This window comes from Haliscomenobacter sp. (assembly GCF_041740695.1).
In the GTDB taxonomy this organism is placed as follows: Bacteria; Bacteroidota; Bacteroidia; order Chitinophagales; family Saprospiraceae; genus Haliscomenobacter.
In genome coordinates this window covers 1-57,671 of the sequence record NZ_JBGSLK010000001.1, presented here as the reverse complement: position 1 = coordinate 57,671, position 57,671 = coordinate 1, and the positions used below count along the sequence as shown (strand labels likewise).

The window sequence follows — 57,671 nt, the reverse complement described above, 5'->3', positions numbered from 1 at the left end:
GTACAAATCAGTAAGCAGGGCTTTGGCCAGACTTTCCGTCAGTTGGTAACCATCCGAAGACAGTCCTTTGCGCAGGGCAAAATTGCGCAGTGCATCCTGGGTCGTAGTGCCTGTAATGCCCAGCGTTTCAAGTAGGCTCCGCAAGATGATGTTGTTGCGGTCAGCCATGTTTTGCAGGTTGAATTGAGCATATTGGCCATTGGCGATGGCACCTTCCAATGTTTTTACCCCGGCCAAGGTCTCGTGGCGTTCCACCATGGTAGCGCTCAAAAAGGGTGTCACCACCAAACCCGTTGAATCGAGTTTGTTCCGCCGGGCAAAACTCACCACGGCATTCACGACCTCATCCCCAAAATAATCGCTGCTACCAATCGAACTCATTTTTAATTCGTTAGAAAAACCCAACTCGTTCAGCATATCGCGGAAAGCCAAAACGTATTGGTTACGGGCATTGACGCTCAAAAATTTGCTGACGGAATTGGTACGCAATAAGTCGCGGATCGCTTCGATGTTGGCCATGTGAATGAGGGTTTAAGAGCTTGTTTAAGACATTATTTTGAAAAACGTAAACTTCAGCGGGAATAAGTATAAAAGTGGGAATAATTTTAATAAAAACAAAACGGGGCAGCAATATCTTGTGATATGGCCGCCCCGTTTGGGTCGATGTCGTCGTATATATTAACGTACGGACTCTACGATTGCTTTGAACGCGTCGGCATGGTTAAGTGCCAAATCTGCCAATACTTTCCGATTCAACTGTACATCACTCTCGGCGAGATGGTGCATCAGGCGTGAATAAGAAATGCCATATTGACGAGCACCTGCGTTGATACGTGCAATCCATAAGCGGCGGAAAGCGCGTTTTTTGGCTTTGCGGTGGACGTAAGCGTAACCCATTGCCTTATCCAAGGCGTTTTTGGCTACAGTCAAAACTTTGGAGCGAGCACCAAAGAAACCGCGAGCGGCTTTTAAAACTTTCTTGCGGCGGGCTCTTGAAGCCACCGCGTTCACTGAACGTGGCATTATTTGTTTTTTTAGTACAATACAGGGATCACCATCTGGGTGATACTTTCTCCTGTATTCTCGTTAAAAAAGAGAACGGAGCAGTCCATTCGTCATTAAGCTTTGCAGAGCATGCGCAATACACGCTTTTCATCTGCTTCACAAACAAGAGTAGAGTCGCGGTGAGCCAATTTCGCACGTTTGCTTTTGTTGCGCATTAAGTGCGAAGTGTTGGCTTGGAAACGCTTTACCTTGCCGGATCCAGTCACCTTGAAACGCTTCTTGGCGCTGGAATGTGTTTTCATCTTTGGCATGGTTCAACAGTTTTTATGAACGAGGTGCAAATGTAGGAAGAACATTCAGCTTAATCTAGTTTTTTAGGAAAAAAATCTGAATACCTTTGCGCAAATATTTTTCCCATGGATCGTTTCTACACCTGCTCCGCAGGTAAATTTGTCTTGTTAGGATTGGTAAATCTCGTCACTTTCATCACTTTATACGCCCAACCCAGCGATTTGATCCTTTCCGAATATGTAGAAGGTTCTGGCAACAACAAAGCCCTCGAAATTTACAATGGCACCAGCGCGACCATTAATTTGAGTACTTACGTGCTTCAATTGTACTCGAATGGGGCAAATACCCCCACCGCCTCATTGACTTTATTTGGTACACTGGCGGCGGGTAAAGTTTTTGTATTGGGGCGTACCGACGCCGACCGCGCCATCATTGCGGTGATGGATGTAGGATCAAGCAATCTGGTGGCTTTTGATGGAAACGATGCCATTGTACTACGCAAAGGAGGTATAAATGGTACGGTCATTGATGCGATTGGGCAAATTGGTACGAATCCGGGTAACGCTGGATGGGGCAATGCCAGCATTTCAACCGTAGATAAAACCCTGCGGCGACGCAAAGACATTTGTAAAGGGGATGCTGACGCCAACAATACCTTTGATCCAGCTAGCGAATGGGAAGTTTTTGCCACGAATACCTTTGACGGTTTGGGCAAACATGCAGTGATTTGTGGTCAACTGGATCAAGGCCCACAAGTGTTGAGCACCCAACCTTTGAACAAAGCCAGTGGAGTGGCCACCAATGTCAATATTGTGCTCAAGTTCAATGAAAAGGTGGTTTTGAGCGCCAATGCAATAAGCTTGATTGGCTCGCGTAGCGGAGCGCATGCTTTTACCCTCAACCGTCTTGCTACCAATGACACCACGGATACCTTTATATTAGATCCTCAAACTGATTTTTTAGCCGGAGAAATTGTCCAGGTTAGCATCCTGGCCACCGGAGTACAAGACCAGGACGCCAATGACCCACCCGATAATTTAGTGGCGGACTATCATTTTGGGTTCAGCATCAGTAGTTCTACTATTTGCAATACCGAGGCCACCTGGATTTCAGAGGTGCAAGGCAGCACAGCTATTTCGCCATTGGAGGGACAAACGGTAGATGTAGAAGCCATTGTCACCGCCGATTTTCAGGAACAGGAAGATGGCAGTTTGTTGGGCTTTTTTATCCAGGAAGAAGAGTTCGACTACGACGACAACGAGCGCAGCTCGGAAGGGCTTTTTGTATACAACAATGGCTTTGGCCCCCGTGTCAGCATCGGCGACCGGGTAAGGATCAGGGCTCAGGTGGCGGAGCGTGACGGCGCGACCATATTGACCCAAGTCCGCGATCTGAAAGTATGTGCGACCAAGCAAGATTTGCCTCCTGCGGCGCTGATCCACTTGCCCCAGGATTCAAGCACTGCGCTGGAAGCCGTTGAGGGCATGCGGGTCAGTTTTCCTCAAAAGTTGACCATTGTGTTTAATCACGAGCTGGGAGAAACGGGGGAGCTGAGCTTATCCTCCAGTGGTCTGCAATTGCAATACACCGAATTGAATTTGCCCAGTGTCAAAAACTTTGTAGCCTACCAGCAACAAAAATTTAGCGAACGGATCATCCTGGATGACCGCTACAACAATACTTACCGAATTCCAGTATATCACCTACAAGTGAACAAGGGCAATATGCTGCGCTTGGGCAACTCGGTGGAAGGGCTCAGTGGAGTATTGGAATTCAGCAGTGGGAATTACCGCATACGCCCTTTAGCCCCAGTCGTTTTTACCAACGATAACCCACGCCCAGCCGCGCCACGTCCGGCGGGTGACCTCAAAATTGCCACCTTCAATCTACTGAACTTTTTCAACGGTGACGGAACTGGCGGTGGTTTTCCTACCGCCCGGGGTGCGCGTACCTTGACCGCTTTCCGCTTGCAAACGCGCAAAATTCTCCAGGCCATCATCCAATTGGACGCGGATATTCTGGGCTTACAAGAGCTCGAAAACGACGGCGGCGGCAATCGCAGCGCGGCTCAGGAACTGGTGGATTCCCTCAATGCGCTGCGCGGGCCGGGCACTTACGCCTTGAGTGGCCCGGGAGTTCGCTACGGTGCCGATCAAATTGTGGTGGGAATCATTTACAAAACGGCGAAAGTGAGACCCGATGGAGGCCCGGTTTTTTTGAATTCCAGCAATGGGATTTTTTTGCAAAACCGCCTGCCCCTCGCTCAAACCTTTATCGATCAACGCGGTGAACGATTTACCTTGATTGTCAATCACCTGCGTTCCAAACTGGGTGACGGAACCGGACTCAATGCCGACATCTTGGATGGCCAAAGCGCCTACAATCAAGTGCGTACCGATGCCATCCAAGAAATCCTGACCTGGGTGCAGGGCGATCCAACCCGCTCGGGTGATCCTGATTTTGTGATGGTCGGCGATTACAATGCCTATGAGAAAGAAGATCCCTTGCGTTTGTTGGAGGCCTCCGGCTATGTGAACGTTGTTCCCGCCGGACAAAGCAAGGACTTTGATGGATTTTTGGGCGACCTCGACCATATTTTCGCTTCACCCAGCATGGCCCGACAATTTTTGCAGGGTGCAAAATGGAACATCAACTCGGTGGAATCGCTCAGCCGTTTTCAGTACGATGCAGCGGACATGTTGCCGGGTACTTCGGAAGACCCGATTGGTGATCCGTTTCGTTGTTCGGATCACGATCCGGTGGTGGCTGGGTTTACCCTGGGTTTTACCAAAAGTATGATCAATGGGGTGGTTAACAAAAGGAACGGAGAACCACTGGCTGGGGTCAACGTGGCGCTGAGTGGTGTGGTACAGGCTCAAAACGCCACTATCATCGATGGCAATTTCACTTTCAGTAACCTCAATGATGGGACGTATACTGTAACGCCCGCTTTGGATGTTCAAGCCTCTGAGGGGGTAAGTACCCGAGACATTATTGCTTTGCAAAAACATATCTTAGGTATAAAGCCGATTCAAAATCCCTATCAATTATTGGCCGCCGATGTGGACAATTCAGGTTCGATTACGGCACTGGATTTGGTGTTGATGCGGCGTTTGATCTTGGGGCTGGATACTCGCTTCAAAGCGGTGCCAAGTTGGCGTTTTGTGGATGCGGGGTATGTGTTTAAAAACCCGGGTAGCCCTTGGAAGGAAGCTTATCCGGTTACTGTGCGGCTGAGTAATTTGGCGGGTAGGGCGAAAGTGAAGTTTGTTGGGGTGAAAATGGGGGATGTGGAGTGAAGGAAGCGCACAAGGGAATGTTTACCCTTGCAAAATGAAATCTATACTCACATTACCCACAAAGGCTGGGAAAGAATCAAGAGCGCGATTGATTATTTGAAAATTTAGTTCCACACTTGTTTGCAGGATTTAGTTCTTGTTTTTACCTTACTGGTCGGATATTTCACGTCATGTGTAAATTTAAAAATGAGGACTAAAGAGTTGCGAAACGAGGTAGAGAAGGGGTGCTGACTAAGCAGAAATACACGCACTTTGGAACGACTAAGTAAAATAGGACGTGCGGTAGTGCTTAAGTTATGCTTAATTAAAATAATAAAACGGTAAAATGAACGATAAAAATATTAGAGTAATAATAGTCTTGGGAGTGTTAATAATCCATTTATTGGTAGCAACAAAAATTCGTTTTATAGCATATCAGAATAATTGGGGAATAATTATCCAAATAGTTTTAGGAAGTATTCCAAGTTTTTATTCTGTCATTGGTCTTACCAGCTTAGCGAATATTTTTGAAAAAACAAAGCGATTAAAGATGCCATTTATTGTGGGATTTGCTTGTCTTTTATATGAAATCACAGGTGATTTTGGAAGAACCTCAGGAAGCGGGACTAATTTTGATGTTTATGATATTGTCGCAATTTTAATTGGAATACTAATTTCATATCTACTAGAAAAGTATTATTTTATTAAGATAGAGTCAAAAACTAAGCATAATACGATATAGCCGTCCATACTACGCGAAGCTCCGTACGGCGGCTATATTATCCGTTGAAAGAGATTTGAAAAGTACACACCCCAGTTTCCAGAGGCTTATCCTCAGTCTGAATTTGTGCAAGCGCCACTTGCACAAATTGATTCCTTACAACCTACCCCAAAACCACTATTTTCCATTTTTTCCCCCTCCCGGTACACATTTTACCCCCCTCGTACGTTATCATTGCAACTGTTTTTTTAATCACTTTATACATAGTCCCATGCAACACGTTTTACCCAATCACCGATTTGGGCATTTTATGCGTTTATTCCTGTTTGCGCTGTGCCCCTTGCATTGCCCACTGCAAAGCACCACCATTTACCTGCCTCCACGGAGCTTTTCTCAGCATGATCCAAGGATGAATCACCACCCACTACTTTGGCGAGACAAATGCTAATTCAAGGATTACCTTTGTGATTTTTTTACATTCAGCTCTTTTTGTGTTTTTTCAGAGCTTGTTTAAGATTTTTGGGCGGAAGCGAAAACGAGGCCATTTTTGCCTAAATGAGGCACGAAAAGCGGAGTTTAGCAGCGCTAAATGAGCATTTTCGGAACGAAGTTTAGGCGAAAATGGGCCGTTTGTAGCCCGAACAAAAAACTTAAACAAGCTCTCAGCTTTTTTAACATACCAATACACCATGAGAGAAGCTATACGCACCATAGTCCTATGGGCGATTTGTATATTTTGTGTAAGCGCACAAATTCAGGCACAGAGCTGTACTGCTTCAGCAGGTCAATTTACCCCCACCACTTTAAGCCATTGCCCCGGTGATTCCATCCAAGTGAGTGTAAATGGCGCGTTTGTGGGGGAGGGGTATGCCACCGAATACTGGCTGACCGATACCAATCGGGTATTTTTGGCCAAAGCCAGTTCTACTGGAAAATTTGGCCCCCGTGCCGCAGGCAAATACTTCGTTTTTGCCTTCAACCATCAATTGAACAATACGGCTGAGTTCCCACCACAAGTTGATAGTACGGTAACCCGAGTACGTTTGTCCAGTACGGGTTGTTTTGCCCTAAGTGATTCCTTGACCCTCTACTTGGAAGACCTTCTGCCACCCGTGGTCCGGTGCAAAAACGTTACCCTGTACCTGGATGAAGAAGGCACTGCCGATTTAGCGATAAGCAGCGTCGACGACGGCAGTTCCGAAGAATGTAGCGAACTTCGCAACCCTCGCTTGCGCAAAGCTCAATTCACTTGTGCTGACCTGGGTGAAAATGCCAATACCTATTACCTGGAAGACGCCAGTGGAAATCTCGACAGTTGCAACTTTACCGTAACCGTGCTCGATACCATTCGTCCTGTAGCCAATTGCCGCAATGTCACCATTTACCTCAATGCCAATGGGGTAGCGATCCTCAATGCTGACTCGCTTAACCTGAACAGCCGCGACAATTGTGGCGGAATCAAAAGCCTGGAAGCCAGCCCCAATCGCTTCACCTGTGCCAACCTGGGTGAAAACCTGGTGATTTTGACCGTACGGGATTCCAGCAACAACGTCAGTTTGTGTTCCGCAACGGTAACGGTTCTGGATACCGTTCGCCCCACGGCCATTTGTAAAAACATCGAGGTGTTTTTGGACGAAGAAGGCCAGGCCAGTATTTTGCCCAGTGCAGTGGACAATGAAAGTGTGGACAATTGTGGCACCATTGCCAGCCTGGATTTGTCCCAAACTAGCTTTACTTGTGCTGATTTGGGTGAAAAAAGGCTCACACTGACCGTTACTGACCGCAGTGGAAACCAACAAACCTGTACAGCAATTGTAACCGTGAGGGATACCATCAAACCTCGGGTACAATGCCGGACTACCACCATTTTTTTGGGATCAGATGGACAGGCTGTATTGTTACCAAGCTTGATCAATGCAAGTGGCAGTGACAATTGCGCGGGGTTGACTTACCGTTTGAGTCGAGATCGGTTCTTTTGTGCCGATCGGGGTCAGCTTGAGGTGACGTTGTATGCGACCGATGCTGCTGGGAATACCGATAGTTGCAGCACCTTGATCACAATAGTTGATCAGGTCAAACCAGCCGCTCGCTGTCAAAACATCACGGTATACCTGGATGCCACTGGGAAAGTAGTGGTGACGCCAGCCATGATCAACAATGGCAGCGCCGACAATTGTATCGTGGACAGTTTGGCGCTGGATAAAACCACCTTCACTTGTGAAAACATCGGTGAAAATCTGGTTACGCTCACGGTATATGACGCCGAAGGAAATACGGCCATTTGTTTGGCCGCAGTGACGGTACTCGATACCTTGAATCCCAGTTTTCAGTGTCCTGCCGATCTGGTAATCAATTCCGACGCTGATGGAGACCAGGATTGTGGCTATACGGTGACCAACCGCCGCCTCAATCCCTCCAACCGCAGTGACAACTGTGGGATCAGTCGGGTATACCACAACTTTGTTGCAGCACCTAGTGATAGCACCTTACGAGGTGCCACTTTCCCAGTAGGCCTTACCCAGGTGCTCTGGACCATCGAGGATGCCAATGGTCGTCGCCAAACTTGTACGGTGAATGTTACCGTAAACGATGTGTTGCCTCCGGTGCCTGTTTGTGCCGATACCGTATTGGTACAATTGGGTACAAATGGCACCTTGCGCATCGATTCTTCCACGGTGGATGCAGGTAGTTACGACAATTGTAGCATTGTGCAATTTTCGCTGAGCAAAGTGGATTTTACTTGTAAAGAAGTAGGTTTCCATCGCATCACGGTAACCTTACGGGACGCTTCAGGAAATACGGCAGATACCGTGGTTGTTGTGGGAATCATCGCCGGGACTGCCTGTGGAAGTCCTAAAATAAGCAATGCCAAAGGGCCAAAAATTGGTGACCCCTGCTCCTGCCGGGGCAATGGCGCCTTCGATGAAGAAATTGTGATCGGCCCAGCACTACCCAATCAGATTTGGCGGGTGAAAAGTACCACCTTGCGGGATTCACTCAACCTCAATGTGTATGCAGCAGGCACCCTTTTCCGCGAAGTGAAGATCAAGGCCGATTCCAGCATTTACGTATTGCGCGGGGTGCACCTGGATGGGCAGGGATACACTTTGGAGGCAGAAAGCCCGCTATTTCCGAATGTTTTGACCATCTCCAACCTGTGCAAATACCCCCAAATTCAGATTTTCGACCTGGATAACCCCATCTGTTTGTTCACTCCAGCCATTGCTCTGAGCGGAAATGGTGGTGCCGGAGTGCAGGGCACTGGCAGTTTCAGAATCAACGGCCAAACTGCCACCACCTTTAATCCCAAAACCCTCGGCACGGGTACCCATCAGGTCACTTATACCTTTGATGCTGGGAATCCAGCGGGTAAATTACTGCCCAAAGACGTAGGTTGTACCAGTACTTTGACCAAACAGGTGGTGGTCATCAAAAATGAACCAACCTTTGCTTGCCGTACCGACCTAAGTATCAATGTCAACAGCTCTTGCGAAGTCTTGATCACTCCAGGCATGTTGATGGTCAACAAGTTTGATTGTTACGATGACTTCGAGGTGATTTTGAACTACAATGGCACCTTAGTGCCCAACCCAGTTCCGGCCAGTTATGTTGGCAAAACCATAACGGGTTACATCCGCTTTAAACCCACTCCAAATATCATTTCTTGCAACGTCAACATCGTTTTGCAAGACATCACCGGGCCACAGATCAAATCTTGCCCTGCTGACCTGACTACTGGACTGGTCTGCACCGATTTTGACTCTATTTTTAACAACGTCAAAACCATTGACCCTACTTTCCGCAACTTCACGGGGAGGCCAGTGGTGGAGGACAATTGCGGGGGCACGACGATTACTTTCAGCGACGCGATCTTTAATTTTGCCAATTGCCACCCCACTTACGCCAAGGGGATCATCCGTACGTTTACGGTTAAGGACAAGTTTGGCAATGCTTCAACTTGTGTGCAGCAGTTCTTTTTCCGCCGCCCGACTACGATCTTTTTTCCAAAAGATACTTTGGTCAAAACCAATTGTGAACAAGCTGCTTTGCCAACGGACGCTCAGGGTAACTTGAGCCCCACCATTGCTGGCCGCCCCTGGTTCATCAATGGATTTGGCAAAAAAGTATACCTCGACAACAGCGCCAATACTTGCAATTACTCTGCTACTTACACCGATCAACGAGTAACGATATGTGGTGCTCGGTACGCACTCATCCGCAACTGGAGACTGATCGATTGGTGTGATCCTAGCCGCTTGTTGGAAAAACGCCAATACGTGGAAGTGGGTGACTTTGATGCGCCCATTGTTAGCAGTCCCGAGCTGGATTTAGACCGCAATGGAATAATCGACGATACCTTGCGCTACAGCGTAGCACCATTCAATTGTTTCGCGGCTTTTGCGTTACCCAGCCCTAAGATCAAGGATTGTTCAACGACAACTTTGACGACCGAAATTTACTCCTGGCAACCCGAAACCATCTCTGGTTTTCCAACCGGAAGGATCATTTGGGCAAAATTGGATTTACCCATAGTGAATGGTCAGGTGCAGAACGTGCCGTTAGGTACTCATTACTTTATTTTTACGGTACGCGATATTTGTAACCAAGAAACCAAAGATACAGTGGCGTTCAAAGTGCTCGATCGCATTGCTCCAACGATGGTTTGCAACAGCGAATTCGTGGTATCCCTCGGTGGAGGTGGCATGGCCAGAATCACCAATGCCGATGTCAACAGAAGTAGCCGAGACAATTGTGACAATACCTTAAAGCTGGAAGTCCGGCGTTTGATCCCGGCGGAATGTGCGCCGGATAGTGTGCCCGGTTATAGCCTATGGGATGCCTTTGTAGATATAGCCTGTTGTGATGTGGGCAAATTGGTGACCATCGAGCTGCGGGGGACCGATAAATACGGCAATACCAACACCTGTATCACCCGCTTACAAGTGGACGATAAATTGGCACCCCTTTGCACTCCGCCGCCGAATCGGACCATTAACTGCAATGACATTCCGGCTGGTTTGGACATCAGCAGTTTGGCGGTTTTGCAGCGCAATTTTGGTCTGCCTACGGTAGAAGACAACTGTGCCGTGACCTGGGAAGAATTGACGCCGCTGGTTGACCTCAACAATTGTAGAGTGGGCAGCATTACCCGCAAATTCAGAGCCAAAGATGCCGCAGGCAATGTTTCTGAAAGCATTTGTGAACAAGTCATCACCGTGAATCCAGTCCACAATTACGAAATCAAATTCCCCAAAGATGTCGTAAGTTATTGCGGTACGCCGATACCCGATACCTTGTTGTTGAATGAATTGGCCTGTGATGATCTGGCCTTCAATGTGGAAGACCGACAGTTGACCATTCCGGGTGGAGGCTGCTATCAAATTTTCCGCACCTACCAGGTAATCAACCTTTGTGAATACGACGACGTTTCGGCACCCACTATCCTGAGCCGGGACATGGATTGTGACTTGCTGCCGGGGGATGAAAACCTCTGGGTGATGGTTCGTCCCAATGGTGTCACCTATTTGGACAAAGACAACAACGAAAACAATGTTTTCCCCCGCAATAACGAGCGCGGGCGCTCCTGTGATGGCCTGGGTAACCCGATCGGCCACTGGAGCAGCAGCAATAGTAATCAAGCCCTTAAATCGCGCGGTTTTTGGCAATACACCCAACAAATCACTGTGATTGATACGGTCAAACCTGTGATCAATTACACCCAGGGCACTCCATTTTGTAGCAACGACAACAGCTCCTGCAATGGCAGCATAGACTTGTTGTTCACCATCTTTGAAAACTGCACGCCGGGTAGTTTGCAAGTGAGTGCCGGGGTTGACCTCAACAACAATGGCACGATTGATCGGCAATTGGCCGCGAGCGAAATTCAGGGCACCTACCCCAATTTTCAAATCAAAGGCAGCTATCCCATCGGTACCCACTCCTTCGTGGTGCAAGTGAAAGACGCCTGTGGCAATATTGGTACCCGCAATTTGACCTTCCGGGTAGTGGATTGTAAAGCACCTTCGCCCATTTGTAAAAGTGGGATTACGGTCACTTTACAGGCTTTGAACCCAGCCCGCGACATCAATGGCGATGGCAAGGAAGACCTGGCTTATGCGGTGGTCAAGGCCGCTGATTTTATTGCCAGTCCGACCACGGATTGTTCCGGGCCGATTCGCTATTCCATCACCAGAGAAGGGGTTAAGCCCAACATCAACCAGGATTCGCTCATCCTTACTTGTACGGACGAAGGCACTGTAATCGTACAAGTGTACGCCTGGGATAGCGCCAACAACCCGCTGGCCGTGCAACCCGACGGCCGACTGGGTGGTCCGAATTACGATTTTTGCCTCAATTTCATCACGGTACAAAACAACGGCGACATTTGTATTCCATTGCCTCAGGGGATACTAGGTGGCATCATCCAAACTGAATTGCGACAAGGTTTGCCCAATGTGGAGGTAATCCTCAGTGGGCAGGCTTCCAATCGCACCAATTCTTCCTCAACGGGCAATTACATTTTTCTCAATATGGTAGAGGGCAATGATTACACCCTGACACCTAAACTCAATACCGATCACGCCAATGGGGTGTCTACTTTTGATTTGATCCAAATCCGCAAACACATCTTGGGGGTTGCGACTTTGAGTTCTCCCTATAAAATGATCGCTGCGGATGCCAATGCTTCCAAATCGATTACGACCCTGGATTTGATCGCCATCCAAAAATTGATTTTGAACCTGGACATTGCATTCAAAAACAATACCAGTTGGCGCTTTGTAGATGCAAACTACCGTTTCCCTGACCCAGGTAACCCCTGGTTGCAGAGCTTCCCGGAAAGTCACAGCATCAACGACCTGGTAGGCCAAAAACTCGGGGCCAATTTTATTGCGGTCAAAATTGGGGACGTGAATGTTTCGGCAAATTTGGGCTTCAAAACCCCCGAAATTCGGACGGAAAACGACCCAATGTGGATTGAGCTGGAAGATCAAAGCTTACAAAGTGGGCAATTCCATAGTGTAGCCATTCGGGTGAAAGATTTAACCAACATTCAAGGCTATCAAATGGCGCTGAGTTATGCTACCACGAAGGCTGAACTGGTCGACATCCAATATGGTTTGGCCAAAGCTGAAAACTTCGGCATCTTCAAAGCCGAAGGGCTGATTACGACCAATTGGTACAGCGAGCAACCACAATTGAACCCAGATGCAGTGTTGTTTACGTTGGTGTTTCGGGCAAAAGCCAAGGTGAAATTGAGTGAGGTCTTACATTTGAGCCCAGGGCGCATGCAAGTGGAAGCCTATAACTTTGCTGATGAACGCCTCCCGATACGGTTGCGCTTCAACGAAACAGAGATTCAGACGCCCAACTTCGAGTTGTACCAAAACGTACCGAACCCCTTCCAGGAAAGTACGCTGATCCGATTTTATTTGCCAGAGGCGAGTGAGGGCAGAGTGCTGGTGTTCGATGCAGCGGGAAGGTTGTTGAAGAGCATCAAGGGCGATTTTGTGCAGGGAGTGAACCAGATTGAATTAAGGGATGAGGAGTTGCCGAGTGGGGTGTTGTATTATACATTCCGGAGTGCGCGATATTCGGCAACACGAAAAATGGTCAAAAAATAACGTACGGGCGCCCCTCTGTAGGCGCCCTACGGAATTTCCCAAGGGCGCCCGGGGTATAGGGGCATAAGGGCGCCCACACAGGGGCGCCCTTACGCGAACCACAAAGGTCTAAAACCGATTGATCAACGTAGATAAAGCCGGAACAAGAGTACCTGTTCCACCCTGATTGCCGCGCACCACCAGCGTGACACAACGACCAACCTGAAAATCAATATCACCCGTAGTCAACAATGCAGTACTTGAGCCAGCAGCGCGGATCGAAATCCTTTGTCTTACCACGCCGTTCGTAGTCGAAATGGGAAACGAAGCCCAGGAGGAAGCAGCCCCCTCGGCCACATTAGACCCCAGTGCAGCAGCACCAGCAACGCCAAAATCAACCGCAGGGCCACCATTTAGCAGGTGTATAATGCGGAGATAGCTCAAATTGCTGGAGCGAGCAGGCAGCTCATCATTGTACACACTGAACTTAGGCGCTGCTGCAGTGCCGTACACCGCAAAGGTGTAGTTTTTCCCGTTTTCCAAGGTAGCATCCGTACTGACTACCGTCGTTTTGGTAGTAGCAGGTTTGGCCAGCGGATTGTCAGGAACTTCAACCTCTAATTTCCCGGCTCCTCCAGGTACTGCGGAGTACTCGTTGTTTAAGGCTGGGAAAAAATTGCTGTAGGTGACCGGCAGGAAAGCCCCAGTGGCTACCGTGACTCGACCACCATTGAGGCGTTTGCCTTGCCACAAAAAGTCAACGGCAGGCCCTCCGGGGATGCCATGGTAAAACTTGACCCGAGCTTCAGCAGAGACAGGAGTAGCATTTTGAAGAAAATCGAATTCCTCCTCCTCACAGCTCCACAGGCCAATGGCTAAAAAAGCCAGAATGAACAGAAATTTATGGTTTTTCATAAGCTATTTTCTTGATGGATGAAATAAGGAATAGGGGATTAGGGCAATGCAAACCACATTTCTTTGGTGTGGTAATCGGGTTGATCTGCTCCAATCGTCTTCAAAGATTCCGCATTCCAAACGTACTCTGAGTTGAATCGGGGACGAGCGCGTTGTATCAATTTTCCTCCATTGTCAGAAGAAAGAACAGTAGGTAGTGCAAAGCCTTTCCAAATATCCTTATTGTAGGCATAGCGACGCATATCCACCCAGGTTTCGGCAGCCCCAATTCCCCAGAGGGCAATGTATTTCTGAATCATCACATCAGAAATGGTCAGTGCCGAAGCATCTTTTACCACCGCTGCGCTGGCAATGTACTTGTCGCGATTCGCGGCAGTAACCCCTACAAAATCCATATGTGCTTTGATGCCATTGGTATAGGCGGTAAGGGCCATCGCTGGGTCGTTGGCACGGATGGCAGCTTCCGCCTTGATGAACTGCATTTCGGCATAGGTCATGATCGGGAAAGTTGCATTATCCCGGAAAATGAATTTGCTGCCCTTGTCTGCAGTTGATCTGACTATGGTACCAAACAGAGTTGGCAACTTGGTTGGACTGCTTGCTGCTGCCGAGTTAGTAGGGTCTCCAGCACCTGGATTAATCCCACGGTACTTGCCATCCAAAGAAGGAGTCAGCAAGATGGGAAGCCGGGGATCACGCGCAGGCAAGAGTACACTGTCCAACAAGTTTACAATGTAAGTTGAAGGCCGGTAAACGGTCAGGTTGTTGCGCAAGGGCCCGTAAAAATTGCTGTCATCGGTATTGTTGCCTGCATGTGGAACGAGGAAGTTGTCACTATTGCTGGCCAGCGCTTTGTCTACATATTCGATGACTTTGCGAGGATCGTAAGTGCTTTTGTTGCTGGTGTGGTTGGCATTGCGCGCCAATACTCCATAAACAAACTTCGTCCACTTCGTCGCATCACCGGCGTATACCAAGTCACCTCTCGCCAAGATTGCGGTCGTACTGGCTTCGCCTTGGCGATTTAGCAATTCAAGTGCTTCGGTGCTCAAGCGCCTTACTTCTTCATAAATCTGATCTTGTGAATCGAAATCAAAGATAAAACGACCCGGCTCCCAGGCTTGTTTGAAGATCATGTCCCCATGGTGATCCGTTGAGGTTTGCCAACTCCAAGCACGGATGGCGCGGGCTACTCCCGCATAATTCCATTGTTCTTTTGCTTCGGCATCGGTAATGATCAAATCAACATTAAGCCCAATTGCGTAGTAATGAGAGCGCCATTTTTCGGCGTTAGCATCCGAAGAAGGGCTGCCGTGTGCCTCATAAGTAGATCCCGCTGTAACGTTGTGCCAGTACTGCACAAACTGCCCTACAAAGCGGGAATCAAACTGCTCTCCACGCGCCATATCCGACAACATAGGTGGCAAAAGTACGGGTGCAGAAGCGGTTTGAGGTTTGCTGATGTCGGTATTGACATCCAAAAATTCATCGCAGCTGCTGGCTAATAATGCAAGCAGCCCAATGAAAAAGATTCGACTAAATTTATGTTGCATGTTGGTATGCTTTAATGTTTAACAATAGGGCTTACAATCCTAAGCGAACACCCAGGGTGACACCCCGTGGGTTAGCCAAAGTACCATAATCAAATCCTACTGATCCAGCACCAGGTGAAGCAGCACTATTGCCATTTACCGCAGGGTCGGCACCGGTATAGTTGGTGATGATGAACAGATCGTTGCCCGTAACAAATACCGAGGCAGAACGTACAAATTTACCGCCGCCTACGATGCCAGTGGGGAATCGGTAGCTCAAGCTCAGTTCGCGCATCCGTACCCAATTGATGTCCTTTTCGATATAATCAGCATCAGATAAAGCACCAAAGAATCCGGTTTGGTATTGAGGCACAATCGCCAGCGTATTGGGCGTTGGATTGTCCGTATTTTGACGGCCATCACGCAAAACCCCCTTAAATACGTAAGGTTGAGTACGGTCGATCAAACGAGTAGAGTAGCCATTGCTGTACAGAAAAGCAGCATTGCCGTTGAATACGTCGCCACCTCTACGAATGTCGAAAAGGAAGCTCAAGCTGAAATCTTTGAAGCTAAAGTTGTTGTAAATACCCATGGTGAAATCTGGATTCCGATCACCTGCTACGGTGAATACGTTGGTATTCAGTTCGGGCAAACCATTACCCGGGTTGATCAAGATGTCGCCATTGTCGTTGCGGAGGTAATCTACTGCACCAAATGTAGTCAACGGACCACCTTTGAACAAACTGTTTCTTACGTTGCCAAACAACCAGGAGTCAGCTACATAATACTCAGGAAGATCAAGTGGCAAACGATCTGCACGGCTATCTAAACGGGTAAAGTTGAAGTTAACCGACCAGGTTATGTTTTGCGTTTTTACCGGAGTGATGCCCAAAGAGGCTTCGTAGCCCCAGTTGCTCAGGGTACCACTGTTGATGTAGCTCAAAACAAAACCTGTACCGTAGCTAGTACGGGGTGGTGAAATCTGGTCGTAAGAAGTACGGAAGAAGTGTGCAAAATCGAGGGTTACCCGATCTTTGAAGAACCGTGCTTCAAAACCAACTTCCCGGGCTACCACATATTCTGGTTTCAAGCCGGGGTTGCCACCAAAGAAACCGTAAGAGTATCCACCACCAGTTGTCAAACGTGGCTCCAGAATAGAACCAATTCGGTGTGGTGGAGCGTCTTTGGCCACCTCAGCGTAAGAGGCGCGCAATTTCAGGTAAGTCAGGACATTGTTTTCTGGAATCAATTTGGACGCCAAAAAGCTCAAACCCATGGAAGGGAAAAAATAAGAGCGGTTTTCTGGAGGCAAAGTAGAAGTCCAGTCATTTCTACCCGTAGCAGTGAGGTAAACCAACTCATCGTAATTGATTTCTGCCTGCGCAAAAACGCCAATAAGGTGTTTGCGGACGATCGAATTTTTAGCACGATGGGTGGTCTGGTCGGTGTTGTTGATGCTGTAAAAATCAGGGTCAAAAAACTTCTGACCGCGTATAGAATTTACGTCGCTGCGGTTGGAAACAATTTGAGTGCCAATCAATAATGAAGCGCCCAACTTGCCCACCTTTTTGTTAGCCCGAGCCGTAAAGTTGGCATTGTCCAATCGGTTGATCGCGATATAAGACTCAATCTGGCCATTGGCAGTGAGACCAGCATTGGATTCAGGATGTTCAACCGTAACCCCCGATTGAGTATAGCGGTCGGTACCCAATGTAGCCCGCATACTCAACCATTTTACTGGCTCGATGATCAGGTTGATGCTTCCTTGAAAACGGTTGGTTTGATCTTGGTTGAGGTTGCGGTCGGCATTGAACAGCGGATTATCCAATTCTGTGGCACTGGACAACAAACGGCGACGGGTTCCCGCTGCGGTTTCGTATTGTCTGATGTCGTCGTTGGCTGGCCAGGAAAGCAGGTTAAGCAGTACCCCATTCGCTCCGCGGAACACTTTATCGTTAACTGAATTGATGTAGGCAAAGTTGGTCTCGGCACGTACTTTAGGTGAAAGTTGTACACTTCCCACCAGGCGTGAGGAGAAATTTTGCAGGCTATTTCCGGGAATCACTCCTTTGTAGTCCTGGAAAGAGTTAGACCAGCGATAGGTCACGTCTTTGCTGCCTCCTTCAAAAACCATGTTGTGGCGCTGAGAAAAACCTTGACGAAAGAAATTGTCGCGGTTGTTGTACAATTGAACTTCCGATCCATAGGCTGGGCCAAAAGTCCGACGGGTATTCAGGTCAGTAATCCCATTATTACCTTGTCCAAAAACAGACTGTGTTTCTGGAATCCGGTAAACTTGTTCTACCCGAAAGGCATTGTCGTAACTCAGCTTTCCGCGACCAACCTGGCCCTTTTTGGTGGTAATCACAATGGCACCGTTCCCCGCATTTGCGCCGTAAATGGCCGCTGCTTCGGGGCCTTTGAGCACAGTGATGCTTTCAATATCGTTGGAATTGATGTCGGCGGCCCGGTTGGTGTAGTCATTGTCCCGGTTGGGGCGATCGCTGACCAAAGCGCCCTGGTTGAAAGTAGAATTGTCTACCAATACGCCATCCACAACAATCAGTGGCTGGTTGGAGCCAAACAACGAGGACGTTCCCCGCAGGTTGATCAAGCTCGATGAACCAGCCATCCCCGAAGTATTGCCCACGCTAGCGCCAGGAATTCTGGCTGCCAGAGAGTTGAACCAGTTGTCGCGTTGGGATTCAACAATCTCCTTTCCGGAAACCGTAGTTGTAGAATAGCCTAATGCGTCCTTTTTGGTTTTGAGCCCCATCCCGGTTACCACAAACTCATCCAAAACTTTGCTGTCGGCTTCCATCGTTACGGTGATAGCGGTACGATTTTTGACCACAACAATTTGCTTGAGGTAACCCAAAAAATTGAACTCGAGCACCGCATCAGCAGGTACATCCAGGCTGAACTCTCCTTCAATACCTGTGACAGTACCTTTCTCTGTTCCTTGAATCAGGATACTCACGCCCGGCAGGGCAGTGCCATCGGCATCGAGTACTTTTCCATTCACCCGTTGCTGGGCGAAAGCAGTGGCTCCAAAGCCGAGAATCAATAAAAAAACACCCAGCATCTTGCGCAGCAAGACAGGTGTACTAGTGAGGTAATACTTGAGCATACTACTACTGTTTTAAATGATAGACATGTATTTAAGTCGTGCTGGCGAGCAGGTATGAAGCCACTCACCTGGCGGCTAAGATGCAGGTAAAAAACTTAGGGATTGAATGCAGTAAGTCTGTGAGTTTTGTCTATCTATTTGCCAGCACAATGAGGAGTGAAAAGACTGCACGGGGATAAAGATATAAGGTTTCGGTATATTATTGTGCAATGAGCGACATTATTTTCACAAAGAAAACACCAAGGCAGCACAAAGAACACAAAGCTATGACGTTGACTAGACTTTTTGCCCAAAATGAGGGTTGATTGAGATCAAAACTCAAATGCATCCCTTTGTCAACATCTAACTTTGTGTCCTTTGAGTCCTCTTTTTTTTCCTTTGTGCTAATTTTTTTCGCTTGGGTTTTGTGTCTTCGTGCCTTTGTGGCAATGCAAAAACACCTCACTCACTCCGCAGTGCATCCAGCGGATTGCTCAAGGCACTGCGCAGAGCATGAAAACCAATAGTCAGAATGGAAATCAAAACCACGGCTACTCCCGCCAACACAAACACATCCCAACGAATCTGGTAGCGGTACGCAAAATCCTTTAGCCATTCCTGCATCAAGTACCAGGCCAGGGGTGCCGCGATCACCAGAGCGATTAAGACTAGTTTGAGGAAATTTTGCAGGAGCATACCCAAAATACTGCCCACCGATGCCCCCAATACCTTGCGAATCCCAATTTCCTTGCTGCGTTGCTCGGCCAGGTAGGTAGAAAGGGCAAACAAACCCAGGCAGGCTACTATGATGGCCAGCATGGCAAAATTGCTACAGATGCGCCCTATCCGTTTTACATCACTGTACATTTGGGCAAAACTATCGTCGAGGAAGGTGTAACGAATGGGTTGGCTGGGGGCGATGCTTTTCCAGGTAGCGCTAATGTCTTGCACCGCTTTTTGCAGGTTGTCACTGTGTAGTTTTACCGCCACCATGTTCGGGCTATTGCCCAATACCAGGCACATTCCCTCGATGTTTTCACGCATGGATTCAAAATGAAAATCTTCCACTATACCGATGATGTTGAAAGTTTGCCTACCATTGGTGATGCGCTCGCCTAAAGGTTGGGCAAAATTGAGCTTTTTGGCCAGAGATTGGTTGATGATTACCCCTTGGGAATCGCTGCGCATGGCCTCAATAAAGGCCCTGCCTTGGATCATTTTCATCCCCAAGGTGTGGATGTAGTCGTAGTCCACTTGCCAAAATTGGGTGCCGAAGGAATTGCCATCTTGTTCTTTTTTGACATCCCAAACCGTATTGCCATTTCTTTTGGCCCCCTTGATGGGCAAATAATCACTGATGGTCACTGCATCCACCGCGGGCAATTGCTGCAATTGTTTTTTCAAGGTTTGGGTTTTATCCCCCAGGGTTTGGGTGCCTTGTAGCAGCATGACCTGATCCTTTTCAAAACCCAGTTTTTTGTTCAGGATGTAATTCATTTGGCGGGTTACGACGAGGGTGCCGATAATCAGCACGATGGAAGTGGTAAACTGAAACACCACCAGGGCACTCCGCAAGCTGCTGTTTTTGCTACCCTTACTCAGATTACCCTTGAGCACATTGATGGGTTTGAAAGAAGAAAGATAAAAAGCCGGGTAGACGCCCGCCAGTAAACCCACCAAAATGGTGGAGACGGCAATACTGGGCAAAAACCACCAACTGAGCCAGGGAAGCTGCAGGGATTTGCCAGAAAGCTGGTTGAAGTAGGGGAGGAGCAACCAAGCTAAAATCAAACCCAGCAGAAAGGAAAAGGCACTGAACAATAAGGACTCGCTCAAAAACTGCGCAATCAGATATTCCCGCGTAGAACCCACCGTTTTGCGTAAGCCCACCTCTTTGGCCCGATTGGCTGAACGGGCAGTGGACAAGTTGATAAAATTGATGCCTGCAATCAGCAAAATAAACCCCGCAATGGCCCCAAATAGCCAAACAAAACGGATGTCGCCATGACTCATGCCATCGTGGATATCGGCGGAATGCAAGTGGATGTCAGGGACAGCTTGCAGGTAGATTCTTCCGGTGCGTTTCACCCGGTCTACCTCAGCTTTGGAAAGATTGATGCCCAGGTATTTGTCAACAATGACGGGCATTAACTTTTGCTCCAGTTTGACAATGTCTGTCCCGGGCCGGAGTAGGACGTAGGTGTGGTAATTGCTGGCGTTCCAATTGTTCCCCTCACCAGGGTAAAACTCCACACCCTTCATGGTGATCAAAAAATCGAATTGGAGGTGGGAGTTAGGGGGGAAATCGGCGATAACTCCACCAATTTTGACAGGCTCATCGGTATTGTTGTTGGCAATGATGGTTTTGCCCACGGGGTTTTCATTGGGGAAGTATTTGTCGGCTTTACGTTTGGTGATGACGATAGTATTGGGTTCGTCCAAAGCGTGTTTGGGGTCGCCGTAAACCATCGGGATTTGCAGGATGTCCAGTAATTCCTGATCGGCAAAAGTGAACCCTTCTTCGTAAGTGTTTTGAGTGGCCTCGGCGCGGCGAATGGGATTGCCTCCTCCGGTAAAAAGGCTATTCGGATTGATGCGCGCCACTTTTTCAAACTCCGGGAATTCATCCTTCAGGGCCTTGGCAAAAGGGGCAGGAAAATCTACTCCCTTCCCCGCAAACTCTCCGTCGGTCATCTCGGCCACCACGCGGTAAATGCGCCCTGTTTCGGGGTAATGGCGGTCGTAATTGAGTTCATCCAGGATGAACAAGGCGATCAATAAACAGGCAGCGATCCCAATGGCAAAGCCGCCGATTTTGATGCTCGAATACATTTTGTGCTTGGCCATGTTGCGCCAGGCGATTTTGAAATTGCTTTTGTACATGTCGGGTGAAAATTGAAGGGTGATTTTGCGAATGGTCGATAGTCGGAAAGAACGCAAGACATCCCACACAAAGGCGCGGCGGGCCGTTTTTGGCCCTTTTTCCGCACAGCGTACATCAAATAATTCATAAGCGTCGCCCTGGATTTCCTCCAGCAACTCGGGCCGACAATACCACTCCAAAAAGCGGTCGGCCCAACGCGGTGGCCGTGGTGGCTTGGCTGTGCTCATGCCATGTTGGTTTTGGGCACAAAACCTGGGATTTGATCCCAGAGTTTCAGGTAGGTATCGCGCGATTGTTCCAGCGCGGCCCGCCCGGCTTGGGTGATGTCGAAAAGGCGTTTGCGGCGGCCCCCGCGTTGGGTTGTGGCTTCACTCCATTCCGAACGGAGGTAGCCTTTTTCTTCCAGGCGGCGCAAGGCGGCGTGCACGGCACTGATGTTGACCGAGCGCCCAGTTTGTTGTTCAATTTCTTCCATTACGGATACGCCGTAGGCATTGCCGTGGAGTACGGCTACGAGTAGTAAAACGAGTTCTTCAAATTCGCCGAGGTGGATGCGGTGCATGGTGATTTGTTTTGCAAAAGTAAAAGTAATGGATATGTTTCAGATTTGCAAATGAAATAAAGTGAGTGATGATCGATAAATGATGAGTGATGATGTAGGGGCACCCCTCGCGGGTGCCCAAAACCTAGAAATAAATGAGGAGTGATGAATAGAAAGTTCTTTTTGAAAGTCACCAGATATGAAGTAAATTGGTAATCAGCGAGCAAAGCTGATTAAGAAACACCGACAAGCGGCAGAGCCGCCAAAACGTCGATAGCATTTAGGCCAAGCAAGGCTTTTAAGGTGCGGCGCACCGGAACAAAATGCAATAGTTGCGGTACTACGTACCTTAAAATCTATCTTCGTTCCTTGAGCTATCGACGTTTTGGCGGCGCTGCCGCTGGTCGTCATGCCTAAAGTTACCCAGTTGCTTGATAATCAAAACGCCTAAAGTCTATTGATTTAATGCATTTAACCCCTCCCTCAGCACCTCCAGCACCCAATCCACCTCCTCCTTCGTCACCACCAGCGCTGGCTTCAAATTCAAAATATTCCCCTGAATCAACTTGAACGAAATCCCCCGCTCCATACAGAATCCCATCAATTGATTGGCTTCTTCAATCGCCCGTGTTTTGGACTTGCGATCTTTGACCAAATCCACTGCCAGATTGAGGCCGAGGCCACTCACATTGCCGATGATTGGAAACGCCGCCTGCAGCTCCATCAAACCAGCCTTGAAGTATGCCCCTAGCTCATGCGCATGAGCTACCAACTCTTTTTGCTCCACTTCTTCAATTACCGCCTTGGCTACCGCTGCACACAGAGGATTTTTCTCATGGGTATAATGCCCAATGGACTTGTGTTCCAGTACATTCAGCCCTTCGCGGCCAATAATGCCTGCATACGGGATGATTCCGCCACCAAATCCTTTTCCTACGACAACAATATCCGGCGTTACAAAATGTTCACTGGCGAACATTTTGCCCGTACGACCAAAGGCGGTGTAGATTTCATCAAAAATGAGCAGGATATTTTGTGCTTTGCACAGCGCCTGCACCTGTTCCCAATAGTAGCGGGTGGGTACGGTAGAATTGTAAAAAATAGGCTCGCTGATCAGGGCCGCAATATCGGGATTGAACTCAACTTGGGTGCGCAACTGCCGCAGGTATTCGTCGTCGATTTGCTGTTGATCGGTCCAACCCCAGGGATTGCGGTAATAATCCGGTAATTCAAGGTGAATGGCCCCGGGAATCACTGGCCCTAAACCTTCCCTAAAATGCGCATCGGCGCCAAGCGAAACTGCCTGAAATCCCGCGCCGTGAAAAGTGCCATAATAGGAGAGGGTCTTCCACTTGCCTGTATACAATTTGGCCAGCATCACCGCCATTTCAATGGCTTCGGAACCGCCGGGGCAAAAAAGGACGCGGGTAAGTCCCTCCGGGGCAACGCTCACCAGTTTTTCCGCCAATTCCACGGCTGGCTCATTCGTAAATCGCCGAGGAGCAAAGGTTAGGTTTTTCGCAATTTGCTGCTGAATGGCCTGGATTACCCTGGGATTTTGATACCCTACCGTATGCACGCCATTGCCGTGCAGGTCGAGGTATTTTTTGCCTGAACCATCATAGATGTATGCCCCTTCGGCACGGGTGATGGTGTTGAAAACCGGGGTGGAAAGGGTTTGGTGAAAAAAGACTTGGGCATCCCGTTCGAGCAAGGCTTGGGTGGTGTCGTTGTTTTTGATGACGAGGGAGCGGATGTTCTCGCCTTGGTTGACTGGTGCTGGCATGAATGAGTGGATTTTTAGCCAGGAAGGTAGGGTTTGTCTAACTTTTTCTCATAAAACACACTCAACCCCGTAATCGGATAATCCCCAAAATGCTCAACCACCGTATACCCCAACTTCCGATACAGTTGTTGCGCAGCCGTATGATACACCCCGGTCTCCAAATACAACTGCGTCATACCCTGCTCCTGGGCATAAGCTTCCAGCTTAGAAAGAATATTTTCCGCAATGCCCATTCCGCGATGGCTTTCTTCCACGTACATGCGTTTGATTTCGGCGTAGTCGCCCATGATTTTTACGGCACCGATGCCGACCAATTGCGGGCCGGAGTAAGCACCGAGCATGTGGGCACCACTTTTGAGTAGGACTTCGATGGAGTCGAGGTGGCAGTTTTCCCGGCCATACAGTTCGATTTGGAAGGCGTCCAGTTTGGCGATGAGGGTTTGTACTTGCTCATCGGCAGGAGAGACGGTGGTGATGGTGATAGGTGTCATGTTAAAGGTTTAGGGAGGTTTAGGAAGGTTGAGAAGGTTTAGGTCTGTTTCAGCCAAGCCGCTGCGGTAGCCTAAACCTTCTAAACCATCTCAACCTACCTAAACCTTTTTGTCATTTATTTTTTACTTGCCCGCTCATACTCGTCGTATCCTTCCGCCTCTAGTTTGCGGTACTTTACAGCGACTTCTTCCTCCAGCTCCTGCTTGTATTTCACTACTTTATCCAGCACAATGGAATGATGCGCTCCAATGATCTGCGCCGCCAGAATGCCTGCATTTTTAGCCGCGTTTAGCGCCACGGTTGCGACAGGCACCCCATTGGGCATTTGTAGGATAGATAAAACCGAATCCCAGCCATCGATTGAATTGGAAGATTTGATGGGCACCCCAATCACGGGCAGGGGCGATAGCGAAGCCACCATCCCCGGCAAATGCGCTGCACCACCTGCGCCAGCTATGATGACCTTCAAGCCGCGCTCGTGCGCGTTTTTGGCGTAATGAAACAAACGTTCGGGGGTGCGGTGCGCCGAAACGATAGTCACTTCACAAGGGATGTCGAAGTATTTGAGGATATCGGCGGCTTGCCGCATGATCGGTAGGTCTGAATCCGATCCCATGATGATGCCAACCATATTTTTGTTGAATTGTTTGAGTTACAGAGTTAAACGTTAAAATTGGAAATAGTGGTTCCAATACTCTTGCACGAAAGTATATTTTTTACCTAATTTTGCGCAAGTTTTCGAATTTAGACCATTACTTTTCAACCACAAATGCGTCTAAGAGTTTGTTTTGACTTCTGGTTCGCAAGCGAAAATGAGCTAAAATAAACTCTAACCCCGAAATCTTTGACAAAAACAACACCAAAGCATTGAGCACCGTTTCTCCATCTCTTCCTGTATTTGCTGCAACACCCAAAAAGCGGATTGTTTTCCTGGATGTATTGAGGGCTTTTGCCATCATGATGATGTTGCAAGGCCACTTTGTGGACACCATGCTCGATGACCGCTACCGCGATCTGACCAATCCCATTTATTGGACCTGGCATTTTATGCGGGGGCTCACGGCACCGATCTTTTTCTTTGTGAGTGGAGCGATTTTTGTCTTTCTGATGCTGCGCGATTCGGGCCCCTGGTACCTGAATGTGCGTATTCAGAAGGGATTGCGGCGGGTGTTGTTGTTGCTCTTTTTGGGCTACATCCTGAAGTGGAATTTCCTTTACGTCTTTAGCTTGAAGTTTTTTCCTTCCTTCTTTTTTGTGGATGTGTTTCACATCATAGGCCTGGCTATTTTTACGGTCATCGCGGTGTTTATAGTGTATCAGTACACCCGCATTCCTTTGCCACTGATGTATTTTGTACTGGCATTGACGGCTTTTTTGATTTCACCTGATGTCAAAACCCACGATTGGTCGGCTTTGCCCATTGTTTTGCAAAACTACTTCATCAAAGATCACGGCTCTACTTTTACCCTTTTTCCTTGGATTGGTTTTTCTCTCTTTGGGGGGGTGGTAGGTTGGCACATGAATCGCTGGCCTAGTTTTTACCATACCCAGTGGGCACCTTTGTTGTTCATAAGCCTGGGAATTTGGATTCATTATTCGGTGAATGACATCCTGAATGGCCTACACCACTTGACCACCATTGACCATTTCCGATTGGCTACTTACAACAATGCCTCCTTTTGGCGGCTTGGGCACGTATTCATCGTCTTTTCCATTTTTATCTGGATCACTAAAATTTTTAAAAACATCCCGCCCTTGGTCATGAAAATTGGTGGCGAGACTTTGGTGATCTACAGTGTACATTACGTGTTGTTGTACGGCACCTGGTTTGGGATAGGGGTGCGTTCTTTGGGGAGCCATACCTGGACACCTTGGGGCGCGGCCATTGGCGCGGTGTTGTTCCTGACCTTTTTTGCTTATTTGATTTACCGCATTGAGGAGATTCGTTACTTCTTGTATCACCTCCTTCCTCACTATACCAGCTTATACTATCGCTTTTTACGCCTCAAACTGCGGCGCTTTTATCTGGATAAACGGGGCAGTTCGACCAGCATATCTGCCAAAAAAGTAAGATAGCCACCTGTGCGCTAGCCAATGATCCTAAAGCCTTTTTCCTTTACACTTTCATAACCGGCCTGGTCAAAAGAATAGAGGAAAGAGCCTTTTTTGGAATTGCCGCGCAGCTTTTCGTTGGTTTTGTTTAAAATGCCGAGCGACAGTATTTTTTTACTAAAATTTCCTTCATCAAATGGCTTATCGTAGCGGTCGAAAATAGCAATGTATAAATCCAGCAGCTGTTTCATGGTAAACTTCTCCGGCAACAATTCAAATCCAATCGGTTGATATCCAGCTCTTCTACGCAGGCGGTAAAGTGCAGCGTCCACCATTTGTTCGTGGTCAAAAATGAGTTCGGGCCGGGCTTTAATCGGAAACCAGTGCGCATCGTGGTTTTGCCCCAGCTCTTCATCGTAATCTTCCAGTTTGATCAAGGCGTAATAGCAAATTGAAATAACCCGTTCAACCGGGTCGCGATTGATGTCGCCGAATAAATAAACTTGTTCTAGGTAGACGTCTTCCAAACCAGTCAATTGATACAAAATACGTTTGGCACCGTCGTTCAGACTTTCTTCCTGACTCAAAAAACCACCCATCAAAGACCATTGGCCTTTGGCCGGTTCCATATTGCGGTGAACCAGCAAAAGTTTAAGTTCTTGCTTGTCAAACCCAAAAACAATGCAGTCAATAGCTACCTTAAAAGAATCTGCAGTGTAGGTGAAAGGTACCTTGGTCATTGAAGTATCATGATTTTACAGGGGGTAAGTTAAAAAAAATGTCCAACATACAGTTATTAAACCTGCAAGTTGGACATGAGTACATACAAAAACAGGTGCTGAGCGAAGTCGAAACAAAATTAAACAAGCGCTTACATCAATTCGTATATACCTGCAATGCCTTGACCACCACCTACACAGGCGGTGACCATGCCGTATTTTTTATTCTGGCGGCGCAATTCATTGAACAACTGCGTAGACAATTTTGCCCCGGTACATCCCAGGGGATGCCCCAGCGCAATGGCGCCACCATTGACGTTGACTTTATCCTTGTCCAATCCAGCCTCTTGAATCACCGCTAGTGCTTGTGCGCCAAAGGCTTCATTGAGCTCAATCAAATCGATGTCATTCAGCGAAATGCCCGCTTGTTTTACCGCTTTAGGAATAGCCGCACAAGGCCCGATACCCATGTACATAGGGTCTACTCCACCAACGGAACAGGCCATCATGCGCGCAATCGGGGTTAAACCCAATTGTTTAACCATTTCTTCACTCACCACCAGCACAAAGGCTGCTCCATCGGAGGTTTGAGATGAATTTCCGGCTGTAACTACGCCTCCATTGGCAAAAGCGGGTTTAAGCGCTGCTAAACCAGCTAGGGAAGTTTCACGGCGTACGCCTTCGTCCACGGCTATGGTGAATTCTTTTTCAACCCGCTTGTCATTTTGAACAAACACCTCTTTGACCTTTACCGGGACAATTTCATCCCTGAATTTGCCTGCATCAATGGCTTGAGCAGCCAATTGGTGTGAACGCAAGGAGAATTCGTCGGCTTGTTCGCGGCTGATGCCGTATTTACGGGCGACTGCTTCGGCGGTATGCCCCATACTGGTCAAATAATTGGGAGTAGTGCTGGCGACGGAGTAAGCTGGAGCCAATTTGTACCCGGTCATCGGGATCATGCTCATGCTTTCTGTTCCGCCAGCAACATAAATATGCCCCATCCCTGCACGGATTTTGGAAACGGCCATCGAGATGGTTTCCAGGCCAGAGGCACAATAGCGGTTGACCGTCACACCAGGCACTTCCTGCCCCAGCGCCCGCAGCGAAATTTGGCGGCCAATTTGAAAACCTTGTTCACCTTCGGGGTTGGCGCAACCGACGAATACGTCGTCGACCAAGCGGGGGTCAAGTTCAGGTACTTGCGCCATCAGGTGTTTGATGATGTCTACCGCCAGGTCATCGGAGCGGTAGTTTCTGAAGCCGCCGCGTTTGGATCTGCCAACGGCGGAGCGATATGCTTTGATGATGTATGCTTCCATTATATTTTTTTTTGCGATCAGCTGTTTGCTAACGGCTGATCGCTAGTTGCGCAGCGGTTTGTTGTTCTGCAACATGTATTGGATGCGTTCCAGCGTTTTTTGCTCGCCGCAGAGGCTGAGGAAAGCTTCCCGTTCCAAATCCAGTAAGTATTGTTCCGAAACCACTTGGGTGCCAGTGAGGTCGCCGCCGCAGAGTACCCAGGCAATTTTTTTGGCAATCTTGATGTCGTGTTCGGAGGCGTAGCGGCCCAGTTTTAGCTCGTTGGCAGCCACGTAGAGGGCGGCCAGGCCAGTTTGACCCAGCACGGTTACCTTTTTGGGCAAGGGCTGGGTATAGTTGGGCGCGAGTTCCAGAACCTTTTTCTTGGCTTGTGCGATGGCGCGGTCTTTGTTCATCACGATCTCGTCGCGCTCAGGCAAAAGATAGCGGTAGTTGAAAGCCTCGGAAGCGGAGGTACTTACCCCAGCAGTAGCGATGGTTTTGAAACGATCGACCAAGGTTGGGATCAATACTTCCCCTTCTTTGAAGTCATCCGAAGCGCGTACCGCAAATTCTTTGGTGCCGCCACCGCCAGGGATGACGCCAATCCCTACTTCAACCAAACCGATATAAGACTCTGCCGAAACCGTAGCGGCATCGGCGTGCATCAACAACTCACATCCTCCGCCAAATACGTAGCCTTGGGTAGCCACCACCACCGGAATGCTGGAATAGCGCGCCCGCAAAGTCGTTTGTTGGAAAATGTTGACCGCCATATTCAGTTCCTCAAACTCGCCCTGGTAGGCCAGTTGGGCAATCATGAAGATGTTGGCACCCACACTGAAATTGGTCCCATTGTTGCCAATGACCAGGCCATTCCAATCTCCATTTTCAGCAATCTGAATGGCTTCGTTGATGCCGCGCAATACGCCTTCGCCGATAGAGTTGTGCGGGCTGGTGAATTCCAGGCAAAGTACTCCATCGCCGATATCGTGGAGAATCACTTCGTTGTTTTTGAAAACAGGGGACTGATCTAGGTAGTTGTCCAGAACGATCAGTGATTCGCGACCGGGGATGCTGGCATAAGCTTTTTTAGCCGGGTCGTAGCAAAGGCGTTGCCCAGCTTCCCGTTTGTAGAAGCGGGTATGCCCGGCAGCCAGCATTTCTTTGACCCAGGCGGCAATTTTTTCACCTTGGGCTTCGGCACTCTGGATGCCTTTTTCCAAACCGATTAGGTCCCAATATTCAAAAGGACCGTATTCCCAGCCGTAGCCAGCTTTCATGGCATCGTCGATGCTGTATAGCTGCTCGGTGATTTCTGGAATCCGATTGGAAGAATAGGCAAAAAGGCCATTGAGCGACTTTTGCACCAGCTGTCCACCGGCATCGGGAGCGTCGTACAAGGCACAAATGCGCTTGGGTAAATCGTCGATGTTTTTGCTCAATTTGAGACTGGCCAGATCGGATTTGGCGGAAGGCTCGTAAGCCAGGGTGCTGAGGTTGAGCGCCAGAATGACTGGACGACCCTTTTCATCCTTTTCCGCCGTTTTTTTGTAAAAACCTTGTCCGGTTTTGTTGCCCAAAAACTTATTATCCAGCAGAAACTGCAAGTAATCAGGTACGGTAAAAGCTCCAGCTTGTTCGTCATCGGGGCAATTGGCCTTGATGCCTTTGATGACATTGGCGGCGGTATCGTGCCCAACCAAATCACCCAAGCGGAAGGTGCCGGTTTTGGGGCGGCCCAGGGAAGGACCAGTCAGCACATCCACATCTTCGATGCGCAGGCCCAATTCGGTGGTCAACTGGTAGATTTTAGCCATGGCATAAACCCCTACGCGGTTGCCGATAAAAGCGGGCGTGTCTTTGCACAATACGGTTTGTTTACCCAAATGGATATCCCCGTATTGCATGAAGAAATCCACCATTTCCGGCTTGGTTTTGGGGGTTGGAATGACCTCAAACAAGCGCAGGTACCGCGGTGGATTGAAAAAGTGGGTGCCGCAGAAATGCTGCTGGAAATCTTCACTTCGGCCATCCAGCATCAAATGGATGGGAATACCGGAAGTATTGGAAGTAACGTAAGACCCGGCTTTGCGGTATTGGTCTACTTTGTCAAAGACTTTCTTTTTGATGTCCAAATTTTCGACAACCACCTCGATGATCCAATCACAATCCACAATTTTGGGCATGTCATCATCAAAGTTGCCGGTTTTGACCCGACTGGCAAAGCTCTTGTCAAACAGCGCTGCAGGCTTGGATTTGAGGGCATTATCCAGGGCTTGATTGACGATGCGATTGCGGGCGGCAGGGTTGTTTTTGTCCTCGTCTTTGAGGTCAAAAGGGACAATGTCGAGCATGAGTACTTCCAAACCAATGTTGGCCAAATGGCAGGCAATACCAGCACCCATTACTCCCGAACCCAATACCGCAGCTTTTCTGATTCTTTTCATAATAAAAGCGGCGTTATGATTGGTTGAAATTGACGTTGTTGATTTTAGCGAATTTTCGCTAATTGTGCAAATTTAGGAATTAACTTGGAAGGGAAAAGGGAAAGTGGAGAATTTTTTTAAAATAAAAAAGGCCAAAATCCAGGAAGATTACTCCTGAAAATTGGCCTTTTTATTTTACAGATTCTTGGTAGTTATTGCTCAACCACAAAGACTTCTTTTGCCATCATGCGCCCATCTTCCTTGGGTTCAAGGGAGAAGGATACGCTGTCGCCGATCTCTAGTTCGTTGAAATCGTAATCGATTAAGCTGCTAAAGTGGAAAAAGACGTTGTTTGGTGGATACTTGATGAATCCATACCCTTCTTTGAGCGAAAGAATGGTACTTTGATGGAATTCGTCTTCTGTAGAAGCTGTTCCATCTCCACTAGGTTGCCAATTGGTGACTTGTTTGTGCGAAACTTTTGCCTCAGTTTTTGGAACAAACAAGCTGCTTACTATTGCTTCACTTTTTGGTGAAAAATCGTCGATGATCTCATGCATCGCGATTGGATATGCGCAGCTGGTCACCAAATCATTGGAAGTACGGGTACTGAAGCGATTGCCTTCTTCATCGGTGTACTCAAAGTTCCAGTGCAGCAACATCACCCGGCTACCCAATGAGTGCAATTTGCGCACCAGTGGAGCATAATCGCCATCGGCAGCCAAAATGACCACAACGTCGAAACGTTTGTAAAAGGTCATTTCAAAGGCTTCCAGGGCAAGCCATACATCGATGCCCTTTTCTTGCCAACGCCCATGAAAGTTACGTACGGGAAGGTAGTGTACGGATACACCTTCACTCATCAGAATGTCGTCGAAGGCGCGTTCAAAGTACAATAAATTCCCCCGTTGACTAGCTTCGCTGGCACTTAGGCGGCCACGGAAATAATGGGCGTCAATGATTTGGCAGCGGTGAAACTCTTCGTCTTCTTCAATGGCCACTTGTTTGCGTACAAAATCATGCAAACCACGAATGCTGATCCGGCTACGGCGTTCGTGTACATAATTGTAGTAGTTGCTTACCTGCAGAAAATAATGGCCATCATAAAACACGCCGATGCGAATAAGACCGGCTTTTGAATTTGGAAAGTTTGTCATCTATCTTATCTGTTTTCAAAAAAAATATTTCGTATTAGGTTCATTACTGGATTTCGTGGCATTGGGAAACTTAATCTGATTTAACGGGCCTGGGAATGAGGCAGTAATACTTTCAGTGTTAAAAAAATCTTAATTAGAGGTTTGTGTTGTACTTATTTTGGATGCGCAAGATCGTATTTTTTAGCAAAAAACAAAAAAAAATTCTCAACGGCGCACTTCTTTTTTTTACAAACAAAAACAAATTCCTTTAAGTTTTGGATTAAGGAAATCTTAAATTGTTAAATTTGAGCGTCCGGAAAATACTTAGCCCGAAATGACCTGCGTTTGAAAGCAAAGTCCATAAGGCATAACACCAAAAAGCACGTTCCAATGTTTTTCAAAATTTTGCTATTACAATCCACTGTTGCTGCTGATTCACTTTCTACGGCCAAGGTAGGTTCTCAAAGTATGCTCGATATCATTTTGAACAGTGGTACCTTTGGTATCATGATCGTTTTGATTCAATTGATTTTGATGTTTCTTGCTGTTTATATTTTTGTTGAGCGTTATCTCGCGATCAAAAAAGCAGGGCGTATTGATCAGAATTTTATGAACAACATCCGGATGAGTGTACAATCGGGCAACATTGCTGCCGCAAGAGCACTTTGTAATAGCACCGATACTCCGGTGTCCCGTATGGTGGAGAAAGGTTTGCAGCGCATCGGGAAACCCTTGCGCGATATTGATGCGGCCATTGAAAACGTAGGCAACCTTGAAATTTTTAAGCTGGAAAAAAACCTTGCAAACCTGGCCAGTATTTCCGGAGCTGCGCCAATGCTTGGCTTTTTGGGTACGGTTACAGGTATGATTTTGGCCTTCTATCAAATGTCTACCGCAGAAACCATTACCCCTTCTTTGTTGGCAGGTGGTATTTACCAGGCTTTGTTGACTACGGCATTTGGTTTGGGGGTAGGTATTTTTGCATTGATTGGTTACAACCTTTTGGTCGCCAATGTTGATAAAGTCGTTTACCAGATGGAGCAATCCACACTTGATTTTATGGACTTCTTGCAGGAGCCTACTGCATAATTTCTGGCAACTAAAACTTGTTCCATGCCGCTTAATCGTCGTCGGAAACCATCAGCAGAATTCAGTGTCGCATCTTTGACCGACATCATCTTCTTGTTGTTGATTTTTTTTATGCTTACGGCTAACTTTGTACAGGTTAAGCCTTTTGAATTGCCAGAATCGGATTCAAAAACGGTTGCACCAACCTCAATCGTCATTGCCATCAACAAAAACAGTGAGTTTTTTCGTGATGCAACTCCCGTTCAATTTCAGGAGATTGAATGGCTGGTGAAAGAGGCGTTCATCAAGTCGAATGAAAATAAGGACTTTACGGTTACCATTGTTGCCGAAAAAGGTACTCCTTTTGAAGAAGTGATTGAGGTGATGAAAATTGCTGGAAAGCTCAAATTGAAATCCATTTTAGCCACACAGCCAAAGAGTTAGGAAATGGGAATGAAAAAACGCACCAAGCCAATGTCAGAATTTAATGTTTCGTCACTGACGGACATCATCTTTCTGTTGTTGATCTTTTTTATGTTGACTTCGGGGGTCGTTTCACCCAATGCACTCAATCTGCAGCTTCCTGGCAATTCGTCGATACCTTCTAATACGACTTCCAACACGGATGAAGTACGCATCCAAACCGATGGTAATTTTTACCTCAATGGTCGCGCCACGTCCTTGTTGTTGCTGGAGGATGAATTCCGAACCCGAGCTGGGAATGACCCGCATACCTTCAGCTTTGTAATCGCTCCTGATCCCGGTACTCCAGTAGAGCATGTGGTGACCATTATGGATATGGCTTTGCGTTTGGACCTCAATGCCATTCTGGCTTCAGAAGGCAAAAAACAGGTCAATACGCCGGGCGAATTTAAATTTGACCGATAGGCTTGTGCATTTTCAAACGTGAATGCATCCATTAAGGGCGATAAAAAAATAAGTGCTCGCACTTATTTTTGCCCATCTACTTAGTTGTATCAAAAATAAAAGGCTATGGCAACATTTGCATTGAGCCCAGATGAACAAAAAAGAAAAAGAAGTGCCTACATCGTTAGTTCAACGGTGACGGGGATCATTCTCATTCTGATGATATTGAAGTTTTTCCATTTTCCCGATCCACCTCCGCCACCGGAAGGTATCCTGGTCAATTTAGGTTTGCCGGATCAAGGGCAAGGTGAGGAAAATACCCCTGGACCTTTGGCCCCTACGCCTGCGCCCGAGAAGCCGCAGCCGGAAAAACCTCAACCCGAAATCAAGGAGACGAAACCAGTTACTAAACCAACCACCACACCAGTGGTAAAAGACAAACCGGTAGTAACTACTGAAGATCCCAATGCCGTGGCCATTCGGGAACGACAGGAGAAAGAACGCCGGGATAGAGCGGAAGCCGATCGGGTGTCCCGCGAACAAGCCGAAGCGCGCCAACGCGCTGAAGATGAACGCCAACGCAAAGAAGCTGAAGCCAAAGCAACCAAAGATCAAATTGGAGGCTTGTTTGGTGGTGGCGGCAAAGGCTCGGGCAAAGGAAACACGGGTAAACCAGGCAATCAGGGCGATCCCAATGGTGATCCCAACGCCAAAAACCTGGAAGGAATCACCACGGGTACCGGCTCAGTAGGTGGAAGTTTGGGCAATCGGAACGTATTGTCAGCCCCCCGCATTACGGATAATTCTTCTTTAGAGGGGACGGTAGTGATTGCGGTTTGTGTGGACGCGAATGGCTCAGTTGTCTCTGCTGATTTCACCCAAAAAGGTTCTACTACTTCCAATAGTACGCTGGTCAACCTCGCTGTAAACAATGCCAAAAAGTGGAAATTCTCTTCTGGCGATGTAGACAAGCAGTGTGGTACGGTGACTTATCGATTTAAAGTACAATAGTGTAGTCTAAGAACTCCGAGCCCAGAATGCAGGGTCGATTGATTCTGGATTGAGCAACGGAAGCCCCGCTAGGGGCGCAATATGGGTAGCGAATAGTGATTTCCGGAGTTTCCAAAGTCCCGTAGGGACGTGATGTGGGTATTTGGCATGATACCCACATTGCGTCCCTACGGGACTCTGAGAAACATCTGGGCCGTTTTGCTACCCATATCACGCCCCTAGCGGGGCTCGCGTTGCTCAATCCAGAACTCATCGGTGGTCCTGTGGGTCAGGGGGGTCTTAGGCTTAGCACGATGCTAGGTGAAATCTTTAATTTAATGGTTAAGGAGTCATATCTAGCTCTTCCGAACTTTCTCATGTCCTACCAACAAATCCTCGATTTCCTCTACGCCCAATTGCCCATGTTCCATCGCATTGGAGCAGCAGCTTATAAAAAAGACTTGGGCAATACCTACGCCCTATTGGAACACCTGGGCAATCCACAACAAAAATTCCAATCCATCCACGTCGGCGGCACCAATGGCAAGGGCTCTACCTCCCATATGTTGAGTGCCATTTTACAAGCCAAAGGATTCAAAACTGGGTTGTACGTATCCCCGCATTACCGCGATTTTCGGGAGCGCATCAAGATCAATGGCCAATACATTTCCCGCCAGTACGTGATCGATTTTGTGGAAAAAATGAAACCCATCATCGCCGAAGTGCAACCCTCCTTTTTTGAACTCACGGTGGCGATGACCTTTGATTATTTTGCCCAGCGCAAAGTGGATGTAGCGGTCATTGAGGTGGGTTTGGGTGGCAGATTGGACAGCACCAACGTGATTACTCCAGTGCTGAGCGTGATCACCAACATCAGTTTTGACCACATGCAGTTCCTGGGAGATACCTTGCCTGAAATTGCTGCGGAAAAAGCGGGCATCATCAAACCTGGCGTGCCAGTGGTGATTGGTGAGACGAATCCCGAAAGTGCTCCGGTATTTATGGCTACGGCCAAAGAAAAAAACGCTCCGATCACCTTTGCCGACCAACAGATTCAGGCAAAGTTATTGGCTGAAAATGTAAGCCATAGTTATTTTGAAGTATATAAAGATGGGGTAGTCGTGTATCCTGATTTGGCGGCTAATTTGCACGGTAATTACCAGATTTTGAATGTTCAAACGGTTTTGCAGGCAGTAGCCAGTCTACCAAAAGCCTGGGAAATGGATGATCAGGCGATTGCTACCGGGTTAAAAGACCTGGTCACCTTGACCCGCTTTATGGGCCGCTGGCAATTGTTGGGTCAAAATCCGACGATTATTGCCGATAGCGCCCACAACGAAGCGGGCATCCAACTGGCCATGCAGCAATTGGCAAAAATTCCACATGACCAATTGCACCTGGTTATCGGCGTAGTGAAAGATAAAGACTTGGCAAAAATGTTGCCACTCTTGCCGCCAGATGGCGTTTATTATTTTGCCAAACCCGATATCCCCCGGGGCCTGGAAGCCGATGTTTTGCAAAAAACCGCAGCGGAATATGGCCGGATAGGCAAAACGTATAGTTCCGTAAAAAATGCGCTAAAAGCTGCTAAAAGAAAGGCACTTGCAAAAGATGTCATTTATGTAGGAGGAAGTATATTTGTTCTAGCAGAGATCATTTAGCGCATTAAATCGAATGAAAAAGTTGCTCGTTACCACTTACCTGTTGGCAATAGCTTGTACTTATTGTATTGCCAATTCTGATTTATTTAATGACTCAATCCCAGCTCATTCAGGTTTGGGCATCTACAATGACTTGGTGAATCGAAGTCTGCTCGGTCAAGCCCTCTGGCCTAAAGCGGCCCCAGGGAGCAATACTCAATTGATCATTAAAAATGTGTTGGACTTTTCGCCAGTCAGCGAAATTCCGATCAAAGTAATCGTGGAGCGGAAGTGGGAAGCGGACAGTATCGCCATGGAAGAAATTTCCTGGTCAGTTGGTTATGGCCCTCGCACCCACGCCTGGGTACTCAAACCGCTGGGTGTTTCAACAAAACTTCCAGCTATTTTGGCGCTGCACGATCATGGGGGCTATAAATTTTTTGGCAAGGAAAAAATAGCCGATGCTTTTGGAGATGTACCTGATGCATTGATTGGCCACCGTAAAAACTATTATGGAGGTATCGCGATGGCCAATTATTTGGCTAAAAAAGGGTTTCTGGTCTTAATTCACGATGTGTTTTTGTGGGGCAGTCGCAAGTTCCCCCTCGATGACATCCCGGAATAAATTGTAAAAGAGGGCATTGCTTTAAATAAGGCGCTTGGCTATGGTACAGGCGCAATAGAAGAATACAATACCATTTCAACAGACCATGAAGATTTGATTGAGAAATATTGTCGAATGCTGGACATCAATTTGGCCGGAGTCATTGCTTATGAAGATCGAGTAGCAACGCAGTATCTCGCCAGTCGCAATGATGTGGACTCCAGCCGCATTGGCTGTATTGGTTTTTCAGGAGGAGGTACTCGTTCCGCTTTTTTGTTTGCAACTTGTCCCCTGGTAAAAGCTGCCGCCATCGTTTCAATGATGTCGACTTATCGGGGCATGCTGGATGCTGGGCACAATGGCACTTGGCTTTGTTTCCCGACTGGCTTATCGCGGATTGCCGATTATGCCGATGTAGCGGCCTGTAGAGCGCCTTTGCCCTTGTTGGTACAGTACAATACTGCTGATGCCCTGTTTACAAAAGCAGGTATGGAAAGTGCGCACGAACGGATTCAAAACCACTATATGTCTGTTGGGAAAGCCAAGGCGTATCAAGGACAATTTTACCAGGGGCCGCACAAATTTGATCAATCTATGCAGAACGCGGCCTGTGAATGGTTCCAAAATATTTTTAGTATAAAATAAAAAAGGTGCCCCTTTAAGGAGAGCACCCACATAAACTATAAACAAACAAAAAACATTAGCAATCTTGTGATCAGGATCAAAACGCAAACGATCCCGATTTCGTTCAACGAAGTACGTAAATTTACCATTTATTCCCGCACTTTTTGGACAAAAAGCACTGAATAAACCGCAAATATACCGCAATGAATCTTGCAAAGTGCATTTCTACCCATTTTTCCAATCTAGCAGATCACATGCCTGAGTTGCCGGCAGGGGTAGAATGGTTGAATCCATTGGGTGAAATTCAGGAATCCGTAGCTGTTTTTCAAATTTTTTTAGAAAAATTCTACGCGGATACTGAGCCTCGCCACCTGATTATGGGCATCAACCCAGGCAGGTTTGGCGGGGGCATCACCAATGTTGCGTTTACGGATCCATTGCATTTGGAGAAAGAATTGGGCATTTCCAGCTCTTTCCCCAAAAAAGCAGAACTCTCTGCCTATTTTGTGTACCAGGTTATTCATGCGTACGGTGGTCCTAAACTTTTTTACGACCACTTCTTCGTCACTTCCGTTTGCCCCTTTGGTTTTGTCAAAAATGGCAAGAACTACAATTACTATGACGAAAAACCCCTGCAAAAAGCTGCCACTCCTTTTATTGAATACCATTTGGAAGCCATGATTGAACGCTGTCAAATGCGACGGGACAAATGTTTTTGCCTGGGCGAAGGGCAAAATTATGCTTTTTTGCAAAAGCTCAATGCACAACGGGGCTATTTTCAGGAAATTGTTCCCCTGGCGCACCCCCGTTTCATCATGCAGTACAAACGTAAGTCTGTAGATTTATACGTGCAAAGCTATTTGGCGTCACTTTGTGATCGCCAAGGGGCTACAAAAAAATAAGTGTTCATTTTGCCAAAGGATTAGATAAGAAAATGGTTCATTTCAAGTGTCTTAGCTAATCCTTTGGCCTAAAGAAAATGAACACTTATTTTTGCCCCACTACTAAGGCATGTTAATTACTTCGCGCCCTTCACATATTGCTCATAGGTTTTGCCATTGTAATGGCCTTCCCCGACAAACTTCATTTCAGGCATAATTTGTTCTGGCGTTTTGTAACCCGGAGAAATGGTCACCCTTTGGAATTTTTCATCCAAGTAAACAAAGGCGGGATAGCCCAGTTGTCCATCCAGCAGCGCATAAGCCAGCTCATGTACCCCTCTTGACCCACTGGCAATGTATTTGAAAGTATGGTTGTCAAAAACGATGTTTTCTTTCTGCTCCGCATCGAACTTGACGGCATAAAAATGTTTGTTCATCAACTCCGCAACCTTGGGGTCGGTAAAGGTAGAAGCGTCCATTTTTTTGCACCAACCACACCAATCGGTATAACAGTCGATGAAAATTTTCTTTTTTTCTTTTTTGTTGGCCTCTACCGCCTCTTGCCAGCTCATCCATTTGATGGTCACAGCCTTATCAGCCGATTGGGGCGCCTGGTCGCCTTTTTTAATGGGTGAAAAAGTATACATGGCCAGCGCTACACCAACCACTGAAAACACCCCAAACAAAACTTTTTTCATGTTTTAATCATTTTAGCGTTACCAACATAACGAGATAAATCCTTCAAAAGTTGGATTGACCTACATTTTCAAATGACTACGTCCGGATGACTACAAATGTACAAAAAATAGTCTTGGCAATTGGTGGTTCCAGCGGAGCGATTTACGCCAAATTGCTGATGGATCGCCTCCTACAAATGCCCGAGCAATGGGCCAAGGTAGGAGTGGTGATGAGCGGCAATGCCAAATTCAACTGGGAATACGAGTTGGGTAATCGGGACTACGAGCAATACCCCTTTGATTTTTACGATAAAAGTGACTTCATGGCCCCTTTTGCCTCGGGATCGGCGCGTTATGGTACCATGATCGTTTGCCCCTGTTCAATGGGTTTATTGGGGCGGATCGCTACGGGGGTATCTAGCGATTTGAGCACCCGTGCGGCGGATGTAATCCTGAAAGAGCGCCGCAAACTCATTCTGGTCTTGCGCGAAACCCCGTACAGCCTGATTCACATCAACAACATGAAGGCCGTGACAGAAGCGGGAGGCATCATTTGCCCAGCTACACCTTCGTTTTATTCAAAGCCGGCTACGATTGAAGAATTGGCGCTGACGGTGGTGGATCGGGTGCTGGATTTGGCAGGTTTTGATCCGCCGACTTATCGGTGGAGTGAGGGGCTTAGTGATTCAAAAGTTTAAAGGATTGTTGGCGCTGGTTTTCGAGGTCGTAAATTTGGAGGAAGTAAATGCCTTTGGGCAAATTGGTTGCCGATATAAAGTTGTCGCCTTGCTGGGCAATTTGAGTTTGTAAAAGACTGCCTAGAGAATTGTATACTTTACATTGGTAATGACCAGGGTTTTCCAGCCGGAAGGAGAGGTTTCCGTCGCCGAGGTTTTGGAGGAGTTGTACGCCTTGTAGTGGTTTGATTTCTTTGGTGTTATCAATGATGATCCTCCCCAATTTATCTGGACATTTATTTTTATAGTAACCATAAGTGTAATCGCCTTTGTGGAAAAAACAAGATAGGCTGCTGGTTCCGTCTGAAGCATACATTAAACTTGGATTAAAGGTTTGAACTAGCCCGCCAATCCCCTCAATCCAATAACGGAAATTACTTTCCTTTATAGCGTATATTGGATTGTATAGGGTCAAACGTTTACGTTTTGTCTTACCTAACAATTGAATGCTATCAACGGCCAAAACTTTTACGATTTGTTGGAAGGTGCCAAGTAGATAAATAATTGAATCTCCAGTTTTTAAATTGAAATTGTAAATTATTTCTTCAGATTTGAGCCTTTCATCTCTTTGATAAACTATTCCATTTTCTTCTCGATAAAAATTTTGTGTAGCAGTAGCATCCTGAAAAGTAGAATCAGTTGTGCTATAAGCTTGATAGTAGTATTTGCCATCAATTTCTACTGAATCTTTGAAAAAACTGGCATAAATTCCTCGCCCATATCCACTAAAGTCTCCTGGATTGTAAAAATTCCAGCGGTTATCAACACTAATCATCTTTTGGGATAATAAAACCGTAGGTAAGAACAACAGAAAGTAAAGGTAAAATTGTAGGGATTTCATGGGCAATAATTTTCGGGTGGAATATGTTGTAAAATTAAAGCAAACGCCAAATGTTGGCTGAAAGATTTACCATTTCGGCTTTTGCCCGACAATCATTGTTAGAGCAATTGGAGAGTCCTCTCCCCATGTTTCTCTCCCATCTTCATCTTTTCCCCAAAAATCTTTCACGGCTTCTATCAACCAAATAATACACCATTGGTACCAGATAAACTGTCAATATCAATGAAGAAAGTAGCCCACCGATAATGACCCAAGCCAGCCCGTTTTTCCATTCGCTGGCGGTACCGCTGGCCATAGCAATGGGCAGCATACCGATTGCCATAGAGAGCGTCGTTATTAAAATTGGGCGCATCCTTTCCTTACCTGCTTGAATCAATGCCTCCCGATAATGCAAGCCTTTTGATTTGAGTTGGTTGGTAAAATCCACGATTAATATGGCATTTTTCGTCACTAAGCCCATGAGCATAATCAGACCCAACAGGGCGAACAAGCTTAAATTACTTAAAGACAAATTCAGTGCCAAGAATGCCCCAATCGCTGCCACCGGTATCGAAAATAAAGCGACAAAGGGATACACAAAACTATCGTACAAAGCCACCATAATCAGGTAAATCAGCAAAAACGAAATCGCTAAGACACTGCCCAAAGCGCCAAAACTATCGTTCTGTCGTTTAATATCGCTGCCCCAGGTCAGACTCATGCCTTCGGGCAAAGGGTTTTTCTTTAAATAGGCGACCACTTCGTCGGCTACAGTACCTGAAGGCCGGCCTAAAGCGTCGGCGGTGAGGGTGATTGCTGGTTGACGGTCTTTGCGTTCCAACAGCGAGGGGGTTTGGCCTTTAACAACCTGGGCGAATTGTGCCACTTGCAAGGGTAGCCCCGCAGGACTAAGTATGTTCAGTCGGCTGACATCCTCATAATTGCGGCGGTCAAAATCAGCCAACCATATCCGTATTGGGTACTCCGTGCCGTTTTCCGTGAGACTGGCGTCGTCATTTCCGGTAAAAGCGATGCGGAGGTTTTGTCCTGTGTAAGCGGTGTTCAAGCCAAGCCGTTGCATCCTGTCTCTGTCGGGCAAAACCTGGTATTCTGGACTACCATCCTCGATGGACAATTGCACGTTGTCGGCACCCGGAATCTGCTGCACTACATCTTTGAGCTTTTTGCCTGTGGCCATAACTTTCGCCAAATCCCCCCCACTCAAGGTCATTTCTATTGGTGCAGAACGGGGTACCAGGCCCAATGCCGCCATGGAAAACCGGATGTTGGGATATTGTTTTTGCAATTCCCGCCGAATACGCAGCATGAAGTCTTCTGTCCGTAAATTGTGAATTTCTTTTTTGTCTCTCAGCTGCACGGTAAATTCCGTTTTATAGGGTGAGCCTACGCCCAAACTACCGATACCCGTACTCGGTCCGCCCACATTGCTGAACAGGGTTTTCACTTCCCCTTGTGCCAAAATATGATTTTCAATTTTCCCTGAAATGGCATTGTTGTACTGAATAGAGGTATTTTTATCAAATTCCAGGGCAAAGCGGAACTTCCCCTGGTCTCCGGTGGAAATCAGTTCTTTCCCAATGATGCCTTGTCTCATGATGCCCAAGGTCATCACAAAAAGCAGTAGAACGATACCCGTAAAAATGAGTTTATGATTCAACACCCAATTCAACTGTTTACCATACCCCTCGATAAAACGATCCAATATTTTTTCAAAACCAATCAAAAAGCGGTTGAAAAGATTGGTTGGTTGCAACTCCTCTTTTTTGCCGATGCGGGAGGCCATCCAGGGCGTAAGTGTAAAGCCAACCAGCAAACTGGTCAGGGTGGAAGTGATCACCACCACCGAAAATTGCTTCAACATATCCGCTACAAAAACCTGCAAAAACAAAATCGGTAAAAATACGACCACGTCCACCAGGGTTATGGACAATGCTGAAAAGCCGATTTCCATACGCCCGTCAAGTGCAGCTTTTCGCTTTTCCTTGCCCATATCCAAATGTCGTTGGATATTTTCCAAAACTACTACCGCATCGTCCACAAGGATGCCGACAATCAGCGACATGGCCAGGAGGGTCATCAGGTTGAGGGTATAATTGAATATCCACATGACTGCAAATGCAGTAATCAAGGAAGTTGGTATCGCCACAATAACAATCAGCGAATTTCTTAAACTGCGCAAGAACAGGAGCATCACCATTGACACGAGGATAACCGCCAGAATCAAATCTACCACCACACTATCCACGGCGGCGATGGTGTTGTCGGTACTGTCATCCGCAATCACGAATTGTACTTGTTGTTGGGTATTTTGTTTTTCAATTTTTTCAAATGCGCTACGCACCGCCTTAGAAACATTCACTGCATTGGCATCCCCTTGTTTTTTGAGCAAAAGTCCAATGCCGTTTTTGCCGTTGAAGCGGCTCACCGAAGTCACTTGTCGAATCCCATCCACCACTTCAGCCATGTCTTTGAGGTAAACTGGGCTGTTGGGCAATGGCATGGCAATTTGTACGTTGCGCAGCTGCTCAAGAGTGTTGAAATTGCCGACCAGGCGCACCGAATTGGTTTCGGTAGCAGTTTGTACATTTCCGGCAGGCAAATCCAAACCGGCTCGGTTGATGGCTTCAACCACTTGCAGTAGCGAAATTCGATAGTATTTGAGTTTCTCCTGATCGATTTTTACCTGTATTTCCCGTTCCTCGCCACCCAATAATGTGATTTCCGCTACGCCTTTTAATTGCTGGATTTGTGGCAAATACTCATCTTTCATTTTTTGATAAAAAACTGCTGCGGGTAAGCTGCTCGTCGCACTAACGGCCATTATTGGTAAATCATTAGGCGAAACTTTACTCATTACCGGATTTAGTATATCAGCAGGTAAATCCTTCCGAATATTTTCGATATAGCGTTGGGCATCCTGCATGGCCTGATCGAGGTCTGTGCCGTAATTCAGGTTCGCAATGATGACTGAGGCGTTGGGCAGGGACTTGGTGACCAGATAATCCACGCCTTCCAAATTGGACAAAGCATCCTCAATTTTTTGGGAGACGGATGTTTCTACTTCGTCAGGCGTAGCTCCTGGATAGCCCGTGCGGATAACGATAACTGGCTGGTTAAAATCGGGCATCAACTCGTAACTGAGGTTTCTATAACCAATGATTCCAAGTAGCGCAAATACGCTGAACAATACGATAATCAGCGAAGGGCGATTGATGGAAATTTCCGTGATATTCATACCCGATTAGTTTTTATTGGATAATTCAATCTTCCCAAACATCCCGGCTCGCAGCGCATGATTTGAAAAGTTATTTACGGTGAACTGCACCGGGAAACTACTGCCCATATTGGCTTTACTGGCAATCAAGGTTACTTTACCACTGAGTTTTTGGTTGGGAAAAGCGTCCGCTACTATACCATGGATTTGTCCAGTTTTGAAATATTTCAAATCACTTTCGGGCACATTGATTGTGAATCTCATTTGGCCAATGTCAAGGATGTGCAACAATGGAACACCAGGTGCTGCAAAGCCCCCTATTTCATTTAATTTGCCATAAACGATTCCGTTAAAAGGTGCTCTGATCGTGGTTTTACGGATTTGCTCCTGAATACTAGCCCGTTGCACCTGAGCAGATTTTAGTCCCAATTGGGCTTTCTCCAATTGAATGCCTTGCACCGCTTCGGCCTTCGTCAAAATGGTATAGCGATTCACATCCGCAGTCAAGCCCTCGATTTGTACGTCTACCGACTGCAACTGCAACTGCAAAAGCGCGTCATCCAGCCGCACCAAGGTTTGGCCTTTGGACACTACGCTGCCCGCATCTACCGTGATTTGATTGATTTTGCCGGGTGTTTCGGCACTAATTTTTGTCTCTCGGTAGGGTTCAAAAGTACCCGTAAACAGGAGTTTGTCTATTGCAGGTTGTGGTGCTGCCGAAGAATCTTCACGGGTTAAAGCAGGTGCTTCGGTAGGGTCATAATGAAAGACCCGCTCCTCGACAACGACTTTATTTTTTCTCAACTGAAAGGCAATGCCACCAAAAATGGCCATCAAAATGACAATGGGCACCAAGTAGGACAATATCTTGTTCATGGTTTAATTTTTGAGTGAGCTGGACGCTTTTTTCAATTCCAAATCAGCTTTCAGGTATTCGACAAGGGTATTGAGATACTGGTTTTGTTCCGCTCTCAAGTCATTGTCTGCCATCAGAGTATCCGTAATGTTAGCCGTACCTTGCTGTTGTTGGACAAGCGTTTGTCGATAGACCGAGTTGGCCAACGCTATTTGTTGTCGTGCGGTTGGAATATTGGCTTGTGCTGTATTTCTCTGCAAAATAAGGTTCGCCACTTGTAGGTCGTTTTGCGCTTGTATTTGTTCAAGTTGCAAGCGATTGCTGGTGATTTCCACCTGTTTTTGAGCGAGCTTAAAGCGAGTCGTCCTGTTCCAGATCGGATAAGTGGTTTGGGCACCAATGAAGCCAGTAGGAAATATTTTGAAAAAGGGATCTGGCTGATTGCTGTATCCAAACCCCGCCAGGCCATAACTTGCAACTAATGAAACGGTTGGCAATTTTGATTTTTTCAGAAAGTCCAATTCATTGGCTAAAATGCGGTTTTGAACCTGCATCATGCGGGCATCCACTGATGCAGAAACCGGGTAGTCGAGCTTGTCCATCGGTTCAACATCGGTTGAAATAGATAGTGGTGCATCCAAATTTTGCCCCATGAAAAACTTTAAACTATTGAGCACCTGTGCCAACTTTCCGTCCAATTGCAAGCGCTGTGCTTGCAATTGAGCCTGTTGCAGTTCGACTTTTACAGTGTCCGTACCCTTTGCCAACCCTTGTGTGCGCAACAATCGAATCGTAGCAAGCAGGCGGTCGACATTAATCAAGTTGCTGTCCACGAACAACCGCTGGTGCTGTAAAATCTGGGCATTGTAATACAGGTTTGTTACCTCGAAAATGACTTGTTCCTCGCTTTTTTCAACTTGCAAAGTGCCCATGTCAGCCGCAATCTCCGCACCCTTTACACCCGCTTTGATTTGGGGGTTGTAAAGTGGCAGGACCAACTGAATATTTGTGACAAGATTGTGCGGTACACCGAATTGTGCTTCTTTATACTGTCCCTCCGGGCCATTGAATACAGACAAGGGCAAGAGTTGGTAAGGTAAGTTCGTGAAAAACTTATAATCAGCCAGTACTGTTGCCTTGGGCAGCAAATTCGACTTTGCCTCTTGTTGTCTGAGTTGATTGAGGTTGAGGTTGTTCCTTACAACTTGCAGGTTTTTGTTGTTGGACAAAGCATTAGCAATGCATTGCGGCAAAGTCTGGGTTTGTGCATGCAAGACATTGCGGCTTTGCCCAATCAACAAAATCCCCAAAACAACCACAAGTATGTGAATATTCACTAACTTCATGGAGCAAATTTTTTACTTGATGAGCAAGAGTTGGCTGTCTTGTAAACCCTTGACCCAATGTGTCACCATCGGTTCGATGTTGATGTAATCACCATTGGAGAGGGTCTGTTTGAAGCCTTTTTCGTTTTCAAAAACTACTTCACCCGCCACGCAGATCAGGATCGCAGGAACTTTGGTGACGTGCTTGTCGAGTAGCCCGTCCTTTTGGATTTGCAAAGCATTGACCACGCCTTCTTGTCCTTTGAAAAGTGGTTTTGCGGAGACGGCTTTGGTGACTTCGTGTATGGAACTGATGTTAGACATGTTTCGAGTATTTAAATGTTGAAAATTACCGATTACGGCATTTTTTTTCGTGGCGCAACTCGCCGTGAGCAGCAGCAGGGCTGCAAAAAAGATTATTTTTTTCATGGCTGAAATTTAATTTTTGATGAGGGTTAAAATGGCCTGTAGCATGCTTGTCCCTTGCCGATGAAGATCAAACTGGAAATTGGCGATGCGCCATTTGAACATTTGCAAGCGAAAACTACCCATGACGATGTGCGTCAATTCTTCGGTCGTGATGGCATTAGTGAAAAGTCCTTGTTGTTGCCCCTCCACGATGACGGGCATCAAATGTTTCATTTTTACTTGCATGATGTGAAGAATAGCTGCATTGATTTTTTGGCTTACTTCCATGAGACCATCCGAAAAAACAGCAACCACGAAATGTGGGTTTTTGGAAAAAAAAGCGATCTGGTCAAGGAAAATGGCTTCCAACTTCTCCGCAGGTTTGTTGTGTGCAGGAGCTACTTTTTGCAACCTTTCGTCCATGTTCTCAGCCAAATATTCCAACATGGCTACCACAATTTCCTCTTTGCTGGCAAAATGACGATAAATCGCACTTTCCGAGAATTTCATTTCTTGTGCCAGATTTTTGATGGTCAAGCCATTGACACCTGAAGTGGACAAAATTCTGCCCGCTGCTTCAATGATTTCAAATTGCCTGCTGGAGATCGATGTTGCTGCCATTTAGTTATGGTGTTTTGATGCGTAAAAAAGAAAAACCCAGCCAAATTACCGAAGCCGTCATGGCCATGGCACCAATGAGGACAAGTGCGGGCGGCAAGCCAAAATAAACTTCTGACAGAATGCCAATCGGCATCAAAAGCCCCGTGAGTGCCAACCACGAAATGACTTTGACATTGGACAATTGCGACTGAAAGTGCAGCAGCAGGTAGCCAATTAGGATGTTTAGAAAAGCAAACAAGTTGCCATGCACATGCGCCAAGCGGGATTCGAAGTGCTTGCCGATGGAATAACTGTTCACCCAAGCCTCTTTGTCAGGGGCAAAGTCGCGAAGATAAATCAGCAGAAACCCGTAAGCCATGAAAAAACCCATGGTGAGGAAGCCGATTGCAATGTTGTTTTTACCGTTCATTTTGCAAAGTTAACAAAAGTTAGTGAACATTCACTAACTCTCAAACAACAAAGACCAAAAAAAGTTTTGCTCTTATTTAGAAGAAGGATTTCCTTTTGTTTAAACATCCAATAAAAAAGGATCAGCAGAAAAAGGACCGCAACACACTTGCAATACAGTGGTTTGATGCTTGAAATAAACAGAGAACAAACAGGTTTATTCCAATCCCCAATCCGTAAATCCGCACATTAATCAATATTTTTTACCTTTGTGCGTTCTTTTTCCCAGCTTCAATCAATCAACCAAAAAACATGAAAAAGATCACGATTCTTAGCATCGTATTTTCCTTGTTCATCAGCGGCCTTTGGGCTCAAAATCAAATGAGTAAAATGGATTCTGTTAGTTACAACCTGGGTATCTTGATTGCCCAAAACCTCAAGCAGCAGGGTTTGGGCGACGTAAACCCTGCCCAATTGGCCAAAGGTGTGGCCGATGCCCTTGCGGGCGCCAGTGTAGATCTGGCCAAGTGCAATGAGTCGGTATCTGAATACATTCAGGCTCAGCAAGCCAAAAAGTTTGAAGGCAATGTTGCTGCGGGCAAGAAGTTTTTGGAAGAAAACAAACTACGTCCTGGAGTGGTTACAACTGCCAGCGGCCTGCAATACGAAGTGATGAAACCAGGCACGGGGGCCAAACCTACTGCCGCCGATAAAGTCACCGTACATTACCACGGTACGCTTTTGGATGGCAGCATCTTCGATAGCTCGGTGAACCGCGGCCAACCGGCTACCTTTGGCGTTACCCAAGTGATCCAGGGCTGGGTAGAAGGCTTGCAATTGATGCCACTGGGGTCAAAATACAAGTTTTTCATTCCTTACAACCTGGGTTACGGCGAACGTGGAGCAGGCGGCGACATTGGCCCGTTTGCAACTTTGATCTTCGAAGTTGAATTGTTGAAAATCAATTAAATAAAGATGAGAGATGAAAGAGGAGAGATGAAAGATAAGAGATGAAAGATGCTACCGCAGAGACTTAGACAAGGTCATCGTCAAAAAGGCTGCGGTAGCATCTTTCATCTCTCAACTCTCATCTTTCCTCTTTCAACTCTCATCTTTCATCTCTATTATGCGCATCGACATCATCACCGTTCAACCCGACCTCCTCGACAGCCCCTTCGCCCACTCGATCATGAAAAGAGCGCGGGACAAGGGATTGCTACAAGTTGAAGTCCACAACCTGCGGGAATACGGCCTCGGCCAACACCGCCAGGTAGACGACTATCAGTTTGGGGGTGGAGCAGGCATGGTCATGATGTTGGAGCCCATTGTGGTTTGTATCGAAAAGCTCCAGGCCGAACGCAGGTACGACGAGGTGATCTTCATGACCCCCGATGGCCAACGTTTTGATCAAAAAACGGCCAACCGCCTGTCGATGAAGGAAAACCTCATCATCCTGTGCGGCCATTATAAGGGCATTGACGAACGCATCCGCGAGCATTTCATCACGATGGAGATTTCCATTGGTGATTTTGTACTTTCGGGTGGTGAGTTGCCTGCGGCCCTGGTGGTTGATGCCATTGGGCGTTTGATCCCGGGGGTGCTCAATGATGAAACTTCGGCACTGTTCGACTCTTTCCAGGACGACTTGTTGGCCCCACCTGTCTATACCCGCCCCGCCGAATTCAGGGGCTGGGGCGTACCCGAAGTCCTGCTTTCCGGCAACTTCAAAGCCATCGACGATTGGCGTTACGACGAGGCTTTGCGCCGAACGCAGGAGCGTCGTCCTGATTTATTGGAAGAAAAATAGCCCCAACACCAGCAGCATCCAGCCACATGAAAATTGACATCATCCTTCCTTGTTACAATCCGATCCCCGGCTGGTCAAACAACATCATCCAATCTTATCAGCACATCCTGGAATTGGCACCTCAATTTCAAATCCGCATCATTTTGGTCAATGACGGAAGTGTACGCAATGTGGATGAGCAAGATTTCGAAAAACTGGGCCATGCATTGCCGCAGTTTCACCCCATCCAGTATACCCCAAACCGAGGCAAGGGCTATGCCATTCGCATGGGCGCTGAGGTCGCTGATGCCCCTTATGTTTTGTTTACCGATATTGACTTTCCCTATTTGGAAGAAGATTTGATCGCCATGGTACAGCAGCTGCATCAAGCCAAAACAGACATTGTGGTGGGCGTGCGGGCAGGCAATTATTACCAAAACGTCCCAATGTGGCGGGCTTTTATTTCCAAAATGCTCAAGTTGATGATTCGAACCTTGTTGCGGGTGAAAATCACGGACTCGCAGGGGGGATTAAAGGGGTTTTCTCAAAAAGGCTTGACGGTATTAAAGTCAACCCAAATTGACCGATATTTATTTGATTTGGAACTGATCAAATTGGCTTCCCAGCACAAAGACATTGACTTGCAGCCGATGGTGGTCAATTTAAAGCCCCATGTCGTTTTTGCACCCGTTGGATTGGCCATTTTGCGCCGGGAATTTGGCAATTTTTTGAAGGTTTTATTCATGCGCTAGACTAGCCGCCAAAGCTTTGTACAATTGCCCATCTTTGGAAATGCGTGCTCCGTTTTCAATCATTCGGAACAATTCGGCTTCCCGATCTCCATTTTGATACGCCTTTTCAGCCGTATAGACCTTGGCTGTGATCACTCCACTTTGAATTTTTTGCAAAATTTCAGCCGTATTTTCCGCCGTAAAAACGTCAGATTCGCTTGCTCCGTCGAGTGTCAATCCCACTAAAACGATTTTTTCCTTTTGGCAATGAAAGGTCTTAATATCTTTGGGGCTGTGAAATTCAAGAAATGCCAGTTCTTGAAGTGTACGTTCAAAGAGGGCATCGCTGAATTGTTCGATCAATTCGTCTACTTTTGGCGATTGATCGGCCTTTAGTTGAACCCAATCCGAGCCGGGAATGCCATTGAGCGCTAAAAAACGCACAAAATCGGGTTCGAGACCTTGTAATTCCTGGCTTGTAAAGCGGCGATACTTCATGGTAGAAAAATTTTTGCGGAGCAAAAGTCTGTAAAATTTCAATTGCACCCAAAGAAGCTGTTTGAATTTCACTAACATTGCAAAAAAACACAGTACAACCAATATGGAATCAACTACACTCTTAATGCCGAATTTTGCCGATCCACAAGTTTGGATCAGTCTGCTCACCCTTACTTTTTTAGAAATTGTACTGGGGGTAGACAACATCATTTTCATTTCGATTGCAGCCAACAAATTGAACCCCACTGATCAAGCCAAAGCCCGCAACATCGGGATGTTGTTGGCGATGGTTTTTCGGGTGATCTTGCTGTTTGGTATATCGTATCTGATTGCCATGCAGAATCCCATCCTCAGCTTTCATGGAACGTATTTCCACGCGGGGTTCACTGGCCAAAGTTTGATTCTGATCGCCGGGGGCTTGTTTTTGTTGTACAAAGCCACCAGCGAAATCCACCACAAGTTGGAAGGTGCACACGCTGTGGATGACGACATGAATCAGGGGGCCAAAATTTTTGCCTCCTTGCCCAAAGTCATCGTTCAAATTGCCTTGATCAACATTGTCTTTTCTTTTGACTCCATTCTGACCGCGGTGGGTTTGACCAAGGATTTGACCATTATGATTGTATCCGTAGTCATTTCCATCCTGATCATGATGGCTTTTGCCGGGCCAGTGGGCAGCTTTGTCAACCGCCACCCAACGATCCAAATGTTGGGCTTGGCTTTCCTGATCATGATTGGTTTTATGCTGATTGCGGAAGGTGCACACTTGGCGCACTTGGACATTGCCGGATCAGAAGTAGGCACTGTGCCCAAGGGCTATCTCTATTTCTCCATCGCCTTCTCTCTATTTGTAGAGGCGCTGAATATGCGCTTGCGCAAAAAAGAAGACCCGGTCCAATTGCGTGGTTATCAAGAAGAAGCCATTCAGGAAGGGGTGATGAAACCTTAAATTTAAAGATGAGAGATGAAAGATGAGAGATGAAAGTTGAAAAGGGGATTACCGCTTTCATCTCTCATCTTTCATCTCTTTTTATTTATTTTTGCGCCCAAATTCACTAACCAACCACTACAATCATGTTCAAATCGAGTTTGTTGACCCTTATTTTGGGTTTTGCCATAGCTTTTAGCTTGTCTTCCTGCGGAGGCAAGGGTGGCGCAAAAAATGAAAACGTTTTTTTGAATGACTTTGAAGCTTTTTATGGCTTCAACGAAAAAGTAGACAAAGGCAAAGCCCACAGTGGCGAATGTTATTACACCATTGATTCTACCTTGGAGTACAGCATGGGCTTCATTCGGAAGTTCAACAAAATTTCTGCTAAAAAATACAAGAAGGTCAAATTTTCGGCCTTTGTATTGTTGCCAGTAGCCAATTCCTCGGTTGATATGGTAATTCAGGTTTGGGATCCCAATGTAACACCCCTCAAGGTTCAATCTGCGCCAATCACAGGTCAGTTGGGCGTCAACAAGTGGATCGAAGTTTCGCTGGAACTACCTTTGACGGGCAACCTGTACAACCCTGAAAATGACTTGCGTTGTTTTTTCTTCAATGCCAACCGCAATCAAATTTTTGTAGACGACTTCAAGGTGGAGCTGTTTGAATAATTATTTAAATTAGTGCTTCACGAAATCGAGGCAACGCACAGTAGAGACGCATGGCCGTGCGTCTCTACAATCCGGGATCATCAGACGTTTATTGTTTATGCTTCTTTCTTTTTAGTAAAGTATCCTTTCAGCGCCTGGTAAACTATCGGCAATATGCTGATGCCAATCACACCCAAAACGACCAAGCTGAAATTCTCCTTCACCACGGGCACATTGCCAAACCAATAACCCAACATGGTAATCGGCACCACCCAAATAAAGGCGCTAAAGATCGTGTAAAACATATAACTGCCCCAGCTCATCTGCCCCACTCCGGCAATAAAGGGCACAAAGCTGCGCATGATGGGCACAAAACGGCTCAATACCACCGCCATCGCGCCGTATTTGTCATAAAAAGCCTTGGTGCGCTCCAGGTACTCCATTTTGATCCATCGGCTTTTGATCTGGAAGATGCGCGGGCCGAAATAACGACCAATCGCATAGTTTACCGTATTGCCCAGTACTGCCGCCACAAAAAACAGGATGATCAGCAAGGTGATGTCCAGTTTTTGGGCACTAGCGGCCAAGGCACCCGCTGCAAACAAAAGGCTATCTCCGGGCAAGATTGGGGTTACGACCAACCCCGTTTCGGCAAAAACAATGAGGAACAAAATGATGTAGACCAGATTCCCGTATTGGTTGACCATTTCCAGGAGGTGATCGTCGATGTGGAGGATAAAATCAATCAATTGGCCGATGAAAAGGAACATGTCGTGTGATTTTAATGCGGTCTAACAATTGCGCTGCAAAGGAAAGAATAAAATTCACAAAAACTTCATGTTCAGAGGCTACATTTTCATAGGCCAAACTGTACTTTTCCAGCAAATTTCAGGTCATGTTCAAAAGATATCTCGCCTTTTTGCTCCTATTGAGTCCCTTTGCTTGTCAGGATACCGCCTTGTCAGGCCACAAAAATAACCTGCCCCCTCGCCGCATCGAATTGCCTGATGGCTGGAGCATTAGCCCCGTTGGGCAGCAATTGGTATTGGGTGATCTCCCACTCCAAGTGCTGCTCAGCGCTGATGGCCAACGAGCAGCGGTGAGCAATAATGGCCAAAGTGGACACTCCTTGCAATGGCTTGACCTGGAAAAAGATACGCTGTTGCACACACTGGAAGTTCCAAAGGCTTGGTATGGACTGGCTTTAAACGCAAAGGGTGATGTGTTGTATGCCTCTGGTGGGAATGACAACAACGTGCGACAGTACCAGATTGTCAAAGATAAGTTACAACTCAAAGATTCCATCTCCCTTGGCGCTCCCTGGCCCAAAGCCGCCATCTGGACGGCAGGGCTTTGCCTGGATGAACCCGCTCAAACCCTTTATGCGCTAGGGAAAGATTCGAAAACACTGTACGTTCTCGACTTGAAGCAGAAAAAAGTGCGCCATCAAATTGAGCTGGGTGCACAACCCTATGCCTGTCTTTTGTCTCAAAATAAAAAAGAACTCTACATTTCCCTTTGGGGAGGCAAAGCCTTGGCCATTTACGACATTGCGCAGCAAAAAATCAGCTCCCAAATCCCTACTGGCCTACACCCAACTGAAATGCTGCAAAGCAAGGATGGCCAACGTTTGTTTGTGGCCTGTGCCGACGACAATACGGTTGAAGTGATTGACCTGCAAAAACGGCAAGTGACCGAAACCCTGGTCGCCGCCCTGTACCCGGATGCCCCAACGGGTAGCGCGCCCAATTCCCTGGCCCTCTCTGATGATGGCAAAACCCTATTTGTCGCCAATGCCGACAACAATTGCCTGGTGGTTTTTGACATCGAAGCAGCAGGAGAAACCGAAGTAGAAGGTTTTATGCCCACCGGCTGGTATCCTACCTCAGTGCGGGTAAAGGGCGATAAAATTTATGTAGCCAATGGCAAAGGGAGTATTGGTTCCCTGGCCAACCCACACGGCCCCCAACCCAATGACGAGGGTCACGGAAGTGGCGAATACATTGGCGGACTGTTCAAAGGTTCTCTGTCCATCATCGATAGGCCCGATGAAAGCCAGTTGAAGCAATATTCCCGCTGGGTGTACCAAAATACCCCCTACACCAAGGCCATCGAACAAAAGGCTGCAGGCGAAGCCGGGAACCCCATCCCGAGGGTGGTAGGCGAACCTTCGCCCATCCGCTACGTGTTTTACATCCTGCGCGAAAACCGCACTTACGATCAGGTCTTTGGCGACATCAAACGCGGCAATGGCGACCCTGCCCTCTGTTTGTTTCCTGATAGTGTGACGCCCAATGCCCATAAGCTGGCCAATGAGTTTGTGCTGCTCGACAATTTTTACGTCAATGCCGAAGTAAGTGCCGACGGACACAGCTGGTCGATGGGGGGCTATGCCAATGACTACCTGGAAAAGACCTGGCCCACCAATTACGGAGGCAAAGGCGGCAGTTACGACTACGAGGGGCAAAACCCCAGCGCGGTGCCCAAAATGGGCTTTATCTGGGACCATTGTTTGCGCAACAAGGTCAGTTTTCGCAATTACGGAGAGATGGGTTATGGCTTCAATCCGGCCATCCCACCCTCGCTGCGGCCCTATACTTGCCGACAATACCCGGCCTGGGATTTGAACACCAAAGATTCGCTGCGCTACGAGCGCTGGAAAACGGATTTTGATTCCTTGCTCAGCAAAAATGCAGTGCCAAAGCTGAGCATCATTGGTTTGGGTGGCGACCACACTTCCGGTGCAGCGCCCGGTGCCCGTACCCCCGCCGCCATGGTGGCCGACAACGATTGGGCTTTGGGAAAAATCATTGAACACATCTCCCGTAGCTCCATTTGGAAGGAAGCCGCAGTATTTGTGATCGAAGATGACGCCCAGAATGGCCCCGATCACGTGGATGCACACCGCTCGATCGCCTTGGTCGCCAGCCCCTATACCAAACGCCAGCATTACGAACGTACGATGTACTCCACGGCAAGTATAGTGCGTACCATCGAGTTGATTCTCGGCCTCAAACCGATGAGCCAGTACGATGCGGCGGCTACTTCACTGTACGCTTGTTTTGATAAAAAGCCGAATCTACAAGCGTATACCGCAGCACCTTATCGCATTTCCTTGAACCAACTTAACCCCAGTCGGGGCAGACTATCCCAACTTTCGCGCAATTTGCCGCTGCAAAAAATGGATCAGGTGCCGGATTTGTTGTTCAGTGAAATTGTGTGGAAGGCGGTAAGAGGGGAGAAATCGGTGATGCCTGCGCCACGGAGGGGGGCGTTTATTCGGGGGCGGGAGGAGGAGGAGTGAGATTGCCTCCAAGGGAAACGCTGAGGTGATAGGCAGGAGTATAGCCAATGATGAATGCCGACACTATTCCAAAATAAACTTCTTCCGACTAACCGCGGAGCGGTTGAATTCAGAATAGCCCCGGTCGTCCGGGGAAAAGGAACGCGGCAGGTGTTTGCAACCGCGGAGGCGGTTGAACTATCCCTCCAGATGCTTATCTCGAATGGGTTGAAACATTACCAAAGCGGCATTCTTATTAGCACAAAGGGAAAAAAGTGAGGACACGGAGGACACAGAGTTGGATGTTGACAGGAGCTTCGGTTGGTGGATTGTTTCGTCGTTGGGTTAAATGACGGTGTGGCGGATTTTGTTGATGGTGTTGATCCCTGCAAGGTGAACACAATCACATTCTAAATAAAAACCCCGAAGGGGTGACAGGATTATAGAAATTGGTGATTGCCAAAGTCGTTATCCAAGATAAACCCCGAAGGGGTGGTATTATTTACATTTTCAGCCGACGTGTGAAAGAATAATACCACCCCTCTGGGTTTTATCATCCAGGATTGCCTGAATATTTCTGGTTACACCCGCCGCCGTTTCACAAACGCTTCCAGCACATTGCCAGCCAAACGCTGCTGTTCCGCGCTCCGGCCTACATCCAGCACCAATTCATCCCCACTTGAGCCATCCGGCCCTTCAAATCGTTCGATCCAAAAGCTGAAATCCGATTCCAGCTCCTGAATGATGCGGATGCGTTGCTCGCCTACCTGTACGCGCAAAAGCGGATTACCATCGGCGGATTCCTGAATGATGTGGTAATCCGGGGCAAAAGTGGCAATTGTGGCAATTGTGTTGATCCAGTTGATCGGTGTATGGTTCATTGTTGTAGATGTTAGTTCAAAATAAAGAATAAAATCGCAAAAAACAGCACCATCACAAAGGCCCTTCCGGCCAGCACCTCAATGTCTACGCGTACATCTCGGGTTTTGCGGTTTTGGAAGGTGCGGCGTTTGGTGGCGTCGAGGCCATCGGCCCCTTCGATGTAGCGCTCAGCCTGCTCGAATTGTTCGGCGCGTTCGGCGAACTCCGACTTGCTGAGTAGGCCCTTTCAGCCGCTGGAGCAAGCCCTTCGCCTGTGTACGGGTGAGCGGCTCGTCCTGACTCCAGGATACCGATTTTTCCAGGCCATTGCCTTGGGCCTGCATCCGGCCACGGTGCGGCTTACTCATGGGCGTGGTTTTTGAGGGACAAAAAATGGGCTGGGAAAGTTCCGCCACTGAGCCGTTTTTTGGGTAAGCAGAGGAATGGGAATGAAGTTTGGTTTGGTCATTGTTGAGGAATTTTGTTAATTGCGTAAGAAGTTTTTCTCGACGCTACAAAGATAACTAAAAGTATTTAATAGTAAATATTTTTAGCTAAAAATATTTTCAATGCCCAAAAAAGCACCAGCTGATTTGACTGTTCATACCCGGGTAAAAGAGACACTCAAGTCCCTGAATCTTGACCAAACGACCCTCGCGCAAAAACTGGAGGTTACCCAAACCATGGTCAGTATGGCGCTGCGTGGCACCAACCAAAAAACCTTCCTGCGCTTGTTGACCCTGCTGAAAAATGAATACAACCTGGACTTTAATGAGAACCCCTCAGGTGGTGACTACATCGAAATGATCAAAACGGAACTGCAGGATTTGCAAGACAAAATGGGGGAGGTGTTAAAAGGGATTGAGGAGTTGAAGGAGATGATGAAGAAGTAAACATTAAGCCATACAACTAACCGCAGAGCGGTTCAATTTAGAATAGCCCCGGTCGTCCGGGGAAAAGGAACGCGGCAGGTGTTTGCAACCGCGGTAGCGGTTGAACAATTCCTCCAGATGCTTATCTCAGATGGTTCAAAAATTACCAAAGCGGCATTTTTATTGGCACAAAGGAAAAAAGAAGAGGACACAGAGGACACAGAGTTGGATGTTGACGGGGGGGAGAGTACTTAATTTGATAGAGTCATCTTTTGAAGGTGAATCAAGTTCAAACCTCAATCCGCATCCTCATCACCCACAGAGAAACCTTGCTACCCAAACTCATGAATGGAGAAATTCGGGAGCAATAAGGAACAAAAGATCATTTTTTGTAACTATTTAGCGCCCGAAGGGCGCGACATATATTTGGGTGCTGCAAGCAGCACGAAGTTCATTGAAAACATTGAGTTGATGCTTACGACAGGTACTAATGAAGCCTTGAATTCGGGCATAGGTTTCAGCACCC

The 57,671-nt window shown here is 47.3% G+C and carries 47 protein-coding genes (1 of these 47 running past the window's edge); 20 read left to right on the top strand and 27 right to left on the bottom strand.

Annotated features, from left to right (window positions below; all coding sequences use genetic code 11):
* From ACEW9O_RS00235 to rpmI, 3 genes are all read right to left on the bottom strand, one after another.
* Positions 1 to 519: the beginning of a hypothetical protein gene (locus ACEW9O_RS00235; RefSeq protein WP_373548096.1), read on the bottom strand. It extends 1,197 nt beyond the left edge of the window; 519 of the gene's 1,716 nt are visible here — the first part of the coding sequence; the start codon lies at positions 517 to 519; its stop codon lies off the left edge, out of view.
* Between the two features lie 159 nt (positions 520 to 678).
* Positions 679 to 1,023: a 50S ribosomal protein L20 gene (gene rplT, locus ACEW9O_RS00230; protein WP_373548095.1), complete on the bottom strand. Its 345-nt coding sequence runs from the start codon at positions 1,021 to 1,023 to the stop codon at positions 679 to 681.
* A gap of 95 nt (positions 1,024 to 1,118) precedes the next feature.
* Positions 1,119 to 1,316 carry a 50S ribosomal protein L35 gene (gene rpmI / locus ACEW9O_RS00225; RefSeq protein ID WP_013767519.1) on the bottom strand — a complete coding sequence of 66 codons (198 nt, stop codon included), beginning with the start codon at positions 1,314 to 1,316 and terminating at the stop codon, positions 1,119 to 1,121.
* A gap of 105 nt (positions 1,317 to 1,421) precedes the next feature.
* Between rpmI and ACEW9O_RS00220 the strand changes: the two genes are divergently transcribed.
* From ACEW9O_RS00220 to ACEW9O_RS00210, 3 genes are all read left to right on the top strand, one after another.
* The gene (locus ACEW9O_RS00220) at positions 1,422 to 4,595 is read left to right on the top strand and encodes an ExeM/NucH family extracellular endonuclease (protein WP_373548094.1); all 3,174 of its coding nucleotides are present in this window, start codon (positions 1,422 to 1,424) and stop codon (positions 4,593 to 4,595) included.
* Positions 4,596 to 4,920: 325 nt separating this feature from the next.
* Positions 4,921 to 5,316 carry a hypothetical protein gene (locus tag ACEW9O_RS00215; RefSeq protein ID WP_373548093.1) on the top strand — a complete coding sequence of 132 codons (396 nt, stop codon included), beginning with the start codon at positions 4,921 to 4,923 and terminating at the stop codon, positions 5,314 to 5,316.
* A 668-nt stretch (positions 5,317 to 5,984) separates the two neighbouring features.
* Positions 5,985 to 12,917: a T9SS type A sorting domain-containing protein gene (locus tag ACEW9O_RS00210; protein WP_373548092.1), complete on the top strand. Its 6,933-nt coding sequence runs from the start codon at positions 5,985 to 5,987 to the stop codon at positions 12,915 to 12,917.
* A 108-nt stretch (positions 12,918 to 13,025) separates the two neighbouring features.
* Here ACEW9O_RS00210 and ACEW9O_RS00205 read toward each other — a convergent pair whose 3' ends face one another.
* From ACEW9O_RS00205 to purE, 8 genes are all read right to left on the bottom strand, one after another.
* Positions 13,026 to 13,811 (bottom strand): DUF4397 domain-containing protein, encoded by a 786-nt coding sequence (locus tag ACEW9O_RS00205; RefSeq protein WP_373548091.1) that lies wholly within the window; start codon positions 13,809 to 13,811, stop codon positions 13,026 to 13,028.
* Between the two features lie 38 nt (positions 13,812 to 13,849).
* Positions 13,850 to 15,364 (bottom strand): SusD/RagB family nutrient-binding outer membrane lipoprotein, encoded by a 1,515-nt coding sequence (locus tag ACEW9O_RS00200; protein ID WP_373548090.1) that lies wholly within the window; start codon positions 15,362 to 15,364, stop codon positions 13,850 to 13,852.
* A gap of 31 nt (positions 15,365 to 15,395) precedes the next feature.
* Complete coding sequence (locus ACEW9O_RS00195) at positions 15,396 to 18,473, bottom strand: SusC/RagA family TonB-linked outer membrane protein (protein ID WP_373548089.1); 3,078 nt, start codon at positions 18,471 to 18,473, stop codon at positions 15,396 to 15,398.
* Between the two features lie 441 nt (positions 18,474 to 18,914).
* Positions 18,915 to 21,563, bottom strand: a complete 2,649-nt coding sequence (locus ACEW9O_RS00190; RefSeq protein WP_373548088.1) for an ABC transporter permease — start codon at positions 21,561 to 21,563, stop codon at positions 18,915 to 18,917.
* Positions 21,560 to 21,898 carry a PadR family transcriptional regulator gene (locus ACEW9O_RS00185; RefSeq protein ID WP_373548087.1) on the bottom strand — a complete coding sequence of 113 codons (339 nt, stop codon included), beginning with the start codon at positions 21,896 to 21,898 and terminating at the stop codon, positions 21,560 to 21,562. The genes ACEW9O_RS00190 and ACEW9O_RS00185 overlap by 4 nt, the downstream gene beginning before the upstream one ends.
* Before the next feature lie 433 nt (positions 21,899 to 22,331).
* The gene (locus tag ACEW9O_RS00180) at positions 22,332 to 23,663 is read right to left on the bottom strand and encodes an aspartate aminotransferase family protein (RefSeq protein WP_373548086.1); all 1,332 of its coding nucleotides are present in this window, start codon (positions 23,661 to 23,663) and stop codon (positions 22,332 to 22,334) included.
* 14 nt (positions 23,664 to 23,677) lie between these two features.
* Positions 23,678 to 24,154 (bottom strand): GNAT family N-acetyltransferase, encoded by a 477-nt coding sequence (locus tag ACEW9O_RS00175; RefSeq protein WP_373548085.1) that lies wholly within the window; start codon positions 24,152 to 24,154, stop codon positions 23,678 to 23,680.
* Positions 24,155 to 24,270: 116 nt separating this feature from the next.
* A complete protein-coding gene (purE, locus tag ACEW9O_RS00170; protein WP_373548084.1) occupies positions 24,271 to 24,786 on the bottom strand; it encodes a 5-(carboxyamino)imidazole ribonucleotide mutase in 516 nt (171 codons plus the stop codon).
* A gap of 236 nt (positions 24,787 to 25,022) precedes the next feature.
* Here purE and ACEW9O_RS00165 point away from each other — a divergent pair, with 236 nt between their 5' ends.
* Entirely contained in the window at positions 25,023 to 26,231 is a 1,209-nt protein-coding gene (locus ACEW9O_RS00165; RefSeq protein WP_373548083.1) for a heparan-alpha-glucosaminide N-acetyltransferase domain-containing protein, read from the top strand.
* Between the two features lie 11 nt (positions 26,232 to 26,242).
* Here ACEW9O_RS00165 and ACEW9O_RS00160 read toward each other — a convergent pair whose 3' ends face one another.
* The 4 genes from ACEW9O_RS00160 to ACEW9O_RS00145 all read right to left on the bottom strand — a co-directional run bounded on the left by ACEW9O_RS00160 (position 26,243) and on the right by ACEW9O_RS00145 (position 31,814).
* Entirely contained in the window at positions 26,243 to 26,947 is a 705-nt protein-coding gene (locus ACEW9O_RS00160) for an NUDIX domain-containing protein (protein WP_373548082.1), read from the bottom strand.
* Positions 26,948 to 27,078: 131 nt separating this feature from the next.
* Positions 27,079 to 28,248: an acetyl-CoA C-acyltransferase gene (locus ACEW9O_RS00155; protein WP_373548081.1), complete on the bottom strand. Its 1,170-nt coding sequence runs from the start codon at positions 28,246 to 28,248 to the stop codon at positions 27,079 to 27,081.
* 42 nt (positions 28,249 to 28,290) lie between these two features.
* A complete protein-coding gene (locus tag ACEW9O_RS00150; RefSeq protein ID WP_373548080.1) occupies positions 28,291 to 30,678 on the bottom strand; it encodes a 3-hydroxyacyl-CoA dehydrogenase NAD-binding domain-containing protein in 2,388 nt (795 codons plus the stop codon).
* Positions 30,679 to 30,869: 191 nt separating this feature from the next.
* A complete protein-coding gene (locus ACEW9O_RS00145; protein WP_373548079.1) occupies positions 30,870 to 31,814 on the bottom strand; it encodes an NYN domain-containing protein in 945 nt (314 codons plus the stop codon).
* Positions 31,815 to 32,183: 369 nt separating this feature from the next.
* Here ACEW9O_RS00145 and ACEW9O_RS00140 point away from each other — a divergent pair, with 369 nt between their 5' ends.
* The 8 genes from ACEW9O_RS00140 to ACEW9O_RS00105 all read left to right on the top strand — a co-directional run bounded on the left by ACEW9O_RS00140 (position 32,184) and on the right by ACEW9O_RS00105 (position 38,488).
* Positions 32,184 to 32,882, top strand: coding sequence for a MotA/TolQ/ExbB proton channel family protein (locus ACEW9O_RS00140; protein WP_373548078.1), 699 nt, complete (start codon positions 32,184 to 32,186; stop codon positions 32,880 to 32,882).
* A gap of 24 nt (positions 32,883 to 32,906) precedes the next feature.
* Positions 32,907 to 33,305, top strand: a complete 399-nt coding sequence (locus ACEW9O_RS00135; protein WP_373548077.1) for an ExbD/TolR family protein — start codon at positions 32,907 to 32,909, stop codon at positions 33,303 to 33,305.
* Positions 33,306 to 33,335: 30 nt separating this feature from the next.
* Positions 33,336 to 33,749, top strand: coding sequence for an ExbD/TolR family protein (locus ACEW9O_RS00130; RefSeq protein ID WP_373548076.1), 414 nt, complete (start codon positions 33,336 to 33,338; stop codon positions 33,747 to 33,749).
* Positions 33,750 to 33,854: 105 nt separating this feature from the next.
* Positions 33,855 to 34,739: a hypothetical protein gene (locus tag ACEW9O_RS00125; protein WP_373548075.1), complete on the top strand. Its 885-nt coding sequence runs from the start codon at positions 33,855 to 33,857 to the stop codon at positions 34,737 to 34,739.
* Between the two features lie 356 nt (positions 34,740 to 35,095).
* Positions 35,096 to 36,379, top strand: a complete 1,284-nt coding sequence (locus tag ACEW9O_RS00120; RefSeq protein ID WP_373548074.1) for a folylpolyglutamate synthase/dihydrofolate synthase family protein — start codon at positions 35,096 to 35,098, stop codon at positions 36,377 to 36,379.
* A 13-nt stretch (positions 36,380 to 36,392) separates the two neighbouring features.
* Positions 36,393 to 36,983, top strand: coding sequence for a hypothetical protein (locus tag ACEW9O_RS00115; RefSeq protein ID WP_373548073.1), 591 nt, complete (start codon positions 36,393 to 36,395; stop codon positions 36,981 to 36,983).
* 114 nt (positions 36,984 to 37,097) lie between these two features.
* A complete protein-coding gene (locus ACEW9O_RS00110; RefSeq protein WP_373548072.1) occupies positions 37,098 to 37,607 on the top strand; it encodes an alpha/beta hydrolase family protein in 510 nt (169 codons plus the stop codon).
* 233 nt (positions 37,608 to 37,840) lie between these two features.
* On the top strand, positions 37,841 to 38,488 hold the full coding sequence (locus ACEW9O_RS00105; protein ID WP_373548071.1) for a uracil-DNA glycosylase family protein: 648 nt from the start codon (positions 37,841 to 37,843) through the stop codon (positions 38,486 to 38,488).
* Positions 38,489 to 38,604: 116 nt separating this feature from the next.
* Here the strand turns inward: ACEW9O_RS00105 and ACEW9O_RS00100 are convergent, their stop codons facing one another.
* Positions 38,605 to 39,165: a thioredoxin family protein gene (locus ACEW9O_RS00100; RefSeq protein WP_373548070.1), complete on the bottom strand. Its 561-nt coding sequence runs from the start codon at positions 39,163 to 39,165 to the stop codon at positions 38,605 to 38,607.
* An 86-nt stretch (positions 39,166 to 39,251) separates the two neighbouring features.
* On the opposite strand from ACEW9O_RS00100, the gene ACEW9O_RS00095 reads away from it, so the two are divergent.
* Positions 39,252 to 39,842, top strand: coding sequence for a UbiX family flavin prenyltransferase (locus ACEW9O_RS00095; protein ID WP_373548069.1), 591 nt, complete (start codon positions 39,252 to 39,254; stop codon positions 39,840 to 39,842).
* Here ACEW9O_RS00095 and ACEW9O_RS00090 read toward each other — a convergent pair.
* The 7 genes from ACEW9O_RS00090 to ACEW9O_RS00060 all read right to left on the bottom strand — a co-directional run bounded on the left by ACEW9O_RS00090 (position 39,823) and on the right by ACEW9O_RS00060 (position 47,555).
* A complete protein-coding gene (locus ACEW9O_RS00090) occupies positions 39,823 to 40,722 on the bottom strand; it encodes a T9SS type A sorting domain-containing protein (protein ID WP_373548068.1) in 900 nt (299 codons plus the stop codon). The genes ACEW9O_RS00095 and ACEW9O_RS00090 overlap by 20 nt on opposite strands.
* Before the next feature lie 142 nt (positions 40,723 to 40,864).
* Positions 40,865 to 43,957 (bottom strand): efflux RND transporter permease subunit, encoded by a 3,093-nt coding sequence (locus tag ACEW9O_RS00085; protein WP_373548067.1) that lies wholly within the window; start codon positions 43,955 to 43,957, stop codon positions 40,865 to 40,867.
* A 6-nt stretch (positions 43,958 to 43,963) separates the two neighbouring features.
* Positions 43,964 to 44,812: an efflux RND transporter periplasmic adaptor subunit gene (locus ACEW9O_RS00080; protein WP_373548066.1), complete on the bottom strand. Its 849-nt coding sequence runs from the start codon at positions 44,810 to 44,812 to the stop codon at positions 43,964 to 43,966.
* A 3-nt stretch (positions 44,813 to 44,815) separates the two neighbouring features.
* Positions 44,816 to 46,138 (bottom strand): TolC family protein, encoded by a 1,323-nt coding sequence (locus tag ACEW9O_RS00075; RefSeq protein WP_373548065.1) that lies wholly within the window; start codon positions 46,136 to 46,138, stop codon positions 44,816 to 44,818.
* A 12-nt stretch (positions 46,139 to 46,150) separates the two neighbouring features.
* The gene (locus ACEW9O_RS00070) at positions 46,151 to 46,546 is read right to left on the bottom strand and encodes a hypothetical protein (protein WP_373548064.1); all 396 of its coding nucleotides are present in this window, start codon (positions 46,544 to 46,546) and stop codon (positions 46,151 to 46,153) included.
* Positions 46,547 to 46,555: 9 nt separating this feature from the next.
* Positions 46,556 to 47,146, bottom strand: coding sequence for a TetR/AcrR family transcriptional regulator (locus ACEW9O_RS00065; protein WP_373548063.1), 591 nt, complete (start codon positions 47,144 to 47,146; stop codon positions 46,556 to 46,558).
* A gap of 4 nt (positions 47,147 to 47,150) precedes the next feature.
* The gene (locus ACEW9O_RS00060; RefSeq protein ID WP_373548062.1) at positions 47,151 to 47,555 is read right to left on the bottom strand and encodes a hypothetical protein; all 405 of its coding nucleotides are present in this window, start codon (positions 47,553 to 47,555) and stop codon (positions 47,151 to 47,153) included.
* Between the two features lie 290 nt (positions 47,556 to 47,845).
* Between ACEW9O_RS00060 and ACEW9O_RS00055 the strand changes: the two genes are divergently transcribed.
* The 3 genes from ACEW9O_RS00055 to ACEW9O_RS00045 all read left to right on the top strand — a co-directional run bounded on the left by ACEW9O_RS00055 (position 47,846) and on the right by ACEW9O_RS00045 (position 50,071).
* Positions 47,846 to 48,502 (top strand): FKBP-type peptidyl-prolyl cis-trans isomerase, encoded by a 657-nt coding sequence (locus tag ACEW9O_RS00055; RefSeq protein WP_373548061.1) that lies wholly within the window; start codon positions 47,846 to 47,848, stop codon positions 48,500 to 48,502.
* 157 nt (positions 48,503 to 48,659) lie between these two features.
* Positions 48,660 to 49,340 (top strand): tRNA (guanosine(37)-N1)-methyltransferase TrmD, encoded by a 681-nt coding sequence (gene trmD / locus ACEW9O_RS00050; RefSeq protein WP_373548060.1) that lies wholly within the window; start codon positions 48,660 to 48,662, stop codon positions 49,338 to 49,340.
* A gap of 26 nt (positions 49,341 to 49,366) precedes the next feature.
* Positions 49,367 to 50,071 (top strand): glycosyltransferase family 2 protein, encoded by a 705-nt coding sequence (locus ACEW9O_RS00045; RefSeq protein WP_373548059.1) that lies wholly within the window; start codon positions 49,367 to 49,369, stop codon positions 50,069 to 50,071.
* On the opposite strand, the gene ACEW9O_RS00040 is transcribed toward ACEW9O_RS00045, so the two are convergent.
* Complete coding sequence (locus ACEW9O_RS00040; RefSeq protein WP_373548058.1) at positions 50,057 to 50,548, bottom strand: DUF6495 family protein; 492 nt, start codon at positions 50,546 to 50,548, stop codon at positions 50,057 to 50,059. The two genes, ACEW9O_RS00045 and ACEW9O_RS00040, sit on opposite strands and share 15 nt — an antisense overlap.
* Before the next feature lie 103 nt (positions 50,549 to 50,651).
* Between ACEW9O_RS00040 and ACEW9O_RS00035 the strand changes: the two genes are divergently transcribed.
* Both ACEW9O_RS00035 and ACEW9O_RS00030 read left to right on the top strand, forming a co-directional pair.
* Positions 50,652 to 51,497 carry a TerC family protein gene (locus ACEW9O_RS00035; protein WP_373548057.1) on the top strand — a complete coding sequence of 282 codons (846 nt, stop codon included), beginning with the start codon at positions 50,652 to 50,654 and terminating at the stop codon, positions 51,495 to 51,497.
* 125 nt (positions 51,498 to 51,622) lie between these two features.
* Entirely contained in the window at positions 51,623 to 52,150 is a 528-nt protein-coding gene (locus ACEW9O_RS00030; protein ID WP_373548056.1) for a hypothetical protein, read from the top strand.
* A 95-nt stretch (positions 52,151 to 52,245) separates the two neighbouring features.
* Here the strand turns inward: ACEW9O_RS00030 and ACEW9O_RS00025 are convergent, their stop codons facing one another.
* Complete coding sequence (locus ACEW9O_RS00025) at positions 52,246 to 52,899, bottom strand: VTT domain-containing protein (RefSeq protein ID WP_373548055.1); 654 nt, start codon at positions 52,897 to 52,899, stop codon at positions 52,246 to 52,248.
* A gap of 125 nt (positions 52,900 to 53,024) precedes the next feature.
* Here ACEW9O_RS00025 and ACEW9O_RS00020 point away from each other — a divergent pair, with 125 nt between their 5' ends.
* Positions 53,025 to 55,433, top strand: coding sequence for an alkaline phosphatase family protein (locus tag ACEW9O_RS00020; protein WP_373548054.1), 2,409 nt, complete (start codon positions 53,025 to 53,027; stop codon positions 55,431 to 55,433).
* 560 nt (positions 55,434 to 55,993) lie between these two features.
* Here ACEW9O_RS00020 and ACEW9O_RS00015 read toward each other — a convergent pair.
* Both ACEW9O_RS00015 and ACEW9O_RS00010 read right to left on the bottom strand, forming a co-directional pair.
* Positions 55,994 to 56,293 (bottom strand): hypothetical protein, encoded by a 300-nt coding sequence (locus ACEW9O_RS00015; protein WP_373548053.1) that lies wholly within the window; start codon positions 56,291 to 56,293, stop codon positions 55,994 to 55,996.
* Positions 56,294 to 56,461: 168 nt separating this feature from the next.
* Entirely contained in the window at positions 56,462 to 56,641 is a 180-nt protein-coding gene (locus tag ACEW9O_RS00010; RefSeq protein WP_373548052.1) for a hypothetical protein, read from the bottom strand.
* 201 nt (positions 56,642 to 56,842) lie between these two features.
* Here ACEW9O_RS00010 and ACEW9O_RS00005 point away from each other — a divergent pair, with 201 nt between their 5' ends.
* Positions 56,843 to 57,166, top strand: a complete 324-nt coding sequence (locus tag ACEW9O_RS00005; protein WP_373548051.1) for a hypothetical protein — start codon at positions 56,843 to 56,845, stop codon at positions 57,164 to 57,166.
* The last annotated feature ends 505 nt before the right edge of the window (positions 57,167 to 57,671 follow it).

What these genes read in the sequence shown, in the direction of transcription:
- rplT (WP_373548095.1), bottom strand. Translation starts at nt 1,023, where the DNA reads ATGCCACGTTCAGTGAACGCGGTGGCTTCAAGAGCCCGCCGCAAGAAA.
- rpmI (WP_013767519.1), bottom strand. Translation starts at nt 1,316, where the DNA reads ATGCCAAAGATGAAAACACATTCCAGCGCCAAGAAGCGTTTCAAGGTG.
- ACEW9O_RS00220 (WP_373548094.1), top strand. Translation starts at nt 1,422, where the DNA reads ATGGATCGTTTCTACACCTGCTCCGCAGGTAAATTTGTCTTGTTAGGA.
- ACEW9O_RS00215 (WP_373548093.1), top strand. Translation starts at nt 4,921, where the DNA reads ATGAACGATAAAAATATTAGAGTAATAATAGTCTTGGGAGTGTTAATA.
- ACEW9O_RS00210 (WP_373548092.1), top strand. Translation starts at nt 5,985, where the DNA reads ATGAGAGAAGCTATACGCACCATAGTCCTATGGGCGATTTGTATATTT.
- ACEW9O_RS00205 (WP_373548091.1), bottom strand. Translation starts at nt 13,811, where the DNA reads ATGAAAAACCATAAATTTCTGTTCATTCTGGCTTTTTTAGCCATTGGC.
- ACEW9O_RS00200 (WP_373548090.1), bottom strand. Translation starts at nt 15,364, where the DNA reads ATGCAACATAAATTTAGTCGAATCTTTTTCATTGGGCTGCTTGCATTA.
- ACEW9O_RS00195 (WP_373548089.1), bottom strand. Translation starts at nt 18,473, where the DNA reads ATGCTCAAGTATTACCTCACTAGTACACCTGTCTTGCTGCGCAAGATG.
- ACEW9O_RS00190 (WP_373548088.1), bottom strand. Translation starts at nt 21,563, where the DNA reads ATGAGCACAGCCAAGCCACCACGGCCACCGCGTTGGGCCGACCGCTTT.
- ACEW9O_RS00185 (WP_373548087.1), bottom strand. Translation starts at nt 21,898, where the DNA reads ATGCACCGCATCCACCTCGGCGAATTTGAAGAACTCGTTTTACTACTC.
- ACEW9O_RS00180 (WP_373548086.1), bottom strand. Translation starts at nt 23,663, where the DNA reads ATGCCAGCACCAGTCAACCAAGGCGAGAACATCCGCTCCCTCGTCATC.
- ACEW9O_RS00175 (WP_373548085.1), bottom strand. Translation starts at nt 24,154, where the DNA reads ATGACACCTATCACCATCACCACCGTCTCTCCTGCCGATGAGCAAGTA.
- purE (WP_373548084.1), bottom strand. Translation starts at nt 24,786, where the DNA reads ATGGTTGGCATCATCATGGGATCGGATTCAGACCTACCGATCATGCGG.
- ACEW9O_RS00160 (WP_373548082.1), bottom strand. Translation starts at nt 26,947, where the DNA reads ATGACCAAGGTACCTTTCACCTACACTGCAGATTCTTTTAAGGTAGCT.
- ACEW9O_RS00155 (WP_373548081.1), bottom strand. Translation starts at nt 28,248, where the DNA reads ATGGAAGCATACATCATCAAAGCATATCGCTCCGCCGTTGGCAGATCC.
- ACEW9O_RS00150 (WP_373548080.1), bottom strand. Translation starts at nt 30,678, where the DNA reads ATGAAAAGAATCAGAAAAGCTGCGGTATTGGGTTCGGGAGTAATGGGT.
- ACEW9O_RS00145 (WP_373548079.1), bottom strand. Translation starts at nt 31,814, where the DNA reads ATGACAAACTTTCCAAATTCAAAAGCCGGTCTTATTCGCATCGGCGTG.
- ACEW9O_RS00140 (WP_373548078.1), top strand. Translation starts at nt 32,184, where the DNA reads ATGTTTTTCAAAATTTTGCTATTACAATCCACTGTTGCTGCTGATTCA.
- ACEW9O_RS00135 (WP_373548077.1), top strand. Translation starts at nt 32,907, where the DNA reads ATGCCGCTTAATCGTCGTCGGAAACCATCAGCAGAATTCAGTGTCGCA.
- ACEW9O_RS00130 (WP_373548076.1), top strand. Translation starts at nt 33,336, where the DNA reads ATGTCAGAATTTAATGTTTCGTCACTGACGGACATCATCTTTCTGTTG.
- ACEW9O_RS00125 (WP_373548075.1), top strand. Translation starts at nt 33,855, where the DNA reads ATGGCAACATTTGCATTGAGCCCAGATGAACAAAAAAGAAAAAGAAGT.
- ACEW9O_RS00120 (WP_373548074.1), top strand. Translation starts at nt 35,096, where the DNA reads ATGTCCTACCAACAAATCCTCGATTTCCTCTACGCCCAATTGCCCATG.
- ACEW9O_RS00115 (WP_373548073.1), top strand. Translation starts at nt 36,393, where the DNA reads ATGAAAAAGTTGCTCGTTACCACTTACCTGTTGGCAATAGCTTGTACT.
- ACEW9O_RS00110 (WP_373548072.1), top strand. Translation starts at nt 37,098, where the DNA reads ATGCTGGACATCAATTTGGCCGGAGTCATTGCTTATGAAGATCGAGTA.
- ACEW9O_RS00105 (WP_373548071.1), top strand. Translation starts at nt 37,841, where the DNA reads ATGCCTGAGTTGCCGGCAGGGGTAGAATGGTTGAATCCATTGGGTGAA.
- ACEW9O_RS00100 (WP_373548070.1), bottom strand. Translation starts at nt 39,165, where the DNA reads ATGAAAAAAGTTTTGTTTGGGGTGTTTTCAGTGGTTGGTGTAGCGCTG.
- ACEW9O_RS00095 (WP_373548069.1), top strand. Translation starts at nt 39,252, where the DNA reads ATGACTACAAATGTACAAAAAATAGTCTTGGCAATTGGTGGTTCCAGC.
- ACEW9O_RS00090 (WP_373548068.1), bottom strand. Translation starts at nt 40,722, where the DNA reads ATGAAATCCCTACAATTTTACCTTTACTTTCTGTTGTTCTTACCTACG.
- ACEW9O_RS00085 (WP_373548067.1), bottom strand. Translation starts at nt 43,957, where the DNA reads ATGAATATCACGGAAATTTCCATCAATCGCCCTTCGCTGATTATCGTA.
- ACEW9O_RS00080 (WP_373548066.1), bottom strand. Translation starts at nt 44,812, where the DNA reads ATGAACAAGATATTGTCCTACTTGGTGCCCATTGTCATTTTGATGGCC.
- ACEW9O_RS00075 (WP_373548065.1), bottom strand. Translation starts at nt 46,138, where the DNA reads ATGAAGTTAGTGAATATTCACATACTTGTGGTTGTTTTGGGGATTTTG.
- ACEW9O_RS00070 (WP_373548064.1), bottom strand. Translation starts at nt 46,546, where the DNA reads ATGAAAAAAATAATCTTTTTTGCAGCCCTGCTGCTGCTCACGGCGAGT.
- ACEW9O_RS00065 (WP_373548063.1), bottom strand. Translation starts at nt 47,146, where the DNA reads ATGGCAGCAACATCGATCTCCAGCAGGCAATTTGAAATCATTGAAGCA.
- ACEW9O_RS00060 (WP_373548062.1), bottom strand. Translation starts at nt 47,555, where the DNA reads ATGAACGGTAAAAACAACATTGCAATCGGCTTCCTCACCATGGGTTTT.
- ACEW9O_RS00055 (WP_373548061.1), top strand. Translation starts at nt 47,846, where the DNA reads ATGAAAAAGATCACGATTCTTAGCATCGTATTTTCCTTGTTCATCAGC.
- trmD (WP_373548060.1), top strand. Translation starts at nt 48,660, where the DNA reads ATGCGCATCGACATCATCACCGTTCAACCCGACCTCCTCGACAGCCCC.
- ACEW9O_RS00045 (WP_373548059.1), top strand. Translation starts at nt 49,367, where the DNA reads ATGAAAATTGACATCATCCTTCCTTGTTACAATCCGATCCCCGGCTGG.
- ACEW9O_RS00040 (WP_373548058.1), bottom strand. Translation starts at nt 50,548, where the DNA reads ATGAAGTATCGCCGCTTTACAAGCCAGGAATTACAAGGTCTCGAACCC.
- ACEW9O_RS00035 (WP_373548057.1), top strand. Translation starts at nt 50,652, where the DNA reads ATGGAATCAACTACACTCTTAATGCCGAATTTTGCCGATCCACAAGTT.
- ACEW9O_RS00030 (WP_373548056.1), top strand. Translation starts at nt 51,623, where the DNA reads ATGTTCAAATCGAGTTTGTTGACCCTTATTTTGGGTTTTGCCATAGCT.
- ACEW9O_RS00025 (WP_373548055.1), bottom strand. Translation starts at nt 52,899, where the DNA reads ATGTTCCTTTTCATCGGCCAATTGATTGATTTTATCCTCCACATCGAC.
- ACEW9O_RS00020 (WP_373548054.1), top strand. Translation starts at nt 53,025, where the DNA reads ATGTTCAAAAGATATCTCGCCTTTTTGCTCCTATTGAGTCCCTTTGCT.
- ACEW9O_RS00015 (WP_373548053.1), bottom strand. Translation starts at nt 56,293, where the DNA reads ATGAACCATACACCGATCAACTGGATCAACACAATTGCCACAATTGCC.
- ACEW9O_RS00010 (WP_373548052.1), bottom strand. Translation starts at nt 56,641, where the DNA reads ATGAGTAAGCCGCACCGTGGCCGGATGCAGGCCCAAGGCAATGGCCTG.
- ACEW9O_RS00005 (WP_373548051.1), top strand. Translation starts at nt 56,843, where the DNA reads ATGCCCAAAAAAGCACCAGCTGATTTGACTGTTCATACCCGGGTAAAA.